Origin of the sequence: Roseburia zhanii (assembly GCF_014287635.1) — a bacterium.
GTDB lineage: Bacteria > Bacillota > Clostridia > Lachnospirales > Lachnospiraceae > Roseburia_B > Roseburia_B zhanii.
This window is the reverse complement of sequence record NZ_JACOPH010000001.1, coordinates 115,344-173,014: the sequence shown is the minus strand read 5'-3', so window position 1 is coordinate 173,014 and position 57,671 is coordinate 115,344. Positions and strand designations below refer to the sequence as shown.

Annotated in this window: 64 protein-coding genes, 1 tRNA gene and 1 pseudogene (2 of these 66 cut by a window edge); 17 read left to right on the top strand and 49 right to left on the bottom strand. The window is 40.7% G+C overall.

Features of this window, described 5'->3' with window-relative positions:
• From rfbD to H8S17_RS00840, 13 genes are all read right to left on the bottom strand, one after another.
• Positions 1-444 carry the 5' portion of a dTDP-4-dehydrorhamnose reductase gene (gene rfbD / locus H8S17_RS00900; protein WP_186865839.1) on the bottom strand. It extends 423 nt beyond the left edge of the window, so the window shows 444 of its 867 coding nt (coding positions 1-444); the start codon lies at positions 442-444; its stop codon lies beyond the left edge, outside the window.
• A 40-nt stretch (positions 445-484) separates the two neighbouring features.
• Positions 485-1,414: a glycosyltransferase family 2 protein gene (locus H8S17_RS00895; protein WP_178052241.1), complete on the bottom strand. Its 930-nt coding sequence runs from the start codon at positions 1,412-1,414 to the stop codon at positions 485-487.
• The gene (locus tag H8S17_RS00890; RefSeq protein ID WP_178052242.1) at positions 1,407-1,772 is read right to left on the bottom strand and encodes a DUF2304 domain-containing protein; all 366 of its coding nucleotides are present in this window, start codon (positions 1,770-1,772) and stop codon (positions 1,407-1,409) included. The genes H8S17_RS00895 and H8S17_RS00890 overlap by 8 nt, the downstream gene beginning before the upstream one ends.
• Before the next feature lie 4 nt (positions 1,773-1,776).
• The gene (locus tag H8S17_RS00885; protein WP_178052243.1) at positions 1,777-2,466 is read right to left on the bottom strand and encodes a glycosyltransferase family 2 protein; all 690 of its coding nucleotides are present in this window, start codon (positions 2,464-2,466) and stop codon (positions 1,777-1,779) included.
• Complete coding sequence (locus H8S17_RS00880) at positions 2,463-4,487, bottom strand: DUF2142 domain-containing protein (RefSeq protein WP_186865838.1); 2,025 nt, start codon at positions 4,485-4,487, stop codon at positions 2,463-2,465. Before H8S17_RS00880 ends, H8S17_RS00885 begins: the two co-directional genes overlap by 4 nt.
• Positions 4,488-4,504: 17 nt before the next feature.
• Positions 4,505-4,768, bottom strand: coding sequence for an HPr family phosphocarrier protein (locus H8S17_RS00875; RefSeq protein WP_178052245.1), 264 nt, complete (start codon positions 4,766-4,768; stop codon positions 4,505-4,507).
• Positions 4,769-4,786: 18 nt separating this feature from the next.
• Positions 4,787-6,136, bottom strand: coding sequence for a phosphoglucosamine mutase (gene glmM / locus H8S17_RS00870; protein WP_186865837.1), 1,350 nt, complete (start codon positions 6,134-6,136; stop codon positions 4,787-4,789).
• Between the two features lie 3 nt (positions 6,137-6,139).
• Positions 6,140-7,588: a CdaR family protein gene (locus tag H8S17_RS00865; RefSeq protein WP_186865836.1), complete on the bottom strand. Its 1,449-nt coding sequence runs from the start codon at positions 7,586-7,588 to the stop codon at positions 6,140-6,142.
• Positions 7,554-8,450, bottom strand: a complete 897-nt coding sequence (gene cdaA, locus H8S17_RS00860) for a diadenylate cyclase CdaA (RefSeq protein ID WP_186866180.1) — start codon at positions 8,448-8,450, stop codon at positions 7,554-7,556. Before cdaA ends, H8S17_RS00865 begins: the two co-directional genes overlap by 35 nt.
• 73 nt (positions 8,451-8,523) lie before the next feature.
• Positions 8,524-9,516, bottom strand: a complete 993-nt coding sequence (locus H8S17_RS00855; RefSeq protein WP_186865835.1) for a hypothetical protein — start codon at positions 9,514-9,516, stop codon at positions 8,524-8,526.
• A gap of 49 nt (positions 9,517-9,565) precedes the next feature.
• Positions 9,566-9,964: a hypothetical protein gene (locus H8S17_RS00850; RefSeq protein ID WP_186865834.1), complete on the bottom strand. Its 399-nt coding sequence runs from the start codon at positions 9,962-9,964 to the stop codon at positions 9,566-9,568.
• A 218-nt stretch (positions 9,965-10,182) separates the two neighbouring features.
• Positions 10,183-10,590, bottom strand: coding sequence for a flagellar protein (locus H8S17_RS00845; protein WP_186865833.1), 408 nt, complete (start codon positions 10,588-10,590; stop codon positions 10,183-10,185).
• Positions 10,591-10,602: 12 nt separating this feature from the next.
• Positions 10,603-11,358 (bottom strand): ComF family protein, encoded by a 756-nt coding sequence (locus H8S17_RS00840; RefSeq protein WP_243237925.1) that lies wholly within the window; start codon positions 11,356-11,358, stop codon positions 10,603-10,605.
• 255 nt (positions 11,359-11,613) lie between these two features.
• Between H8S17_RS00840 and H8S17_RS00835 the strand changes: the two genes are divergently transcribed.
• The 3 genes from H8S17_RS00835 to H8S17_RS00825 all read left to right on the top strand — a co-directional run bounded on the left by H8S17_RS00835 (position 11,614) and on the right by H8S17_RS00825 (position 14,410).
• The gene (locus tag H8S17_RS00835) at positions 11,614-12,582 is read left to right on the top strand and encodes an ABC transporter substrate-binding protein (RefSeq protein WP_186865832.1); all 969 of its coding nucleotides are present in this window, start codon (positions 11,614-11,616) and stop codon (positions 12,580-12,582) included.
• A gap of 107 nt (positions 12,583-12,689) precedes the next feature.
• Complete coding sequence (locus H8S17_RS00830) at positions 12,690-13,619, top strand: ABC transporter permease (RefSeq protein ID WP_243237924.1); 930 nt, start codon at positions 12,690-12,692, stop codon at positions 13,617-13,619.
• Positions 13,613-14,410 (top strand): ABC transporter ATP-binding protein, encoded by a 798-nt coding sequence (locus H8S17_RS00825; protein ID WP_178051485.1) that lies wholly within the window; start codon positions 13,613-13,615, stop codon positions 14,408-14,410. Before H8S17_RS00830 ends, H8S17_RS00825 begins: the two co-directional genes overlap by 7 nt.
• Before the next feature lie 116 nt (positions 14,411-14,526).
• Here the strand turns inward: H8S17_RS00825 and H8S17_RS00820 are convergent, their stop codons facing one another.
• The 13 genes from H8S17_RS00820 to H8S17_RS00760 form a co-directional block, all read right to left on the bottom strand.
• Positions 14,527-16,620: a methyl-accepting chemotaxis protein gene (locus H8S17_RS00820; protein WP_186865831.1), complete on the bottom strand. Its 2,094-nt coding sequence runs from the start codon at positions 16,618-16,620 to the stop codon at positions 14,527-14,529.
• Between the two features lie 772 nt (positions 16,621-17,392).
• A complete protein-coding gene (locus H8S17_RS00815; protein WP_186865830.1) occupies positions 17,393-17,797 on the bottom strand; it encodes a sigma factor-like helix-turn-helix DNA-binding protein in 405 nt (134 codons plus the stop codon).
• A gap of 77 nt (positions 17,798-17,874) precedes the next feature.
• On the bottom strand, positions 17,875-18,720 hold the full coding sequence (locus tag H8S17_RS00810) for an encapsulin (RefSeq protein WP_178051482.1): 846 nt from the start codon (positions 18,718-18,720) through the stop codon (positions 17,875-17,877).
• A 13-nt stretch (positions 18,721-18,733) separates the two neighbouring features.
• Positions 18,734-19,126, bottom strand: coding sequence for a hypothetical protein (locus H8S17_RS00805; protein ID WP_178051481.1), 393 nt, complete (start codon positions 19,124-19,126; stop codon positions 18,734-18,736).
• Between the two features lie 4 nt (positions 19,127-19,130).
• Positions 19,131-19,286, bottom strand: coding sequence for a hypothetical protein (locus tag H8S17_RS00800; RefSeq protein WP_186865829.1), 156 nt, complete (start codon positions 19,284-19,286; stop codon positions 19,131-19,133).
• A gap of 638 nt (positions 19,287-19,924) precedes the next feature.
• The gene (locus H8S17_RS00795) at positions 19,925-20,080 is read right to left on the bottom strand and encodes a hypothetical protein (RefSeq protein ID WP_186865828.1); all 156 of its coding nucleotides are present in this window, start codon (positions 20,078-20,080) and stop codon (positions 19,925-19,927) included.
• On the bottom strand, positions 20,077-20,277 hold the full coding sequence (locus tag H8S17_RS00790; RefSeq protein WP_186865827.1) for a hypothetical protein: 201 nt from the start codon (positions 20,275-20,277) through the stop codon (positions 20,077-20,079). Before H8S17_RS00790 ends, H8S17_RS00795 begins: the two co-directional genes overlap by 4 nt.
• 22 nt (positions 20,278-20,299) lie before the next feature.
• Positions 20,300-20,524: a hypothetical protein gene (locus tag H8S17_RS00785; RefSeq protein WP_186865826.1), complete on the bottom strand. Its 225-nt coding sequence runs from the start codon at positions 20,522-20,524 to the stop codon at positions 20,300-20,302.
• Between the two features lie 66 nt (positions 20,525-20,590).
• Positions 20,591-21,523, bottom strand: coding sequence for an ATP-binding protein (locus H8S17_RS00780; RefSeq protein WP_186865825.1), 933 nt, complete (start codon positions 21,521-21,523; stop codon positions 20,591-20,593).
• A gap of 11 nt (positions 21,524-21,534) precedes the next feature.
• Positions 21,535-22,401 carry a phage replisome organizer N-terminal domain-containing protein gene (locus tag H8S17_RS00775; protein WP_186865824.1) on the bottom strand — a complete coding sequence of 289 codons (867 nt, stop codon included), beginning with the start codon at positions 22,399-22,401 and terminating at the stop codon, positions 21,535-21,537.
• Positions 22,402-22,414: 13 nt separating this feature from the next.
• A complete protein-coding gene (locus H8S17_RS16435; RefSeq protein WP_243237923.1) occupies positions 22,415-22,783 on the bottom strand; it encodes an excisionase family DNA-binding protein in 369 nt (122 codons plus the stop codon).
• Between the two features lie 4 nt (positions 22,784-22,787).
• A complete protein-coding gene (locus tag H8S17_RS00765) occupies positions 22,788-22,931 on the bottom strand; it encodes a hypothetical protein (protein WP_178051733.1) in 144 nt (47 codons plus the stop codon).
• 51 nt (positions 22,932-22,982) lie between these two features.
• Positions 22,983-23,177 (bottom strand): helix-turn-helix domain-containing protein, encoded by a 195-nt coding sequence (locus tag H8S17_RS00760; protein WP_186865823.1) that lies wholly within the window; start codon positions 23,175-23,177, stop codon positions 22,983-22,985.
• Between the two features lie 152 nt (positions 23,178-23,329).
• Between H8S17_RS00760 and H8S17_RS00755 the strand changes: the two genes are divergently transcribed.
• Together H8S17_RS00755 and H8S17_RS00750 are read left to right on the top strand one after the other, a co-directional pair.
• A complete protein-coding gene (locus H8S17_RS00755; protein ID WP_186865822.1) occupies positions 23,330-23,734 on the top strand; it encodes a helix-turn-helix domain-containing protein in 405 nt (134 codons plus the stop codon).
• A 770-nt stretch (positions 23,735-24,504) separates the two neighbouring features.
• Entirely contained in the window at positions 24,505-25,776 is a 1,272-nt protein-coding gene (locus H8S17_RS00750; protein ID WP_186865821.1) for a tyrosine-type recombinase/integrase, read from the top strand.
• A 102-nt stretch (positions 25,777-25,878) separates the two neighbouring features.
• On the opposite strand, the gene H8S17_RS00745 is transcribed toward H8S17_RS00750, so the two are convergent.
• From H8S17_RS00745 to H8S17_RS00700, 10 genes are all read right to left on the bottom strand, one after another.
• Positions 25,879-25,952: transfer RNA gene (locus tag H8S17_RS00745), tRNA-Pro, on the bottom strand.
• A gap of 111 nt (positions 25,953-26,063) precedes the next feature.
• A complete protein-coding gene (locus H8S17_RS00740) occupies positions 26,064-27,002 on the bottom strand; it encodes an ROK family glucokinase (protein WP_186865820.1) in 939 nt (312 codons plus the stop codon).
• A 92-nt stretch (positions 27,003-27,094) separates the two neighbouring features.
• Complete coding sequence (locus H8S17_RS00735) at positions 27,095-29,122, bottom strand: transglycosylase domain-containing protein (RefSeq protein ID WP_186865819.1); 2,028 nt, start codon at positions 29,120-29,122, stop codon at positions 27,095-27,097.
• A complete protein-coding gene (locus tag H8S17_RS00730; protein WP_186865818.1) occupies positions 29,119-30,627 on the bottom strand; it encodes an ATP-binding protein in 1,509 nt (502 codons plus the stop codon). Before H8S17_RS00730 ends, H8S17_RS00735 begins: the two co-directional genes overlap by 4 nt.
• 12 nt (positions 30,628-30,639) lie before the next feature.
• Positions 30,640-31,698, bottom strand: coding sequence for a metallophosphoesterase family protein (locus tag H8S17_RS00725; RefSeq protein WP_186865817.1), 1,059 nt, complete (start codon positions 31,696-31,698; stop codon positions 30,640-30,642).
• Between the two features lie 73 nt (positions 31,699-31,771).
• Positions 31,772-32,302 (bottom strand): stage V sporulation T C-terminal domain-containing protein, encoded by a 531-nt coding sequence (locus tag H8S17_RS00720; RefSeq protein WP_186865816.1) that lies wholly within the window; start codon positions 32,300-32,302, stop codon positions 31,772-31,774.
• Between the two features lie 171 nt (positions 32,303-32,473).
• Complete coding sequence (locus tag H8S17_RS00715; RefSeq protein ID WP_243237944.1) at positions 32,474-34,021, bottom strand: recombinase family protein; 1,548 nt, start codon at positions 34,019-34,021, stop codon at positions 32,474-32,476.
• Positions 34,022-34,025: 4 nt separating this feature from the next.
• Complete coding sequence (locus H8S17_RS00710) at positions 34,026-35,747, bottom strand: recombinase family protein (RefSeq protein ID WP_186865814.1); 1,722 nt, start codon at positions 35,745-35,747, stop codon at positions 34,026-34,028.
• Positions 35,748-37,391, bottom strand: coding sequence for a recombinase family protein (locus H8S17_RS00705; RefSeq protein ID WP_186865813.1), 1,644 nt, complete (start codon positions 37,389-37,391; stop codon positions 35,748-35,750).
• 292 nt (positions 37,392-37,683) lie between these two features.
• On the bottom strand, positions 37,684-37,905 hold the full coding sequence (locus H8S17_RS00700) for a DUF6870 family protein (protein WP_186865812.1): 222 nt from the start codon (positions 37,903-37,905) through the stop codon (positions 37,684-37,686).
• A 397-nt stretch (positions 37,906-38,302) separates the two neighbouring features.
• On the opposite strand from H8S17_RS00700, the gene H8S17_RS00695 reads away from it, so the two are divergent.
• From H8S17_RS00695 to H8S17_RS00675, 5 genes are all read left to right on the top strand, one after another.
• A complete protein-coding gene (locus H8S17_RS00695; protein ID WP_186865811.1) occupies positions 38,303-38,614 on the top strand; it encodes a helix-turn-helix domain-containing protein in 312 nt (103 codons plus the stop codon).
• Positions 38,615-38,617: 3 nt separating this feature from the next.
• Positions 38,618-39,169 carry an ImmA/IrrE family metallo-endopeptidase gene (locus tag H8S17_RS00690; protein ID WP_186865810.1) on the top strand — a complete coding sequence of 184 codons (552 nt, stop codon included), beginning with the start codon at positions 38,618-38,620 and terminating at the stop codon, positions 39,167-39,169.
• Positions 39,170-39,376: 207 nt separating this feature from the next.
• The gene (locus H8S17_RS00685; protein WP_186865809.1) at positions 39,377-39,979 is read left to right on the top strand and encodes a DUF4417 domain-containing protein; all 603 of its coding nucleotides are present in this window, start codon (positions 39,377-39,379) and stop codon (positions 39,977-39,979) included.
• 70 nt (positions 39,980-40,049) lie between these two features.
• Complete coding sequence (locus H8S17_RS00680) at positions 40,050-40,532, top strand: EndoU domain-containing protein (protein ID WP_186865808.1); 483 nt, start codon at positions 40,050-40,052, stop codon at positions 40,530-40,532.
• A complete protein-coding gene (locus tag H8S17_RS00675; protein ID WP_186865807.1) occupies positions 40,532-40,924 on the top strand; it encodes a hypothetical protein in 393 nt (130 codons plus the stop codon). The genes H8S17_RS00680 and H8S17_RS00675 overlap by 1 nt, the downstream gene beginning before the upstream one ends.
• Before the next feature lie 75 nt (positions 40,925-40,999).
• Here H8S17_RS00675 and H8S17_RS00670 read toward each other — a convergent pair whose 3' ends face one another.
• A complete protein-coding gene (locus H8S17_RS00670; protein WP_186865806.1) occupies positions 41,000-41,287 on the bottom strand; it encodes a helix-turn-helix domain-containing protein in 288 nt (95 codons plus the stop codon).
• Positions 41,288-41,836: 549 nt separating this feature from the next.
• Between H8S17_RS00670 and H8S17_RS00665 the strand changes: the two genes are divergently transcribed.
• Both H8S17_RS00665 and H8S17_RS00660 read left to right on the top strand, forming a co-directional pair.
• Positions 41,837-42,307, top strand: a complete 471-nt coding sequence (locus tag H8S17_RS00665) for a GNAT family N-acetyltransferase (RefSeq protein WP_330595581.1) — start codon at positions 41,837-41,839, stop codon at positions 42,305-42,307.
• Between the two features lie 22 nt (positions 42,308-42,329).
• The gene (locus H8S17_RS00660; protein WP_243237922.1) at positions 42,330-42,836 is read left to right on the top strand and encodes a YunG family protein; all 507 of its coding nucleotides are present in this window, start codon (positions 42,330-42,332) and stop codon (positions 42,834-42,836) included.
• Positions 42,837-42,977: 141 nt separating this feature from the next.
• Here H8S17_RS00660 and H8S17_RS00655 read toward each other — a convergent pair whose 3' ends face one another.
• The 11 genes and pseudogenes from H8S17_RS00655 to tadA form a co-directional block, all read right to left on the bottom strand.
• A complete protein-coding gene (locus H8S17_RS00655; protein ID WP_186865804.1) occupies positions 42,978-43,304 on the bottom strand; it encodes a hypothetical protein in 327 nt (108 codons plus the stop codon).
• Positions 43,301-43,462, bottom strand: a complete 162-nt coding sequence (locus H8S17_RS00650) for an MmcQ/YjbR family DNA-binding protein (RefSeq protein ID WP_243237921.1) — start codon at positions 43,460-43,462, stop codon at positions 43,301-43,303. Before H8S17_RS00650 ends, H8S17_RS00655 begins: the two co-directional genes overlap by 4 nt.
• 22 nt (positions 43,463-43,484) lie before the next feature.
• On the bottom strand, positions 43,485-44,915 hold the full coding sequence (locus tag H8S17_RS00645; RefSeq protein ID WP_186865803.1) for an RNA-binding domain-containing protein: 1,431 nt from the start codon (positions 44,913-44,915) through the stop codon (positions 43,485-43,487).
• Positions 44,916-45,496: 581 nt separating this feature from the next.
• Positions 45,497-45,822 (bottom strand): annotated as a pseudogene (locus H8S17_RS00640) (ATPase); the annotation flags it as partial.
• 20 nt (positions 45,823-45,842) lie between these two features.
• Positions 45,843-46,292 (bottom strand): hypothetical protein, encoded by a 450-nt coding sequence (locus H8S17_RS00635; protein WP_186865802.1) that lies wholly within the window; start codon positions 46,290-46,292, stop codon positions 45,843-45,845.
• Between the two features lie 12 nt (positions 46,293-46,304).
• Positions 46,305-47,831 carry a Y-family DNA polymerase gene (locus H8S17_RS00630; RefSeq protein ID WP_186865801.1) on the bottom strand — a complete coding sequence of 509 codons (1,527 nt, stop codon included), beginning with the start codon at positions 47,829-47,831 and terminating at the stop codon, positions 46,305-46,307.
• 26 nt (positions 47,832-47,857) lie between these two features.
• Positions 47,858-50,584 carry an ABC transporter permease gene (locus H8S17_RS00625; protein ID WP_186865800.1) on the bottom strand — a complete coding sequence of 909 codons (2,727 nt, stop codon included), beginning with the start codon at positions 50,582-50,584 and terminating at the stop codon, positions 47,858-47,860.
• A 1-nt stretch (position 50,585) separates the two neighbouring features.
• Positions 50,586-51,287: an ABC transporter ATP-binding protein gene (locus tag H8S17_RS00620; RefSeq protein WP_186865799.1), complete on the bottom strand. Its 702-nt coding sequence runs from the start codon at positions 51,285-51,287 to the stop codon at positions 50,586-50,588.
• Between the two features lie 138 nt (positions 51,288-51,425).
• The gene (locus H8S17_RS00615; protein WP_186865798.1) at positions 51,426-52,064 is read right to left on the bottom strand and encodes a TetR/AcrR family transcriptional regulator; all 639 of its coding nucleotides are present in this window, start codon (positions 52,062-52,064) and stop codon (positions 51,426-51,428) included.
• A 93-nt stretch (positions 52,065-52,157) separates the two neighbouring features.
• Entirely contained in the window at positions 52,158-53,048 is an 891-nt protein-coding gene (locus H8S17_RS00610) for a C39 family peptidase (protein WP_186865797.1), read from the bottom strand.
• 86 nt (positions 53,049-53,134) lie between these two features.
• The gene (gene tadA, locus H8S17_RS00605) at positions 53,135-53,608 is read right to left on the bottom strand and encodes a tRNA adenosine(34) deaminase TadA (protein WP_186865796.1); all 474 of its coding nucleotides are present in this window, start codon (positions 53,606-53,608) and stop codon (positions 53,135-53,137) included.
• Between the two features lie 238 nt (positions 53,609-53,846).
• Here tadA and H8S17_RS00600 point away from each other — a divergent pair, with 238 nt between their 5' ends.
• Positions 53,847-54,395, top strand: a complete 549-nt coding sequence (locus tag H8S17_RS00600; RefSeq protein ID WP_186865795.1) for a GNAT family N-acetyltransferase — start codon at positions 53,847-53,849, stop codon at positions 54,393-54,395.
• Here H8S17_RS00600 and H8S17_RS00595 read toward each other — a convergent pair.
• Complete coding sequence (locus H8S17_RS00595) at positions 54,388-55,473, bottom strand: DUF6128 domain-containing protein (RefSeq protein ID WP_186865794.1); 1,086 nt, start codon at positions 55,471-55,473, stop codon at positions 54,388-54,390. The genes H8S17_RS00600 and H8S17_RS00595 overlap by 8 nt on opposite strands.
• Positions 55,474-55,632: 159 nt before the next feature.
• Between H8S17_RS00595 and H8S17_RS00590 the strand changes: the two genes are divergently transcribed.
• From H8S17_RS00590 to H8S17_RS00575, 4 genes are all read left to right on the top strand, one after another.
• Positions 55,633-56,016 carry a Fur family transcriptional regulator gene (locus H8S17_RS00590; protein ID WP_186865793.1) on the top strand — a complete coding sequence of 128 codons (384 nt, stop codon included), beginning with the start codon at positions 55,633-55,635 and terminating at the stop codon, positions 56,014-56,016.
• Between the two features lie 28 nt (positions 56,017-56,044).
• Entirely contained in the window at positions 56,045-56,587 is a 543-nt protein-coding gene (locus H8S17_RS00585) for an NADH peroxidase (protein WP_186865792.1), read from the top strand.
• 560 nt (positions 56,588-57,147) lie between these two features.
• A complete protein-coding gene (locus H8S17_RS00580) occupies positions 57,148-57,573 on the top strand; it encodes a helix-turn-helix domain-containing protein (protein ID WP_186865791.1) in 426 nt (141 codons plus the stop codon).
• Between the two features lie 12 nt (positions 57,574-57,585).
• Positions 57,586-57,671, top strand: the 5' portion of a protein-coding gene (locus tag H8S17_RS00575; RefSeq protein WP_186865790.1) for a helix-turn-helix transcriptional regulator. The gene runs 919 nt beyond the window's last position; the window shows 86 of its 1,005 coding nt (coding positions 1-86); the start codon lies at positions 57,586-57,588; its stop codon lies off the right edge, out of view.

Here is a 57,671-nt window from a genome sequence, read left to right as displayed (position 1 = left end):
CGGTGCAAATTCTTTTACAAAATTCTCGCCTTCTAATTTTGTCTTTCCATATGCACTGATCGGTCCTGTCGGATCAAATTCGTTTAATGGTTTTTCAGATGTGCCCGGAAATACATAATCTGTAGAGACATGGATCATCTTTGCACCGGCTTTTGCTGCTGCAATACTTAAGTTTCTAGGTCCAAGTGCATTGATCTTATAAGCAAGATCCCACTGTGTTTCACAGGCATCTACATTTGTATGTGCTGCACAGTTGATGATCACATCCGGTTTTGTCTTTTCTACTAAAGAAACGACTGCCTCCACATCTGTGATATCTAATGGAGTTACGCCTTCACCCTCAACAACATCTGTATTGATAAATTCCACATCATCTGCTGCGTATTCTTTGTTGATGGCTCTTCCTAACTGTCCGTTACATCCGGTTACTAATATTTTCTTCATAATACGACTTCCTTTCTATATCCTTAATCTATTTTTGTAATTACAACATGCGGTTTAAAAGGAATAACCCTCTGACTACCCAATTATCCAAACTGCTCTGTCTGTACCAGTTTTTATTAAACAGAATGGTAAATCTGTCCGGAAACTTTTCTGCTTTTAAAATATCATCTACCAGCTTATCTTTTTCCGGTATTGTGTGATAAAAATGTTTAAAATCTGATAACTGCTTCTTCAAATCTCCATGACGCTTTTTCAGATCTCTTGCTTTTGCACGTATCATGCCGATCGCAGAACCGCTTGCTCCTACTTCATTACCGCTGTGCTGTCTGTAATAAATATAAGACTGTTCATCATAATACATACTGCCAAGGTAGGTAGCTGCCATATAACACCACCAGTCATGGTGGATCACATCTTCCGGCAGACGCTCCTTAATGATATCTGCCAGTTTGCGGTTCATCAGTGTTGTACATCCTGAACAGATACTTTCAATGACGGCATTGCCAAATCCGGGGGTTACATGCGGATTCTGCTGGTCTTCTAAGATCTCTAAATTCGCATCTACCAGCGTTTTTGCTCCACAATAAAGTGCCGGTCCGTTAAGGGTCTGTAAATGTTCTACTGCCTTTTCAATCTTCTCCGGTAACCAGTAATCATCCTGATCGCAGAATCCTATGTATGCGGCATCCTGATTGCTTTTTTTCAAAAGTTCAAAAAAGCTTTTGTTGACACCAATATTCTCGCCCTGATATGCCCGTATATTCTGATGCATTTCCTCATACTCTTTTAAGATCAGAAACGTATCATCACTTGAACCATCATCTCGGATCAAAATATCTACATCAGGATAGCTCTGCGCTAATATGGAATCGATCTGTTCCCTGATATACTCCTCACCATTGTAAGTTGACATTAAAATCTGCACTTTTTTCGTATCGCTATTCGCGTCGCCACATATATCACTACTCATCTTTACTCTTAACTTCTGCTCCTTTTCTTATATTTTCTTCTAATAATGCAATTGTCTGTGTCAGTCTTTTTAACTGTTCTGCCTGTTTGGATACTTTTACTGTTAATGTAAAAACCAGCAGAAGTGTAAAGCAGAACCCAAAGAAAAACATCATATTCACCGGCAATTCGATTCCAAGCAATGACACCAGATAATTCATAATTCCCGGAAAAATATCTAAGATCAAAACAATAACTCCTACTGCCAGCCATGAAAGGGCAAATTTTAAGTCAAGTGCTTCTTTACGCACCATATTTGCAATCCCCGCCAGTGCCAGCACGATCACAACTGCTACGATAATCTGTATTTTCAAACTCATATTCCTACCTCCGAAATGCTGCGATCAAAATTGCCAGAGATACTTTTATCATATAATAGACGGATTTTCTCGGAGAGATCGAAGATACTCCTTCTTCTCTTGCATTCATCTGTACCGGAAGTTCCTCTACTTTTTTACCATTTTTTAAAATGGTAACTACGCTTTCCGGTTCCGGATAATCTTTCGGATAATTCTTTGCATAAAATCCGATCACATCTCTGCCTACCATCCGCATACCGGAAGTAGGATCTGTAATCTTTTTGCCTGTTACAAGCCGGATCAGACCTGTAAAATAACGGATACCGAATCTCCTAAGACCGCTTGACTGGAATCCTTCTTTTTTGATATAACGTGATCCGATCACCATATCTAAATGCTCATTGATAAGCTTGTCCGCCATTTCATCTAAATATCTTGCATTGTGCTGTCCGTCACCATCGAACTGGACTGCAATATCATAACCGTTTTGCCATGCATACAGATAACCAGTCTGCACACCACCGCCAATTCCTAAATTAACCGGCAGATTCACTACATGGAATCCATTTTTTTCACATACTGCTAATGTCTGGTCTGTGGAGCAGTCATTGATGATCACATAATCAAAATCCGGTGCATTTGAAAGTATGTCCTGTACGGTTTTTTCAATTCCGCCTTCTTCATTATAGGCGGGAATGATGACTAATTTTTTCATAGTACCCTCTCTAATGACAGTAATATACCATAAACTGCCACGCATTGCAGACATACGGCAATATACATATATTTTCTGTCCATATCTTTCCTCTGTATCAAATTTCTATTGTAAAACAACAGCAGGAACACCGGAAGCAGTGGAAGGAAATACCTTCCCTGTACACCTGCGATCGCCGTTGAATTTTTCGGTGTCCAGCTCATAAACATTGACACAAATACCATGCCTGCGGAAAGTACCATGCAGACTGCATAAGAAACTTTCTGCACGGTTGTCACTTCAAACTGGCTGCCATCTTTTTCTTTTACCTGCTGGATCGATAAGATCATCATAAATAACATTCCATAGATCACGATCCTTGATACAAATACATTTAACCAGCTAAGCTGCATACCAAGCATGGTTTCAATAAAACCATCACCCGATAAAAACAATGTTCTTGTCAGAAGGCAGATAAAATTCATTGGATCTTCTAAAAGTCCTGCTGCCCCATAGGCTTCCCCTTCTAAATAAGAAGTTGCCGCCTGCTCTGCCGTAGGACTTGCTACATATAAGACATAACTTAAGGTACTCGATAAAAATGCCACAACTGCTATGGCTGCCATACTGCCTGTAAAGATCCACTTCTGTTTTTTATCTTTAAACCGGTCTGCCGGGATCATGATCGTAAGCAGACATAACGGCATATAAGTTCCACCTTTTGACATTGCCATAATGATCATAAAGATAACATATAAGACCACATGATAACGCTGTATCTTCTCTTTCCGGTATAAAAGCCCAAACAGGACTGCCAGATATAAAAAGACGACTTCGATCACTACAGAATCATAGGAATAGGAACAGCACTGCTGGATCGTCATCGGCAGTATTGCTATGATAAATGCTGCCGCCTTTCCACAAGGCATCAGCCGGATAAACCAGTACATTGTAAACAGATAGAATAAGATTGAACAGAGTCTTCCAAGAACGATCACCAATATACCGTTTAACCCTAAAAGCCTTCCGATCACAATTCCGATAATTCCCGGCAGATAGGTAACTGCCGGAGCCTGCGTATCAGAATAATGTACTTCTTTTGTTCCTTCTATCCTGCCACTTTTTCCGATATTTTCTTTTAATGTATCATATTCGCTTAAGGAAGGTGTTGACTTAAACAGTTTTAAAGCCTGATAATCTTCTTTATCCATCAAAACTCTTCCCGCCTCTGTGTCTTTTCCCATCAGCTGGTTTGCATAGGTATAAGCCGCTTTAAAATGCACTTCTTCATCCGGTACAGACATTGGCGGCAATAGCAATAAATAGATTACCGCAAGAACTGCTCCCGAAAAAAGAAATACATTTTCCGTTTTTTTACGGAAGACTGCAAGCAGAAAATATGTTCCAACAAGCAGCAGATAGATAAGTCCTGCACCAAATACCGACCACTTTTTCCAGTACATGAACTGATGATCTGCTGTTTTGAGATTGATTGTTTCTGATACTGCCTCCCCATTGATCGTAAGTGCGGTATTCTTTTTCTGTTTTTTACTGCACCCGATCGCAAGTCCTGTTTCTTCATTGATATTTTCCGCATCGATCACCAGTGTAAAATGACTGTTCGCAAAGCCCGTCTGCATTCCCGGAAGGGAAGCAAAAAGATTCTGTCCGTCATCTAACGCATATACAGCATAATCTGCATTCATAACGGATGCACCACTCTCATCAAGGACATCTAAATGCAGCACTCCAAGATCGGTATTTTTCTCATTAGACACCAGATTCCCTACTACATCTTCATTCAGTGAGATCGTCGTTCCAACACTCAAAAGTTCATCGGAGGAATAAAAAAACTGCTGTTCAATATGATCTCCACTCATCACCTTGTAATCACATCCGGCATCTGCCTCTACCTGTGTCACTGTTCTAGGCAGAACCATACGTGTCAATATTGTAGTTCTATATACAAGAACGGCAGCAATGACAAATATAACTGTCATTACTGCTAATTCTATCTGGTTTTTCCTGCTCAATCTATGCATATGCTTTAGGAATCCTCCTACTCACCGAGTCCGTCTTCAATACTCTTTACCAAAGATGCCAGTGCTTCCTTCTCATCTTCACCGTCACAGTTTAATTCAATCTCATCTCCCGATTTGATGCAGGCTCCGAGTACACTTAACACACTTTTGGCATTTGCGATATTTCCCCTGTAACCAAATGTGATCTTCGACTTAAAATTCATTGCCTCTTTGCACAAAATCCCTGCCGGTCTTAAATGCAGACCTGTCGGATTCTTAATAATAACTTTTTGACTAACCATTGACTTTTCCTCCAAATATCAAAGCATGATCTTTGTGATCAGCTCTGCCAGTTTTTTTGCTTCTTCTTCTATGGCTTTCTGGTCTTTTCCCTCAATCATAACCCTTACCATCGGTTCTGTTCCTGATGGACGGATCAATACTCGTCCTTCACCATTGAACTTCTTTTCCAATTCTCCGATTGCTTCTGCGATCTCTGTGTATTCCATGTAATGCTCTTTTTTATGGTTCGGTACCTTTGCATTGACAAGTGCCTGTGGCAGCACTTCCATAATCTTTGCAAGTTCCGATAATTTTTCTTTGGTATCTACCATGACTTTTAGCAGATGTAATGCACTGAGCAGACCATCCCCTGTCGTATTATCATCTAAAAAGATCACATGACCGGACTGCTCACCGCCAAGATTGTAACCGTTTTCTAACATATTTTCAAGCACATAACGGTCACCGACTTTTGTCTTTTCTAAATGCAGACCTTCCCGTTCTCCCATTAGCGTAAAACCAAGATTCGACATTACTGTTACGACGATCGTATCTTTGTTCAGTTTGCCCTGTTTTTTCATATGATTGCCGATCACAGCCATGATCTGGTCTCCATCAACGATATTGCCAAGTTCATCGACTGCTAACATACGGTCTGCATCTCCATCAAATGCAATTCCGATATCTGCCTTTTCGTAAACAACTCTTGCCTGTAATTCTTCCATATGTGTGGAACCACAGTTCGCATTGATATTCGTACCATCCGGATTCGTATGGATTGCTACTAACTCGGCTCCTAAATCTTCTAACGTGCGTACGGATGTATAATAAGCAGCTCCTTCGGCACAATCTACCACGATCTTCATGCCGGAAAGATCTACCGGTACACGCTTTTCCATAAAGCGGATATATTCATCACGGATATCAAAACGGTATTCTACTTTTCCCACACCGGAGCCGATCGGGATCGGCACATCCCGCATATCATTTTTGATCAATGCTTCGATCTCATCTTCTAACTGGTCTGATAACTTATAGCCTTCCCCATTGAAAAATTTAATCCCGTTAAATTCCATCGGGTTGTGTGATGCTGAGATCACAACGCCTGCATCTACTTTATGCTTTCTGGTCAGATATGCGATCGCAGGTGTCGGAACAACTCCGGCATAGATCGCATTTGCCCCAACAGAGCAGATACCAGCCATCAGAGCATTCGCTAACATACCTCCTGAAATTCTTGTATCACAGCCGACAATGATTGTCGGCTGATGAGCCTGTTCTTTTGTCAGGACATATGCACCTGCCTGCCCTAGTTTCATAGCAAGCTCGATCGTAAGTTCTGTACCTGCGACTCCGCGTACACCGTCCGTACCAAACATTCTTCCCATTTCCTAATCCTCCGATGTTTTAGATGTCTGCGTCTTATTTGCTGTCGCAGACGTCTGTGTTGTAGTATTGCTTTTATCAGTCTTTGAACTTTCAGAATCGGATTCTTCTGATTTTGAAGAATCTTCTTTTTCTGTTGTACTTTCTGTTTTACCCTCTGTTTTTATATCCGTCTTATTAGAAGCTGACAATCCTGTACTCTGTGTATTCTGGCTATCCGCCGGAACAATATCTACAGTAACTGTTGCTTTTTTGGAAAGCTTAAACTTACTGTCAAGATTTAATTCTAAGTTTACAGTATGCTCCCCGTCTGTCATTCCGCTGACATCAATACTTCCTGTTAAAGCAGCTGCATCTAACGCATCTAATTCTGTAGAAAGTCCTTCCAGTTCAACCTTTACGGTATCTTTTAGAAATTTCACATCATACCGGCTGCCTAAATTGCTGACAGTGATATTTGCGGTTGGCACTTCAAATTCACGTTTCTCATGCTTTTCGATCTTCACCACAACAGAGATCTTTGCCTGCGAACTGTCTACTAATGTTGCACCTTCCGGCAGATAAGAAGATACATCCACTTCTTTTTCAATATTTCCGGTTGCATCTGTCAGATCTAAAACTGCCTCCGGTATCGTGATACTGTTGATCATATTCAGAACCGAAGAAGTTCCTTTTACTAAAACTGTCTGTGGTTTATATTCTACACCGACATATTCATAGCCTTCCGGCAGTGCTCCCGTCGTCTGGAAATTCAGCGTTACTTCTTTTGTATCTAAGATCTGTACCGAAACCATGACATTTTGTATGTTAAAAGTCAGATCTGTCGTGTTGACCTCATTTCCTTCTTTATCATACAAAACAGGTATCACACTGTCTGTGATATCCTGTGTCATTCCATCCACATTTACCGTTGCAACTGCTTTGTCGATCGTCCCCACTACCGAAGCCGGTCCCGATACTCTGATGAGTGTCGGTGAGGCACTGATCTCACCAAGTGCGTGCCGGCTCGACACATCTCCTTCTGTTGCTACAGAGATCACATATGGCTTGGAAACTAAATCTTCTACTGAAAGTTCCAGATAATACATCTTGCTCGCCACAGTTACGTTGCCGCCATAGCGCTGTGGTGACACTTCGATCGGTACCCGGCGCATATCTTCTATCATTTCTAAATCTGCAACCGCTTTAAAATCTGTATTGCTCATGCGCTCTAAATACGAACGTTTGCCACTCACTTTAAACGTTACGGTGTTACTATTGTTCTCAATCTCATAATATTTGCCGATCCCTGTCAGATAATCACCGTTCTCAATGCTGACAGTCGTTGTAAAGGTTCTCGTTGTATTCGGATCATCTATATTCACAACTGCAAGCCATAGTACGCCGGAAAATATTACTGCAAGTATCTTCAGACCGAAATTATTCGTGATCCGCTTGACTATCTTTTTTAGCATTTTTCAGCCTCCTTTTCAGTAAGCCCTTCCGTTTATTATCCGGTTCAAACTTCTGCAACACTTTCAAATACTTTCTCAGACTCTCCTGATCTAATCCCCTCGACAGTCTGCCGCCCATAGCAACAGAAATGCCACCGGTTTCTTCCGATACTACGATGGTCAGAGAATCACTGACTTCACTGATCCCGACTGCTGCCCTGTGTCTTGTTCCTAGTTCTTTGCTCAGTTCCATGTTATCAGACAGCGGCAGATAACAGGTTGCTGCTGCCACTCTGTCCCCCCGGACAATGATCGCACCATCATGCAGCGGCGTATTCTTTTCAAAAATATTAATAAGAAGCTGGTTTGTCAAAATCGCATCTACCGGTATTCCGGTTCTTTCATATTCAGAAAGTACCACAGAATCTTCCATTACGATCAATGCTCCTGTTTTCACTTTACCCATTTCCACGCAGGCTTTAACTAATTCATTGATCGTTTTTTCGCTGATCTTTTCGGTTTCATTTTTTCCAAATTCCAGGGAAGTAAGCCCTATAAAAAAGTTCTTACGTCCTAACTGTTCTAACGCTCTCCGAAGTTCCGGCTGGAAGATCACAACAAGTGCGATCACACCGACGTTTAATGTCTTTTCCGCTAACCACAAGATTGTATTCATCTGAAATACAGCGGCAAGGAATACAAATACCAAAATGACCATCAGACCCTTAAACAGCATCCATGCCCGTGTGTTTTTGATCCATACTAAGATAGTGTAAAACAAGAACGCTATGATGATGATCTCAACAATATCGACTACGGTTATTACCGGCAGATCCATCCATGTAAGATATTTATTTTTAAATGTAACAAACATCGAAAGCATATGCTCCACGCATTCCACTTCCTTCCTATCATTTTCTATTTATCATCCATCAAAATGCGAACTATCACATCTTTTATAAAAGATCTTCTTCAATATCCATATCTTCTGCTAATTGCTTCCGTGTAATACGCTCATGATCCTTCGCATTGAACTTTTTCACACGTTTTTCTTTTTCTGCCACATAAATCTTTGGCACTGCTTTTACATAATAATAATACTCATCATCTTCAAACTGTACACGTTCTGTCCTCGTATAGTCTAAATTAAAAAAGAGAAACTCAAGGATCAGTGCAACAGCAAGTGAGATCAAAGAACCTGCCACAAGCCCTGTGATCCTGCCGGAGATCCCCAGCAGAACATATCCGGTAAATAATACTATAAAGTTCACAAGTCCGCCCACAATGATTGCCACCGTCCATGCATGGTCGATGGAAAGCCTGCGGATAAATAATACGATCAGTGTTACAAGTAAAAATGTAAGAAGTACTAAATACATCTCTTTATTTCCAATCAGCTGGTTTAAGATTGCTGTAAATTTCGACGTGACTGCCGCATCTTCCCCACTGCTTCCCAACGCTGATGCATTTTCTTTTATTCCTGATAAAAAAAACCAGACGATCGTTCCACAGATCACGGAAACTACAGAATATGTTTTTCCTAAGAGTCCTGCCGTCATCGGCATGACAGCTCCGATATTAAAATGCATACAGACCGGTGTCAGTAATGTATAAAATCCGGTTTTTGGTGCAAAACGGAAATACATAAAAGCAAGTAGCATAAACAGTGCCGCACCCATCACTGCTGCCTCCAATGCCAGTGCATATAAATGTACCAATACTACTGCTGCCGCAAGCAATATCATAATGTTTACCGGAAGAATGGAACACAATAATGATAATACCAGTGTTACCGGTATATTATTTATTTTACTCATATAACCAATATTTCCATTTATCAGTCCAAACACGCATACCGCTAACAAAAATTTTATCAACGGCCTGATATATATATCATATCTTCCATAAAAACTTTTCAGTTTTTCCTTGATCTCTAACAACCCTGTCAACTTCTATTCCTCCTGCCACTTTACCATTTTGCCAAACGTATCAGACAGATCATGCCTGTTCTTCTTCACGATATATTTTATTTACCTTCCTCAAATGCAGGTAATATTTCTTCACTGCCTGCCGTCCCTTACTGTAACGTATATTATAGACAATATATGTGATCAAAAAGTAAACTGCCATAAAAACTGCATACGCTAATACGCTTTCAATCAATATCTGTTTCAGATCAATGGAATTGATCTGCTCCACTAACTGCTCCATGCTATACACAATCCCAAGTGCAAGCAGCATAAAAAAAGACAGGGTTCCTGTTACAAAACTCTTTAGCATCTCTTTTGCAATATAATCTTTCCGGAAATACGAGATCATCGGCTTGCATTTACTTCCTTCGTTCTGGTCAAACATCGCCATTCTCGCCATCTCACAGACACGTTCTTCGTTCAGCATATCTCCCGGCACTCTCCTTGTCTAAATACATACAGCTATTTGATACTCTCATAATTATAAGTGCATACTTATTTATAGTATACCATACCAGAAACTAATTGCAAAGTTTTTTGTTTTATAGGAATTTTTGAAATTTTTATTAAGATCATAAAAGAGCCCCCATTGCCACAACGTATTCTGCCAGATATCAAAAAAGACAGCTCCACGCTGTCTTTTTATCAGGTCTTATCCAAAAAACGCATCCGATCCTTATCTCTCTGGCGGACACCTTTATCTTCTTTAGGTGGCATCTCGTACATTTTCTTAAGATTGCTTGCCATCTTATTCTTACATGCGTCACAGAACCTTCCGGTACGGATCATTGCACCGCAATTCTCACATTCAATCCCTACCGGTGAATTATCTGTAAACGTCAACCGTTCTTCACGCACCCACTGTTTAATCTGTTTTACGGAAACATCATTATCATCTGAAATCTCCTGCATGGTAGCTGTTTCATGCTCTCTGATATAATCCTTCACCCGTTCAAACTTATCTTCTAATTTCTTTCTGCATGCAGGACATATCGGCGGTCCTTGCAAATAATTAAACAGTCTTCCGCAATTTCTGCAACTTCTGACATCCATTCTACGCTCCTCCTAGTAACCTCTACCCATACTCACGCAACAGGTGTATACCCCTTTACTGCCTGCTTCTATCAGTGCTGCTGCAGCAGCATCTAACGTACTCCCTGTCGTATATATGTCATCTACGATTAAAATATACTGTAATTGTACACTACTTTTCGTTGTTTTAAAAGCCTTTTTCAGATTATTTTTTCTTTCTGTCTGATTCAACATCTTTTGGGGCATGGTATCACGAACCCTTGTCAACAGGTCTGTATACACCGGCAATCCTAAGATTTTTCCTAACTCTTCTGCTATGATCTCTGCCTGATTATATCCTCTTTTTCTCTTTCTGTTCTTATGAAGCGGAACCGGTACGACCGCCTGTATCTGCCTTTTCCTGATCCATGTACCATACCGTTCTGCCATCTCTTTTGCATATGCCCTGCCATATTCCCGTTTATTCTGATACTTAAAACGGTAAATAGATTCCGGCACCGGTTTTTCATATACCCAGACTGCTTTCCCCTGTATAAAATGATGTTTATACTTCGCACAATCCATACAGAATTCCGTGCGTTTGTCTGAAAGCGGTTTCCCGCACCACATACAGACAGTATCTCCTGTCAGATGGATTTTTTTCCGACAGGAAGGGCAGATTGGCTCACTTTTCTCTGTCACTTTGTCACAGAATGGACAGCGGGGCGGATAGAGCATATCTAAAGCCCACTCGTCTGCATATGCCATGATGGCACATAGACGTTCCCATGATTTTTTTAGAATTGTCATATATCTTCCTTTAAATTTTACCGCTCGTAATGCGGTATTTATACATTATCAAAAGAGATTTACGGCAGAATCTGCGGATATTCATCAAAGATCTTCAAAAAATTCAGATAAAAGATATACTCAGATTATCATACTATCGTGGAAAAAGAAAGTATTTCCTCTCGTTAGGGGATTGACTTTGTTCCATGCAGTCATTATAATTTATCTATCATTTAGTACTTTAATTCATTAAATTTACGGGAGGATTATCCAATTATGAAAAAGATGAAAAAAATACTTTCTTCCATTCTCATCGCATCCATGGCAATGAGTCTTGCAGCTTGCGGAAGTTCATCTGATGAAGGGGTATACCACATTGGTATCTGCCAGCAGTTAGAGCACGAAGCGTTAGACGCTGCTACAAAAGGTTTTCAGGATGCATTGATCGAAAAGTTAGGAAAAGACAAAGTGCAGTTCGATCTTCAGAATGCACAGGGTGAAGCTACAAATTGTGCTTCGATCGCAACCAGTTTCGTTGCAGATGATGTTGATCTGATCATGGCAAATGCTACTTCAGCTTTACAGGCATGTGCAGCAGCTACATCTGAAATCCCTATCGTAGCAACTTCAGTAACTGATTATGCAACTGCATTGAACATTTCCGACTGGAACGGTTCTACCGGAACCAACATCACCGGAACCTCTGATCTTGCACCGTTAGACCAGCAGGTAGATATGCTTGCAGAACTTGTACCGGATGTAAAACAGGTTGGTATCTTATATTGTTCTGCTGAAGCAAACTCCGTATATCAGGCAACTGAAGTCGGAAAATATTTAGATAAAAAAGGCATTGCATGGAAAGAATATACAGCAGCCGATTCTAATGAGATCCAGTCCGTTGTGACAAATGCTATCGCAGACTGTGACTGTATCTATGTACCGACTGATAATACAATGGCAGCAAATACCGAGATCATCAAAAACGTTACTGTACCTGCCGGTATTCCTGTAATTACCGGAGAAGAAGGTATCTGTGCAGGTGGACTTGCCACTTTATCCATCAGCTATTATGACCTTGGTTACAAAACCGGTGAGATGGCTTACGAAATCTTAGTAAATAATGCTGATCCTTCCACTATGGATATTGAATATGCATCTGCAACTGATAAGAAATACAATCCTACGATCGCAGGTGAACTGAATATCACAGTTCCTGATGATTACATTGCGATCGAAGGTTACTAAGATGCAGCTTTAAACAAAACATCATTAAAGAGGGTAATTGACGAACTTGTTTGATTACTCTCTTTTTCCTATTTTTATACACACAAATATATGGAGGTATTTTTTCTATGTTAAACATTTTTTCCCTTTTCAGGGCAATGCCCGGTTCTGTCGCACAGGGACTGATCTGGGGCATCATGGCACTTGGTGTATATCTCACCTATAAGATATTGAATTTTGCCGATCTGACAGTTGACGGTTCTCTTGCAACCGGTGGTGCGGTAGCTGTCATGTTGATCTTAAATGGCTGCCCGCCTGCTGCTGCTTTAGCAGTTTCTTTTGCTGCAGGTGTCTTAGCCGGACTCATCACAGCATTTTTACATACGGCACTTGGTATTTCCGACATTCTTGCCGGTATCCTGACACAGATTGCCCTTTATTCGATCAACTTAAATATCATGGGTAAATCCAATCAGGCGATCAGCGTAGATAACTTTAACTTAATCGTATCTCTCCGCTACATCCCGTTATCCATTATCATTACGATCATTTTCCTGATCGTGATCATCGGTATCATGTACTGGTACTTTGGAACAGAGCAGGGATTTACGATCCGCGCAACAGGCTGTAACCCGAATATGGCAAAAGCGCAGGGTATCAATACCAACGTTGCAAAAGTATTGGCACTTGCCATTTCTAACGGACTCGTTGCTTTAGCCGGTGGACTTTATGCACAGTATCAGGGTAACGCTGATGTTAATATGGGACGTGGTGCGATCGTTATCGGTCTTGCAGCCGTTATCATCGGAGAAGTCCTTGGAGAAGCGATTTTTAGAAAACACCTGAATTTCATTGCCCGTTTAGTATTTGTTGTGATCGGTGCGATCATCTACTATCTGGTCATCTGCTTCGTACTCTGGCTGAAACTGCCACAGGAAAACTTAAAACTGTTCTCTGCGATCGTCGTTGCTATTTTCCTTGCCGTACCATATCTCAAAGGGAAGTCCAAAAACAGCTTTAAGAAATCTGCCAAAAATGGAGGTGCTGCATCATGTTAGTTTTAAATCAGGTTCATAAGACTTTTAATATTGGAACGATCAATGAAAAACCCGCATTACGTGGTGTATCCCTTACGTTAAACGACGGTGATTTTGTTACTGTAATCGGTGGAAATGGTGCTGGAAAATCTACCATGCTCAATGCTGTTGCCGGTGTCTGGCCGATCGATCAGGGTTCTATCAGTATTGACGGCATAGATGTCACCGGTCTGCCGGAATATAAGCGTGCAAAATATCTCGGCCGTGTCTTTCAGGATCCGATGACCGGCACTGCTGCTACCATGGAGATTCAGGAAAACCTCGCCCTTGCTGCAAGACGTGGACAGAAGCGTGGTCTGAAATGGGGTATTACAAAAGCAGAACGTGAAAAATACCATGAGATCTTAAAAGAATTAGATCTTGGTTTGGAAGAGCGTATGTCTTCTAAAGTCGGACTTCTCTCCGGTGGTCAAAGACAGGCTTTAACGCTTCTAATGGCTGCCTTGCAGAAACCAAAGGTACTTTTATTAGACGAACATACCGCTGCACTTGATCCTAAGACTGCTGCAAAGGTATTAGAGTTATCCGATAAGATCATTGCTGAAAACCATCTGACTGCTATGATGGTCACACATAATATGCGTGATGCCATTGCTCATGGAAACCGTCTGATCATGATGAATGAAGGACAAGTAGCCTTAGATATCTCCGGTGATGAAAAGAAATCACTGACCGTAGAAGACTTGCTTATGAAATTTGAACAGGCTAGTGGAGAAACATTTGATGATGATAAAGCGCTGTTATCAAAATAGGCTTTGATCTTAAACTGCACTTGTGGTCAGAATAGCAATGTTTTGGATAAAAAAATACAGCTATGTATATGAAATAACATACATAGCTGTATTTTTTTATCCAAAAGCATCATGCCCTAATGCATTTTTGTCTTAACATATTCACAGATAGCATCGTTATCTTCGATCAGACGGCATCCTACGGTATAACATCCCTCATCATTTGTCGACCGGATCACGATACCCTCTAATGGTTTACCCTGTAACAAACTAAAATCATCGATTGTTACTTTCATTGCCTTGCCCGGTGCTGTTGCAAATGCAGGATCGGTTACTGTAAATGCACATCCTCCGGCACTGATATTCAACATTGTTCCGCGATACGCTGTTGCATCTGGGCCAAGTATGATCTGACAGCTGTTCTGGATCGATAACCTTGGATATTTTCTTCTGTTTACAACCTTTGGATTACCGGAAACTGACAGTACATATACATTCTGTTCTTTATGTATTCTGATATTATCCCAACTGTACATCTCATTATCTACAATTGCCTGTAATTTATATATCTGGTGTTTATCTCCCGATTCAAAGAAATCCTTTGCTGATTCCGCATCGATCAGAATATTCCCATCATGCACCTTAATGACTCTTGTCTTAAACTCTGCATTTTTTCTATCTTCTCCACTTGCGATCACGCAGATACTCATTCCGGCTTTGATATCGTCTGCTCCCATAAATCCACCGGCACCAAGTTCTTCGATCAGTTTACCGACAACCTGTTCAATATGAAGGACATTTTTAGATGTTTCTTCATATTTGCCTAACATGCTCTTCGTTGTTGTTTCAGAGTTCTTCACACCGTCTGTAACAGTTTCCATGATATTTCTGACCTGCTGCATATTATCCACCATATTCTGGTTAGATACTTCCACCTGACTGATTGCAGAATCAATAACCTGAATCTGACTGCCTAATTCTCTTGAATCTGCTGCGATTGTTGTCACACTTTCATTGACTGCTGTCATACTTGAAAGTGTTTCCTGGATCAGCTTCAAGATCTCTGTCACGGACTCTGTCATACGTTCTGATGTATGTTCTAAATGCCCTAATGCTTCTAAGATACTTCCTGAAGAAGACTGCGTTCCCATACTTAAATTCCGGATCTCATCTGCAACAACTGCAAATCCTTTTCCGGCTTCACCGGCTCTCGCTGCTTCGATCGATGCATTGAGTGCTAACAGATTTGTCTGTGAAGTGATATTCTCAATTGTTCCTGTTTCCTGTTTTACCATATCAAACTGCTGACGGAACTCCCCTAAAATATGCTCTATTTCTGAAGACAACTGTTCCATCATATTGGTCGATTCCATAACTTCAGCCAGATCTTTTGTACTGGTATCTGCATGTTGTACAGATGCTTCGATGATTTCTTTGATCCGCTTGGTCAGTTCTACAACGTTGCTGACCTGTCTTGCAATATCTTCTGTCATATCCAAAGAAGAATCGATCCTACCGCCTAAAACATCGTTATTCTGGGAAACTTCCTGCATACTGTCAACGACTGCTCCTGCTCCCTCTTTATTTTCATCTGCTAATTCCCTGACAACTGTTACGCCATCTACTACGGAATTACTGGCTGTTTTTACCTGCTGGATGGTTGTGATCACCCGGTCTAAATTATCTTTTACAGAATTGAGCATTGCGGCATCTGATTTAGTCAGATGATTGGAAGAAAGGATAAAACCGACATAACATAAAATAATCGCTGCCAGCTGAATCTCATAATTGGTCACATCCGATGGCGCATTCATTCCACCGAGGTAATTCTTGATAATGAAGATCAAAAGTACAATGACACTTTCTACACCGCATCGTACCATGAACTTTGTATCTTTAAACAAGATCAACATACTTGCGATCGGCATAATGTAAGTAAATGCAAGCTGTGAAGTTGTTGTCATCAATACAAATGCATAAAAGATACCATAGCCAATGACGAGTACTTCCCGATAATACTTGGTTGCTCTGCCTTTGACCTTAAGCACTAATAATCCCACTATAAATGGTATCCAGCATACTAATACAAAAACAATGTAATACTGCACTGTCCGTAAACCTTTTACAATCTCCAATGCATAGGCGGCTGACAATACAATACCTAATATTGCCCAGATTGCCATTGCTTTCCTGTTTGCACTCTCTGCAAAATACTCTTCATTATACTCCATTTTCTACACTCTCCTCGTTTGTCATTTTGAATACGCTGCTGCTTAAACTTTTTCGTTTTTCACCTGGCTGCCCTTACTTTAACCGCTTCGAATTTCTTAATTCTTTACTGCTTTTTATTTTATCGTTTCTTGTGAGGATTTGCAACCTTGAGTTGGGGTGTTTTATGGAGGGGTTTAAATGGTTTCTTAGATTTGAACCTGCGGTCTCCGCTCCGCTCCGGTCGGTCCAGAGCCGAGGTCCACCGGACCTCGTGGATCCTCTGCACCGAACGGGTGTGTTGGTTCTAGCTGATATCTATGTTTAGATTCTTGCATCATCGATTAAAAAAGTAAGGATGGATACCTTTGGTATCCACCCTTACTTTTTTAATCGATGCGACAGGATTTGAACCTGCGACCTCTGCGTCCCGAATTTTAAAAAAACATATCGCTTTGATGCGGTCTAATCTCAAAGTACTGATTTTATGGCATTTTGTGCTTGTGTTTTTTCTACTTAATTACTTCTAAGATGCAAAAAACAAAAAAATGTTAGTCAAATATTAGTCAAATCCTGCCCTATAATTTAGAAGCACCGAATACCATTAGCGCGATTCGATGTTTCTAAAATACAATCCTGTTCTGCCGTGATCAGTTTATCTCATCATATCCGCATATGTCAAATAAAAAAGCACCGTCTGCCGTTCATGGCTCGATGCTTTCAACAAATATGTTTTATAGAGTGACCATATTATAACATGGTCTGAAGCAGAATAAAAGCACCAGTTACCATCATTCACAGTTCTAAGTGTTCCAATGCCCTGTTATGCAGCCGGTGTATATGCGTCATAGCATAAAGCATATGATCCGCTATCTGCTCCCATGTCATGCCGTCTATATACCTATAAGACAGTAGCGCTTGATCTCTTTCTTCCGGCATACTAAAGATGCTGGATATTACATGATCGCATACTTTGGTTTTATCCTCTATGACCTTCTGATACTCTGCTTTGTATGTGTCAAGTTCTTTTATCTGATCGGTCAGTTCCTGTACAACCTGCGGACTATGACACCATTGTAAAGACCGGTCATAGTCTGCCTTAAATTCTTCCACAATCGAAATATAGACCTTGTACCGTTCAATGCAAGATAATGATGCCTGATAAGATTGTAAGTACACTTTCTTTTCTTCTGCTGTCATGTGGTCATTCCTTTTCTGTGTGCATCTGAAACACCTGACGGGGCATCTGATACAGACACCCCGCACACATTTCATTCTTATTCTGCCGGCTGCTCCTGATAATAGATAGCATTTTGCTTATTCTCAAGTACAAATGCATCGTAACAGATACGCCCCTCAACCAGTGATCCGCTGATCCCCGGCGGGTCCTGATGCACCCGGTAATCTTCCAGCTTTGTCGGTGCTACCGTTGCCGATGGATGGCAGAGAATAAAGCCGCAGTGCTCCGGCAGTCTGACCGCTGGTACTTTGATAACTAAAGCACCGTCTAAGTTCGACACAACGCCCTGCTTGCGTAAATTGCTGTCAACATCCGTTTCCATCACAATATCCTTTGATTTCTTCATCAGACGGTATACGTCGGGGTTTACGATCAATACCCTGTCTTCTTCCGGTACTTCCGCATTATCAAGGGCATTTGTTGCCTTTGTGATCTCGTCGTAGATGTTATCAGCAGTCAGTGCAACCGCTTTTGGCTTTGTCCCTGCTCCGGCTGCGATCACTCCGTATACATATGTGTCTACTTCCGGTATGACAACCTCTCTCTGCTGTCTTGCAAGTGCCGTTGATGCTGCCACCTGCTGCGCTGTTTCGTCTGTATCCAGCTTATCGATGGCAAATGTAAAAGATCTGTCTTTTCTAAGCGTAAACTCCTCTGTAGTGGCGTTTAGGCTCTCCACAGTACCAAATCTTGAACCTTCTACACCGCTGCCGGTTCCGGCTCTGTCATAATCGTTCATTGATCCGGTGCTGACCTTGTACACCTTTACTGTATGTGCACCGGTCCAGTCGAAATCCTGATTCGTTACAAGTGCCTTTTTACTCTCTTTTTTGAAAATTTCATCTACGTATGGTAGAAATCTAGTTACTAAGTTAATAGCCATAATTAAATCCTTTCTACGGTGCTAATCCCATGGCTTCCCTGATCGGGTCTGTTCTCTCTCCGGTACCGCCTACCGGGTGATATTCTGCCTTGAGATGCCCGTTCTCTCCTGTTTTATATGTATTCGTTAATATTTCAATGCTCTTATTGATCGACTCCTCGTCTGAACAGTTGATTGCATCCGCTAATGATTCCGGCAATCCCTTACTTTTAAGTCTGTCAAGAACATTCATGCGCATTTCTCTAGCCTTGATGTTCTTTTCCATATCTGCTATAACCGCATCCTGTTCACGTTTCATCTTTTCACGTTCTTCTTTCAACCGACTGCTTACGATCTGGTTTACTTCTTCCTGCGTGAATGTTTTTCCGGTGTTTTCGCCCCCGTTGGCTCCGTTTCTTCCTTCCATCTGCTTACTCCTTATAAATCAATACAACCGCTGCCATAATGTCACTAAGACCGATTACCTTAAGATCGACATACTCCCGCCCTGCTGTCAGCATTTCCAGCAGATCACCGGCTGTCTGTTCTACATATCCGTAACCGCAGTATCTTACTTTTATTTTCATGTTCCTATTCCCTTCTTTAACGTCCCGGTGGACTATTTGCAAATAAAAAGCGCGGAAAATACAAACCGGTTCAATCGGTTCATACTTCCCGCGCCATATATCTAGGCTTCCAGCGTCGGCATGATGGAGGATATACACGCCGCTGGGGTACTTTAATATTTTATTTGCATAAGCTGATTATATCATATACTGCGGTTCGATGCTATAGTAAATCTTAGTCACGTATTCCGGTTTGTATCCGGTTTGTATTCCAACAAATCACCAGAGATTTTGACCTATAGATTGCCTGTACTTAGTACCTATTGTGTTTGATACTTTCCTTATAGTTTTTTCTTTGTATCCTCTTTGTATAAAGGCTTTTACAATGCCCTAACACCTTAGGAAATCTTAGGCTCTAAGCCGCATAGAATGTAAGTATTTGTAAGTGTTCCAATGCCGGACATTTGCCTTAATCTGCCCGAACGAAACGTTCTGTCAGCGTTCGCTTTGCGTTCGCTTTGTGTGCACCCTTTGCACCCTTTTTTGTGTGCACACATTGCACCCTTTTTTGTGTGCATCTGAAACGTTTCATTTCAAAAAGCCCCATACCGGTCACTGTTATACTGTGCCATGCATGGGACTTGTGGGTGAGGGTTGTATCATTCAGAGCCTAACCGCCCTATGGTTATGTATATCTTCTTGTGCTGTCCGTTTTCGGACTTCTGAACCTTTGCGCCTTTAATCGCTGGTGAAAGGATCTGTAAAAGCCTTTCGGCTTCCTGCTGCTTATCATAGGATATCCTGATCTTGATCATTTTTCTACTTCCCTATAATCCTTATTAGTAACCAATGATAAATACAAATCTGTATATCTTTTTGTCAATTCAAAAAGTACATTTGATAAGATCATAATATTTGGCGTGTCTGCCTGTGTATAGCCTTGGCATACTTCCAGAATCTGATTAGCATCAAAAAATTTTTCCATTAAATCCATATATTCTTTTTTACTCATATTTTCCCCTTTCCAATACACACTATATTCTTGTTATATCCCGTTCTTCTCTTAAAACATCATTGACAATATGAAGGATCACATGGCAATTCATATATGTAAAACCTTTATTTACTAAAATATCATGTATTTCTTGTGCATATTCTTCTACAACAGATGCTGGTAAATCTGGACTACCATCTGCCACTTTAAATGTATTGTCATTGCTCTTTAAATACTGAAATACTTTACTATTTTTTACTTGCATATCTTCCTCTTTCTGCCGGTATCTGCTATAATACAGCCGTAACCGGTCTTTGAATGGGTTTTCGGGTTACTTGCCCTGTGATGGTGTTGCCGCACCATTCGGGGCGTTTTTCTTCATCAGATCGTCCATCAGCTTATTCTTATCCGCTTCGCTCTTATTCTTCCGTACCGGTGTTTCTGGGAGGTTCACAATATAAGAAGTTGCTTCTATCCTGTCCTTAATACGGTCGTCTATTTTCAAATCGTCAATCTTCAGGTTGCTTGTGTATATCGTCACCCTGTGGTTTGCGTACCGCTCATTGATAAGCCGGTAAAGCACCGTATCCGTCCATTCCCTAGACAACTGTACGCCTATGTCATCGATCACCAGTACAACCGCATTCTGTACCGTCTGTAAGGTATCATCACTTTTATAACTCTTTTTGGTCAGTTCCAACAGATCTAGCACATTGATAAACTTAATATTTAAGGTGTACTTGTCCGCTATCTCGTTTATGATACAGCATGACAACATTGTCTTTCCGCTCCCTTTGGTGCCGGAACAGATATATACACCCATTCCCTTCTCTTTCATGGCCGGGAAACTTAGCAGATACCGGTTTAAAATATCTTTTGCTTTTGTGGTATCTTCACTGTAAACATTCCACTTAAAGTCGTGAGTTTTCAATCCTATGTATTCAAATGGGATCATAGCCCTTGATTTACGGAAATCTCCCTGCTCTGCTGAAACACGTTCAGCTTTCAAAGCGTAACAGTAACCTTTTTCATCTTCAAAAAATCTCATACCGTCCAGTTCGTAATATAAGCACTGATCCAGTGTGTCATTGCTTAGATTATTAAAGCTGCTCCTGCGGAGTTTCTGCCGTATATATGCCCTGCGCTCTGCGATCTCGTCCGGTGTCATGGAAATTGCCCTGTATGCCTGTCCGTTGATAAGCGGGCGGTATCTTGATAAAAATTCAATCGTTCGTTCACTGTAGCTGCCGTCTAAATTTATCATATCCCACCGCCTTACTGGAATGGATCATCTGGTTGCGTTGGGCGTGGAGTTCCCAGCATCTTTCTAAGATACTGTTGGTTTTCCTCATAATTACGCTGCCACTGTGCCCTCTGCTGCTCTGCGTCCATTTCCTGCCGATCCTGTGGTTTACTGTAATTTGCATCTAAATAGTCCACGTAGCCACTGTTAAAAAATGTACTGCCATTCTGTGGCTTTCGCCAATCATCTTTTAACAGTCCGTCCTTGTAACGGTCTATCGCTCTGCTGATCTCGTCATAGCCAATATCATACAGTTTCTTTTTCTTTGCATCGCTTACCTGCCCTTTACCTTTCTTATTCGGGTACAGTTTCCAGATCCTTTCAAAAAATTCATTGATTTCTGATCTGCTGGCTTTCGGTGCATTGTCAGATGCACAGTTAGTATTTATATTACTATTCTCTTTATCTTTCTCTATCTCTTTCTCTTCGTCACATGGTGTAACATCACTGTCACAATGTGACGCTTTGAGTTTTTTTCTTAATCTCCGCATTCTTTCAGCACTGTAACACTCGCTACCAGTCAATGACTGTGCCTCTGGCAGAAAACAATTATCCTCTGCGTCTATTGTCACCATGTTATTATTGACGAGATAAGTAACCGTTTTTCTTATGATCTCTACTGATTCGTTAAATTCTTCCGCCAATTCTTCCTCTAAGCTGTCATAAACACCTTGAAAAAAGATATATCCATCATTATCTAGGCTTAATAACATCATCCGAAGATAGACTATTTGCATATCTTTACCGTTTGCCTGTCGGCTCATCTTCTTCTGCTCTAGCTGGTTAAAGTATGTTTTTTTTAAGCGCAGCCAAAAGTAACGCTTTGTCGATTCTCCCATGCTATGCTCCTCTCTATTTTAAATCGTCATTTATTGCCGCGCCTTTATTTAGATATTCCTGAAACAACCGCCAATTCACAAGGTATTTACTGCCTGCTCTTACATAAGAAATCTGCTTGTTAATACACATTTTCCGTATAAAATCGTATGATATACCGGAACGCTGGCTTGCTTCTTTGATTGATACCATTTCAACACCGGTTCGCCTGCTCTGATGATCGTTATTTGCTTCAACCCATGTGCTAAGCTGCCGCACTTTATTCTCTAGTGCATTTATTTTCGTTTGCATCTCCATTCGCCAATTTACATCTTGTTGTATCATAAGCATTGACATAAAGTTGCTCATATCCTGCTCTGTGAACTTCTTTTCTTGTGCGTCCATGCTCTTACGCTCCTTTCTTCTCTTTGACTTCGATCTGCTCCAGTGCGTCAATGATGCGCTGGGTAACGTATTTCTCCATATAGGTCGGGATCGTGTACGATTCGTTGATTTCTTCAATGATAACCTGCGCTTTCTCTGCTCTGGTCATGCTTACGCTCCTTTCTATCTCTCTTACTACATCGCCGCCATGATCTTGTGCTTAGTCGATAAGTTCCGCTGGATCTACTTCTAATGCTTTAGAAATAAGGCCTAATTTCTTCATCTGTACACCTCTAGCACCTCTTAAGATCTGTTGAATAGATGTACTTGTACAGCCAATAGCTACTGCTAAATCGCTAGGATTCATACATTTTCTAGCCATCGCAATTTGAAGTTTTTTTGTGTTGATTTCCATGTTGCCACTTCCTTTCTGCTTTTTTATTGACACAAGCGTTTTCTTGTGATAAGGTGAGTATATAACAAGTTATTTCTTGTGTCAATACTCAAAAACAATTTTTTTCTTGTTTGTTATCTTTTCATATGTTATATTTTTTTTGAGGTGATAACATGAGTATTGGTGAAACCATAAAACGTATTAGATTAGAAAAGGGATTGACGCAAAAGCAATTAGGGAAACGGCTTAATGGAATATCTCAACAACAAATAGGACAATGGGAAACTGGTAAATCGAACCCTAAAATAGAAACCATACAAAAAATAGCAGATGCACTAGATACTGATGTCATGGCATTCTTAGACCTAGACACAGAAAAATATGAAATCAAATACGGATCAGGTATGACCTACAAAGGCGAAAAACTTGAACCATACGAGGGATATTATATAGATCTAACTGACAAGGCGAAACTCATAGATGATTATGAAACTTTGAATAAACTAGGAAAAAAAGAAGCCTTAAAACGAGTTGAAGAACTAACCGAAATCCCCCGGTACACCGAACCAGACAAATAGAGTTGCACCAGTGCAACCTACAGGTTCTAAAGTGGATGGCTCTGCGGAGCTGGCAAAGGGTATTACTATTATTAAGCCCCTTTGAACCTGCTGATGTGTCCAAAGTTGGACTGATCGGACCCGATCGGGTATCGTTTGGGTACTCGATTGGATTATACCGTCGTGAAATCCGACGGAATCCAACCAATCCAAAAATGGATTCGCTGAAGCCAAAAATGGCTTCGGCTAATAAATCAATTTGAATTGACACCCTAAGTTGAACTTAGGCAGTCCTGGCACATTGACAATATAATACATTTAATCGGGGAACCGAAGGGGCGATCTTGTCAGCTGCCGGAATACATATGAAGGGAGCTGGTGCCAATGGTTACATATAGCGATCTATTCACGTTTGTAATTATGCTCTGCGCTGTAATCACTCTTGTTTTACACATTAAAAGCAGAAAAAAATAGCGCCCTCGGTCTGGTAAACTAAGGCGCTATCTTATAGCAATTACTTACCGGCGGCTAGGCTTTATCTAGCTTTCGGTTCTCTTGTTAAGTGTATTATATGCCAATTTTAGCATTTTTACAATAGGCAAATCCTAAACAGACAGTAAAAACCGCCCTACGGTAATAGGACGGCTCTTACATATACCCGAATAGGGGTAATACAAATACAAAATTATAAGCATTTGTATTATATCCTATTCGGGGCAGCTTTGGCAAGGTCATAGCTGTTATTTTTGTACCCATTTTTAGCAATTTTTCAACAGAAAGGAAGTAATACAATGGCAAGTATAAGAAAACGAGGTAACAGTTACCAGATAACCGTTAGTAATGGGCGGGATATTTACGACAATCAGATCTTAGAACGTGTTACATGGAAACCGGACCCGGACAAGACAGAAAAGCAGAACCAAAAGGCACTAGAACGCTTTGCTATGGAGTTCGAGGATAAAGTGAAGAACGGAAAAGTTCCAAAAGGTGAAAAAATGACCTATAAGGAATATGCTAAATTATGGTTAGCAGAATATGCTAATAAACAAATGGAGCAGACCTCTATTGAACGATGTGAAAGTTCCTTAAATGGTATCATTATACCGGCTATAGGTCATTTAAAACTCACCGAAATCCAACCATTACACATAACAAGACTATATAATGATCTACAAGAACATGGATATACACGAAATGGAATAGAAAAGCACTATAGTACAACAACCATCAGGCGCATTCATCAGATCATCAGCAGCAGCCTAAACACTGCCGTATACTGGCAACTGATAGAAAGTAACCCATGCGCAAGAGTAAAGCCGCCTAAGGTAGAGAAAACTACAGATGTGCGTCATTTCACGCTCGAACAAACACAAGCCTTTCTTGATCAGCTAGATAAACCTTACAGCGTTGCACACTGGGGACGTACAAAAGCAAACGGAGAAGAAAGCACAAAACTCTACGAAACTAAATTTATAGACTTACAGTACAAGGTATTATTCTATCTTGCTATATTTGGCGGTTTCCGTCGTGGTGAACTTATAGCCCTAATATGGGATGATATAGATTTTAATAATAATAGCATCACTATATCCAAATCATCAGCACGAACCAAAGACGGAATAATAACAAAAGCACCTAAAACTTTCTCATCTAACAGAACCGTAACGCTCCCACTTGAAACCATGAAGCTATTAAAAAAGCATAAAGCAGAACAACAAAGGTATAAACTGTCACTAGGAACATACTGGAAGGGCACAGGGCATATATTTACACAATCAGACGGAAAACAAATGGATATATCCACACCAAACAAAGTGTTTCAAAAAATTATCAAGATCTATAACAATACACATGAGGATAAGCTGCCAATGATAACCTTGCATGGTCTGCGTCACACATCCGCAACACTATTGATTGCTCAAAATATCGATATAAAAACAGTATCACACCGACTAGGGCACTCTGAGATCTCAACCACATTAGACATATACGCCCATGCATTAGAAAAGCAAGACATAAACGCCGCCAATTCACTTAGTGAATTATTCCAGAAGAAAGCATAATTTTAAAACGTTAGTCAAATGTTAGTCAAAACCTAAAAAAAGCACTCCATACATGGAATGCTTTTTTGCTTGAAACCCTTGATTTTAAGGCGTTTTCTTTAATCGATGCGACAGGATTTGAACCTGCGACCTCTGCGTCCCGAACGCAGCGCTCTACCAAACTGAGCCACGCATCGTCATATAGGACACGTTTCTTAAACGTGCCTAATCATACTAACATATTTTTTTTTATTTGTAAAGTAGTTATGTGAATTTTATTATCGTTTTTTCTTACATCCTAAATCTGATCATTGTAAGATCATCTGCACACAGCCGTACATTCCGGCATCATTACCTAATGTTGCAAGTGCAAATTCTGCATTCCGGCATACCAAAAATGCTGCTTTTTTATAATATTTTTGAATACGCTCAGTAAGGATTGTGCCCGCTTTCGATACACCTCCGCCAATGACAATGATCTCCGGATCAACTACACATGCCATATCAGATAACTGTTTTCCTAAGATCATTGTCATTTCCTCAACCACTTCATCTGCTACCTGATCCTTTGCCTTTGCTGCGTCAAAAATATCTTTTGCTGTCAGTGGATCATAATTTCTCAATACAGTCTGTTTGTCTGTTGCCTGTAATTTCCTTTTTGCGAGACGAACCGCTCCGGTAGCTGATGCATATTGTTCCAGGCAGCCATATCTGCCACAGCCGCATTGTTCTGTTTCTTCTGTGTTTACAGTCATATGTCCGATCTCTCCTCCTGCTCCATGACTGCCGGCTACGATCTTGCCATCCACAATGATACCGCCGCCAACGCCGGTGCCAAGAGTCACCATGATCATATTCTTTCTGCCTTTTCCGCCACCCTGCCACATTTCGCCAAGCGCAGCTACATTTGCATCATTTCCTACTTTGATATATAAGCCGGTCTTTTCCGTCATTTCTTTGACAACATCAAAAACACCCCATCCTAAATTGACACATTTCTGAACTACACCTTCTGCTGTCACCGGTCCCGGAACACCGATTCCTACTCCCTGTACGTCCTCTTTGGAAATTCCTTTTTCAGCCATTTTCCCCATGACAGAATCCGTAACATCTGAAAGGATATTTTCCCCATGATTATCTGTTCTTGTCGGAATCTCCCATTTTTCAATGATCACACCGGTTGTTTCAAACAATCCGATCTTGCAGGTCGTTCCACCGATATCTACACCAAATCCATATTTTTTCATATCCCGTTTCTCCTCATCTCTTAATATTCTGCTACTTTAAAATTACCTTTAGTATAGAAAAAAAATCCTGTATCTGTCAATCTAATTATAGATCATTCTTCATCCCCTAATGCATCCTGTCTGATCTTCTGATACTTGTCTGCCTCTATATATGGCAGAAAATCTACCGGTGCAAGCCCTTCATGGCATTTTTCCATAAAGGTATGCCAGATTGCTCCCGGATAAGTAGAACCTGACAGCCCCGGCAATTCTTCCGGCATATCATAACCTACCCAGATACTGGTTGTATAATACCTCGTATATCCGGCAAACCAGCCATCTTTATTATCATTTGTCGTGCCGGTTTTTCCGGCAGACGGCATATCTGTCACACCAAGTCCTGCTCCTGTCCCTTCTGTAACAGCCGTTGTTAACATATCTGTGACCATACGTGCAGCTGTGCTTTTATAGACACAGGTTTCTTCCTGATCCGTCGAAATGATCTCATTGCCGTCAGCATCTGTGATCTTCATAATACAGGTTGGTGTTCTGTAATTACCGTCATTTTCCAAAGTGGCATATGCCGCCGTCATTTCCATCGGGGAAACTCCGTTTGTAAACCCGCCTAATGCTGATGTAAGCTGTTCATCTTCAGGTACGATCTTTGCAAAACCCATTTCTTTCAGATAGGAAAGCCCGACTTTCGGAGTCAGTTCCTTAAACAGATTCCATGCAACAGTATTTTTCGATGCAGCAAGTGCCGTTCTTAAAGAAATCTCTCCGTCATACCGTTTATTTGCATTTGCCGGTCCATCTTCTATACGCTCATCTTCGACCATGGAATCGGGTGTGTATCCCCGCTCTAATGCCGGTGCATACACGATCAGCGGTTTGATACAGCTTCCCGGCTGCCGGTAGCTCTGGTAGGCACGATTTAAAGTATATCCGTCAAAATCCTGACTTCTGCCCCCGACAACCGCCTGCACGTATCCGGTATCATTGTCGATGCAGACACCTGCCGCCTGTAATTTGAACACGCCTTCATCGTTCACATCGGTAAATCCTGCTAATGCTTCATCGATCGACTGCTGTAATACTTTCTGTTTTTCTAAATCTATAGATGTATAGATCCGGTAACCGGCTGTAAACAATGTTTTCTGACACGTCTCATACAATTCATCATAAGCACTCTGATAAGTTTCCTTTTCTTCTGTGCTGTCAAATTCATTTTGAAAAACAAATCCCTCCTGCTCCATTAAAAGCCGGATCGCACAATAGTATGTATATGTTTCGACATAATTATTTTTTTCATGCTCTGGACGGTCTAATGCTATCGTTTCTGCTTTTGCCATCAGATAAGCACTTTCTGCGATCTTGCCATCCTCATACATATTCTTAAGAATACGATCCCGTCTTGCAACCGTATTATCTGCATGTACTAACGGATCATAGATCGTCGGATTGTTTGGGATTGCACACAAAAATGCAACCTGTGACAGATCTAATTCGGACACATCTTTATTAAAATAGCCGATGCTCGCTGACTGTATGCCATAATAACCGTTCCCAAAATAAATATTATTCAAATAAAATTCCAAGATCTTATTTTTACTGTATTTCTTCTCTAATTCTGTAGCAACAAACATCTCCTCGACTTTTCGCTGCCATGTCTTATCCTGTGTCAGAAAGATATTTCTCGCCAACTGCTGTGTAATGGTACTTGCCCCCTGTGTGACTTCTCCATTTTCAATGATCGCTTTTACCGCACGCAGGATCGCCTTATAATCAATTCCGTTGTGCTGGTAAAATTTTTTATCCTCAATACTAATGATCGCTGCACAGACATCTACCGGAATTTCTTCATAAGAAAGATAATACACATCTTTTTCCCCTTTTAAGGTTGAGATCGTATTGCCATTTTTATCATAAACCACGCTTGTCTGGACGGCTTTAAACGTATCTTCTGTCGAATCCCTGACAAATTCCACCGCCTCTGTCTTCATATTCTGTACTTCTCTGGCATATCCACCATAGTAATAGTAAAACAATCCTCCTGCTAATATCAGCATCAGCAGAAACTGTAATTTTACAATAAACCAGAACAAACGGTACTTTTTCTTTTTTCGTTTTCTAAAACTCATAGTGCTCCTTCATCCAGTATGATCTTATTGCAGGACACGTTCATCCGCTCTAACACCTCAAGTTCCCTCTTTTGACAGGTAAACAATATGATCTGTTCCTGCCGCTTTAATAACCATGTTAATGTATCGGCAAGCCGTTTATCATCATACATACTAAATGTTTCATCTAACAGGACCGGCATCGGTTCTTCCTGTATCAGAATACTTCCAACTGCCATACGCATGGCAAGGTATGCCTGTTCTAAAGTTCCCCTGCTCAACTGGCCAACCGGTATCTTCTTGCCGTTTTCCCAGACAAATAATTTTAAATCTTCCTCTAAAATAATGCTGTCATATTTTCCACTTGTGATCTGTGAGATGTTCTTAGAAACAGCTTCGTGAAGTCCGTCACTGACATCTTCATAAATCTGCGCTGAAATCCTCTGGATCGTTTGGATCGCAAGTTCTAAGGCTTTTACATCCTGGGCCAACTCTCTTTCTTCCTTCGATGGTTCTGCCAATTCGAGCAGCTGTTCTTCTATATTATAATAACGGTTTTCTTTCTCTTTCCACTGTTCCTGCATAAAATGCAGTTCATCTGCTAATTCTTCCGGTATTTCATCCGTATCCTTCCCTACTGTCTTGTTACTGTAGCGGATTCCTGCGATATAGCATATTCCTAATGCTAACAGCATACACAAAATCCCGATCCACCGGGCAATCCCACCCGTCAGAAAAAAACCGCCGCCTGCAAACAACAGCAATATCCCGATCAGAAGTCCCCAGCGTATTTCTACTCTATGGACAGTTTCCCATTCAGATGCATGTTCCTCTTTTCTGTTATCATCTGCTGCGAGTTTCTCTGCATTGTTGCGGTTTTTATGCAGTATGATATCTTTTTTTAATATTTCTGCCTCCATAGACAGACGTTCTGCGGCTTCCATACGGGCTGCGGCACTCTTTTTCTGCTCCTTTTCAACTGCTTTTTTCTTTTTTGACAGGTCCTCTAATGCTGCCTGTATGCGTACACTGCCATCACCGGAATTTGAAACATCCGACATATAATTTTCCAATGCTCCTGCTAAAGATTCATCTGCCAAAAATCCTGCCTGCCGGATGCAGTAGGTATTCTGGTAATTTTCTCTTGTCAGCCCTCCTAAGAGCATTGAAAGATCGCCAAATTCTACGGATAACTCTTCATTATCTTCTAAATTCCTAAGTTTTGCCGATTTTTCCTTATGGTAAAAATTCCGCTCCAGGAAAAAACGTTTTCCATCAATCTGCATGATCATATTTCCGACATAAAAAGACGCACTGTTCCACGGTTCATATGCTCCGTAAAGATCATCCCTGCCTGCTCTGCCGCGGCTTTTCTCTATTCCAAACAACATTCCTGTCAAAAAATTATGTATTGTCGTCTTGCCGGATTCATTCGCTCCATAGACAATATTTAGTCCCGGTTCAAACTCGATCGTCTTTTCATGGAACTTTCCAAAATTTTTAATTTGTATTTTTTCAATCCACATATTATTCTTTCTTTATAAATGACGCATTGTCCGGCACAGGGCATCTACACCATAGTACAATGCTTTCTTTGTGACTGCATCCGGCTCTTTTGCCTGCATGGCAGTAATAAACCGTCCAACCATCTGATTGTCAAAAGTTTCCTTTAATTTATCAAAATCATAATCTAAAACCGTATCTTCCACAACACTTGCTACATGTTCTAACTCTAAAATTTTTGCTGTATCGATTTCAAGTTCCGGACTTTTTCTGCCGGAAAGTATAAATTTATAGATCTGAAACGGCTCTGCATAGGATAAGATCTCTGATAATTTTTCTAATAATTCATGGTTTGTCATGTTCGGATGTACGGCTACCGGAAGATGCACATATTCACATTTCCGGATCGGATAAAAACGTACCACTCCGCCACGCTTACTGATCTCACCTTCCCAATATCCATGCTGTCCGGTATCATTGACATCGATCGGCTGTAGGGCACCCGCCATGACGATACGGTTCTCTGCTAACATTTCCGGCTGATGGATATGTCCACATGCCACATAATCAAAACCGGCATCGCATAATTTCTGCACTGAAAACGGAATATGCTTTGCATCGCCTCCATGTGCTAAGAGAATATTTATCTTATCTGCTTCTAAATCCCCGATCTTATCATAAACCGGCTCTCTGATCTCTCTCTGCCAGTAACTTGCCCCATAAATACAAACATTTTCTTTTGGAAAAACAATCTTCTCTATTTCCTGGTTTCCTATGAAATATACATTATCTTCCCACCGGAATGTACGGTAATACGAATGTGGATGCACATAATCATGGTTGCCGGCGATCAGCACAACCTTTGTATGCGGTATCCTGCTAAACAGATAATTGACTTCTTTGATCTCCCGAAGCAATGGCTGTCTGTGAAACAGATCTCCTGCGATCAGCAGAAAATCCACCTGTTCTTCCCCTGCATGTTCGATCACTTCTGCAAATGTGTCCCATAAGTCCTGTTTCCGCTTACTGCTCCATGGCTTGCCTTCGTCCGGTACTGCTCCTAAATGTACATCTGCTATATGTATAAAACGCATCTGCGTCCTCCTGCCTTAAAATCTATCTAATCATTCTACACTTTTTAGGCGGAGAACGCAACTGCTGCACCTGTTACTGTTCCATCTGTCTTCCTAAAAATCCTGCTGCCGTAACTGCTAACTGATGCTCGGTATCTCCCATCGGGTAGTCCTCTTTTTTATTTGAGATCACAACCGCACCTATCGCATCTCCCTGACAGATGATCGTCGCTACTGCCTGCGACGAAAGTTCCCCTGTATCATCTAAGGTGATCTTCACAAAAGAACTGTCTTCTTTATTTGCCACGAAATCTTCCCTGCTCTCAATGATATCTTCCATCTGTTTGCTTAACGGCTTTCCGTCAAATTCTTTTTTTCCATTTCCTGCGACTGCCACTACATGATCACGGTCTGTAATGCACACAAGATTTCCGGTTGTCTGTGCAAGGCTCTCTGCATACTGTCCGGCAAACTGGCTGAGTTCTCCGATCGGAGAATATTTTTTCAAAATGATCTCACCCTGCCGGTCGGTAAATATTTCTAACGGGTCGCCTTCCCGTATCCGTAACGTCCTACGGATCTCTTTGGGAACGACCACCCTTCCTAAATCATCCCATCCTGTCAAGCAAAGTCAAAAAAATAAATTTCCGTCCCCGGAAACACGCATAAATACTGAATTCTTTGAATTTCCGAGAGCGAAAACTACGGCTCCCCCCCATTGTGATATAATAAGTCAAATTCCGTCAAGTTGCATAATTTTCAAGTGGAAAAGCCAGCACATTGCTGGCTCTGCCATTTATCCAGATTCAAACAAGTCATTGAATTTCCAGAGGATTTCAATGTGTTCTCCGTCTGTAATATATACTTTTTCAATCGCATCGTAAAGCACTTTCTTCAATGCTTCCTCATCCAGAGAACCAGCTTTAGAAGTAGTCGCCTGCTCCTTTTTCCGTTCATTCTCTGCCCGGATGCAAGATTCATACTCAGCTTCCATAGCAGCGATACTTGCTTTCAATTCTGCCTGTCGGCTGTCCCGTTCCACTCTGCCAGAAAGAAATTCTTCACGGCTGATACTTCCTGCCTTGTAGTCCATGTAGCTTTGCATCCGCTGTGCGTCACTCTGTTTCAGTTCCGCATTTAGCACCTTTAACCGTGACCGAATCCGTGTGCTGTCTTTTTCAATGTCCTTTTTCTTTTTACTGCTTTCCACCTTCAGCACAGAAAGCTCTGCTTTCAATGATTCCAGAAGAACTGCTTCAAGCTCTGTTCGATCCCAGCGGACAGCTTTACACGCAGTTTCCAGCTCTGACCAATACGGTGTTGCACAATAGAAATGGTCATCCAAGCCGAACGTCCGCTGCAGTTTTCGACCACAATGGGCACAGTAGAGAGGAAAGCTCTCCGTATTCTCTTTCTTTTTATAGGGGCGAACCTTCCGCAACGCATTTCCTGCCGCTTCAAATTCTTCCTTACTCACAATCGCTTCGTGAGCATTTTCATGAATATACCATTCTTCCTGTGGTACACGTCTGCCAGCCTTATCACGAATCCTGCGGCTTTCTCTGGTGTGATTCACCATACAGCCGGTATATTTCAGATTCCTAATCATGTCAATGATTCTCTGATGTGTCCACATGGGCTTGCGGTTATCGGATGCTTTTCTCTGAATGTTTTTATACATCAAAGGAGTTGGAACACCTTCCGCATTTAATTCTCTAGCAACCTGACTGGTTGATTTGCCGCCGATCACATCCAGAAAAATTCTGCGAACAACCGGGGCTGTTTCCGGGTCAATCACCATTTTGTGTTTTTCTTCGACTTTATAGCCATACAGACAGCAGGAAACGTAACCACCTTGTCTCTGCTTTACCCTCATTCCGGTTTTCACCTTTTTGGAAAGATCTTTGCTGTAATAATCGTAAATCAGATTCTGAAATGCGACATCCATACCAGGTGTACTTCCAGAATATTTATTGCTGTCGTAGTGGTCATTGATAGAAATCATCCGAACACCCAAAAACGGGAAGATATGCTCCAGATAATCACCAACCTCCAGATAGTCTCGACCAAAACGAGAAAGGTCTTTTACCACTACGGTACTGATTTCTCCTTCCCGGATCAGATCAATCATTCTCTGAAAATCCGGTCTGGAAAAGTTTGTGCCTGAAAAGCCATCGTCACAAAACTCAATCCGTGGAAGTGAAGCAAGAGATGGATCGCTGTCCAGATACCGCAAGATCAGCTGTCTTTGAGTGACAATACTGTTACTGTCATCCTTCGCCTGATAGGTTCGCTTATCCACATCTTCCTGCGAAAGTCTAAGATATATCGCCACACAGTTCATCATCCTATGCCACTTCCTTCCTGAGTGCTTCAATGGATTCCATAACCGCCTTAAATTCATCCATATAGCGGAATGTAATGCTGACTGAATTATCATCATGCAGCTGCATGGATTCAATCATGGCATCTGCCAGTTCCTGTGTCATTTCTGTCGCTTTGGAATATTTCTTTACAAGAGAAGCCAGTTCTTTCTCTGCCTGTGTCTGCTTGGTACTCTCTTTCTTCGCAGCTGTCAGCTCTGATAACTGTTTTTCCAGTTTTTCAATCTCCCGAACAAGAATCTCACGAGTACTTGCATAATCATCCTGCGTCAGAATCCCTTCCCGGAAGTCCTGATACAGACCGCTGAACAAGGTTTTCTTTTTTACCAGCTCCGCTTTTACGGTACGGACTTCCTTTGCATGGCTATTGTCAGACAACATCGCTTTCTTTGCTTTCAAGAGCTGTTTCAGCGTTGCATCCATGTCTACAAACAATGCCAGCTGTGTTTTGATGCTCTCAAGAACTACTGCATCCAAATCCGCTTTCCGAATCCGTTTTATCTTGCAAGCTCTGTCTCCATGTTCCTGAAATGTCGGGCATTTGAATGTAAAATACACTTTGTCTTTCTTGGTGCTGAAAGAGCGAAACAGTTTTATCACTGCACCACAATCTGCACAAGTGAATTTCTTTCCATAGATATTGACTGCTTTAGGCAGATGATCGTACTTTCCATAGGCTGCTTTTGATTTCTGAGCTGCTTCCTCATTGATTTTCTGAACTGCATCAAACAAAGTCTGCTCAATAATCGGTTCATGCGTATTCTCAGCCACAATCCAGTCTTTTTCCTCTGCCCGATGGACTGGAAGTCCGGCATATAAACACTGAGCCGTTTTTCTCTGTGCCAGATGCCCAAGATAAGTAATATCCTTCAGAATGTCTGTTACGATATGCTTATTCCATAGAATCTTTCTGGCTTTCTGATTATTGTTCGTTACAATGCCACGGTCAGCTTTATACTGTCCCGGAGAAGGAATCTGAAGATCATTGAGCTTTTTGTTGATTCCCATATAGCTCATTCCATCCCTACGCCACTCATAAATCATGCGGACAACCGGAGCTGTCTCTGGGTTGACGATCAGCTGATTTTTGTTTTCCGCTGACTTCATATAACCGTATTTTTCCCAGTTTCCAATATACTCGCCATGCTCCATCTTATTCCGCAGTGCCGTAGAAACCTTGTGTGAAATATCCTTGGCATAATAGTCATTGACAATGTTGGAGAGTGATACAGACAGCTGTGCAGTCGATTCTGCCGTTTCTGTATCGAAATTATCGACAACAGCAATAAAACGAATGCCAAAGAACGGGCAGATTTTTTCAAGAAACTCGCCTGTCTCAATGTAGTTTCGACCGAGACGGGAAAGGTCTTTTACAACAATGCAGTTGATTTTTCCACTTTTGGCATCCTCCAGCAGACTTTTCCAGCCTGGACGGTCAAAATCGGTTCCTGTAAATCCGTTATCTGTGTAGGTCTTTTCATATTGAAGATACGGGCGGCTCTCGATATAGTTCTGAATCAAAGCAATCTGATTATCAATGGAATCGGAATCACTCAGATTATCTTCACGGGAAAGTCTGGCATAAATGGCAGTCTTGTAAACCGTCATTTCAAACGAAACCTCTGTGCTTGGAATCTCATTGTTCAGAATTTCATCTGCCCGGTTCTTTCGTGATACTCGTGCCATTTATTCCACCTCCTTCGATGCAATATGATAATCGTCCAGAAACTCTGCGATTGCCTGGAACTGATCCGAATGACTGAGTGTTACCAATACTTCCTTCTCAGTTGTAATCTCAACCTTTTCGATGAAGTACACAACCACCCGGCGTGTCAGTTCCTGAATATTTTTATATTGATGAAACTGTGACAACCAGCTCTGCTGACCAGTCAATCCATTTTTCACTTGATTGCGATTACCAACCAATCTGGCAATCGTTTCTTTTGCTTCACTGATATTCTTATCAAATTCCGCCTTGAAAATCCGGTAATCTTCAAGAGAAATCACTTCGTTCTTGAAATCCTCATAAATCATGGCTTTCATCTGATTGTTGTGAGCAATTACTTCTTCCTGTCGTGTAATACCGGATGCAATCCGCTCCAGTTCCCGACGTTCCCAGGATACATCATTCAGCTGCTTTAATGCCCGTTCCATGTCCAGTGCCATAGCAACCTGTGACTGAATCACAGCAAGTACCGCATCGTACACAAGCTGTTCCTTGATTCTCAGCTTGCAGCCGGAATCCTGGCAGACATAATAAACATATTCTCTGCCAGAGATTACCGACCGTTTTCTTGCCATGGTACTGTGGCACTCAGCACAGAAAATCTTTCCGGCAAACAGAGCGACTGTATCACCTTCCTTTGTGCTTCGTGTATCCTCGTGCAGCAGCTTTTGAACCAGGTCAAAGGTTCCCGGAGGAATGATTGCTTCGTGAGCATTTTCCGTCCGCATCCATTCTTCCTTATCTTTGAGCTTACGGGTTTTAACCTTATAATTCGGAGAAGTTGATTTACCCTGTACCAATGTTCCGATATACATTTCATCCTGCAAAATCCGATAGACCGCCACATGGCTCCATTCTGACTTTGCCTGCTGTTTGAAACTGGTTTTCAGTTTTGCACCGCATAACTGCTTATATTCCAGTGGAGAAGGTACACCTTCTTCATTCAGCCGTTTTGCAATCTGTCCCAGACTGCTTCCGTCCACCTTCATCTGAAAGATACGCTGAACCACCGCTGCGGCAGTCTTATCAATCTCCAGTCGGTGCTTATCATCCGCAGACCGCTGATAGCCATATACCACATGCGTACCAACAAATTCACCATTTCTCCGCTTAATCTCCAGATTAGAACGGACTTTAATGGAAATGTCTCTCGCATAGGAATCGTTGATCAGATTCTTGAATGGAAGAATGATTTCATTTCCTGCCTGCTCTTTCTGAGCAGAATCATAGTTATCATTGATAGCGATGAAGCGAACACCCAGATGCGGGAAAATCTTTTCCAGATAACGACCACTCTCAATGTAATCTCGTCCAAAACGGCTGAGATCTTTTACAATGATGCAGTTGATTTCTCTCTGCTTGATTTTATCCATCATTTTCTGGAAATCCGGTCTGTCAAAGTTCGTACCGGTAAATCCGTCATCGCAGAACTCCTGAACAAACGTAATCTCAGGATGTTTCTTCAAAAATTCTTCAATCAGTTTTCGCTGATTGGCAATACTGTTACTTTCAGTTTTCCCTCCTGTTGTGGAGAGATCACCATCTTCCTTTGAAAGCCGCAGGTAGATGGCAGCAAGATAATTGTTATCCAAAATTGTTTGCATAATGTGCCACTCCTTTTTGATCTTCGCCAGAAGCCAAAACAAACCGGAGTTTCACTGATTTTGTCCAAGACCATACTACCATAGTCCTCAGCATAACTCCAGTTTGCCGCCGCACTTTTTCTGTGCCAATTTGTTCCAGTGTTACTGTTCACTCCGTGACCAGTAACTCGTGATTTTTGCATGAAAGTTCGCTTTGCGAAGCAAAAATCACCACCTGAATCACTTTCTTACGCAGCCAGACAGTAAATGTCTGGCTGCTGTGTGCACAGTAACATTCCAGTTCAGAGACAGCTTACATGGAAGCAACCATGTTAATGAAGTTGTCAGTGATCGTGTTCTGCGTATTTGCAAACGCCACACGGACAACGGTACTTCCTACCTTAAACTGATACGGATTTTTGATCTGCTGAACAAAAGACTTGATTCTTTCCTCTGTCGGCAGAGAACTGTCAATCTTCACATCACGAATATCAACCAGATGGTCGATAGGTGTATGCTTTTTTTCGCCTGTCATCTGCAATCACCACCTTCACTTTTATACTTTCCATTTTTTACCGCTGTTATTCAGGAAATCTCATCGGTAAAAGAATAGACAGATTCCGCTTATTACAGAATCTGCCCATGGTTCGCACCGCAGATGTGGCTGATGTCTCCACCGACAACAGGAATGTACCTGATGAATGACTTGTTCAGTTGTCAGGATTCAGCAGCTTCCTTTCGTTAGCTGCAAGTAAATTGTAGCGGTTTATCAGCATTCTTTTTATGTGGTAATATTGATGATTACCCACCGTGTCATTGATGGTTTTGGGACATGATTTTCTTTTTTGGTAATTGCACTTGACATTTTGGCAATTCGTGAATATAATAAAATCAGGCTGATAAGTAAAACCCGACGAAAAGGAGGAAATATCATGGGCAAGGCATTAGGAGAACGAATATCTGAGATGCTTCAGAAACGGGGCATTCAGCAAAAAGAACTGGCTGAACGAATCGGTATCACAGAAGCCGCTATGTCACGTTATATTGCCGGAACAAGAGAACCAAAACCAGACGTAATTGCTAATATGGCAACTGCGTTACACACAACCTCAGATTATCTTCTGGGAATTGAGAACGATGCGTTCAACTATCACCAAGTTCGCCGTATGATTGCAAGAAATGCTTCTTCTATGACGGATCAGGAAAAGAAAGCTCTGATTGATGCACTGTTCGGGGAGGAGTAAGTATTGTCGATCAAAATATCGAATCAAAGATACGAAGAAATCAAGCGTATCGTCGTTAGAATGTTTGTAAAATATGGAGTATCCTGCGTACCTATTAACGGTTTTGAAATTGCACATAAAATGGGAATCAAGGTTATTCCATACTCAGCTATCGCCCCAAGTAAACGCTGGCTTCTGATTAAGAAAAGCGAAGATGGCTTTTCTGTAGAAAGAACAAATGGGCAGTGGTACATATTCTACAACGATGAAAAAGACTATGGACGTGTAAATCACACCATTATGCACGAAATCGGTCATATTGTCCTGGATCATACAGAGGACAGTGAACTGGCAGAAAAAGAAGTGAAATTCTTTGCCAAATACGCACTTGCACCACCTGTTCTGATTCATAAGCTCAAACTGGATAATCCAGAAAGCATCTCAAAAATATTCGAGATAAGTTACGAAGCTGCTTGTTATGCTTATGATTATTACCAGAAATGGCGGAGACGTTATTATGGCAGTTACACCGATTACGAGCATCGCCTTCTTTGTCTCTTTGACCAAGCAAGTTAGGGTGGTGGTTGCATTGAATGAAAATAAAACGTATTAAAAAGCTGTTGGCGCAGCAATCTAATACGTTTCATAAGCGGATATGCTATTCGCATTCCTTGATCAAAATGAGTATAGCATATCCTTTCCGTAGCTGCAATTCGCAAATTATACAAAAGTGAATTGCTTGACATCGTATTCCTCCAGATAGAGGAGAAAGGATATTTTAGAATGAATAACTTATTTTATGATGGTTTCAATTCTAAACTTATTGAAACCGCTTTTTTCGATGGGATTTTTGAAATCCCTATTTTGAAAGCACCTTTAGAAATTGTGCTTCCAACTGTTGCTGTTCCTTTTTCAAAACGAAATGTAATTTCAAATCCTGCAAACGAAATGCTTGTATTCTATGAGCATGATCCTCATTTTCGGGATTTTGTTAGCATTCCGCAGAATTACATTGATGAACTGAAAAATGTTCAAATTATTTCCACACCTGACTGCTCTCTCTATCGTGATATGCCACTTTGGGAGCAACTTGCAAATATTGGTGTAAGTCGTTCCGTTGGATATTATTTACAAGAGCAAGGAAAATATGTTATTCCTAATGTTCGATGGGGCGATGAACGAACATATAACCGACAGCTTTTTGATTTTGCTCCCGCATTTGCTGGTATACCAAAGAACAGCATTGTTTCTATCGGAACATATGGTTGCAGCCGGACACAAGAAGATAAATATTATCTTGAAGCTGGACTTGATGCTATGTTATCCGAATTGACTCCTAAAGTTGTTATCGTATACGGTTTATACAATCCAAAGATTTTTGGATAATATGAACGCTACACCCACTTTCATCACCTTCCAGATTGGATTTCCTATAAGCGAAAGAAGGTGGCATAATATGGGGACAAGTAAAAGCGGACGATACATAAACACCAAAGGTAGCGGCACAAGTGTCAGTGACTTTGCTCTCATACATTCCAGTGAAGGCAAATATACAAAACCTACCCGTAAGAACGACAAATTGCGACTCGTTAGTGGCGGACATGGACAAGCAGGCTTGAATCAGCTCGACAAGTATGGCATTAAATATAATATTGTCAAAACATATCCTAATGGCGTGCGAGTTGGTAATATTCCTAACCATAAAACAAAAGCAAAAACTCACGACACTGGACAATCTTGGTTTCCAAAATCTTGGACAACAAAAGATATTCGTCGTGCAGGCGAACACGTTGCCGGATTAAAAGCTAACCGCCATGCTCCTAATGGCAAAAAATTGTATGGATTTTATAAAGGTGTTCGAGTTATTGTCATTAAAACAAACGGAAAAATAGGAACTGTCTTTCCAGATAATATTCAGCCTACAAGGAGGGGTAAGTAATGATAAAAGAAAATATAGCTGACATTATTAAAGAGCGAATCCGCATTTCAGATGAAACACAGGATAACTGGGACTATGGCATCGAACAGTGTTGGAAAAAATATGTTGATATTTTATCTGCTGATATTGAAAAAAGCACAGATTTTTTTCTACATGACTGTACTAATGAAGAATTTTATTGGCTGTCAGAAGCATTTGAAGAAATAGCCGATAATACCCAAAGCCAAGAGCTTATTTCTGCCTGGCGTTCTCGACTTGCCGCTGTTACCTCCCAAAATTACTGTCAGGAGAATTTTATCTCAACAGAGATGCGTCAACAGGTTGATTATCCTGAATATGTTAGAAGCATCGAACAAGAGATAAACTATGCAGAGGGAAGAATTGACAAATAATTTTATAAAGGGATAATTAAACAAAAGAGGAAGTGCCAAGAGCAATTAAACTTTCGGCACTTCCTCTTTTATTTTTTATAATTGCTGGTCGATTTCTATGCGCCGACCAAGCATCATCCGAATCTGCTTTTTCAGTTTATCCGTCTGCATGTCACGCCCCAGGAACATATAGTCCAGCGAAATGTCAAAAAACATTGCCATCTCAATAAGTAAATCTATGGATGCACCGGAATAACCCGTCTCAATCTTTCCAAGATTGCTGACACTGATATTCAGCTTATCGGCAAGCTGGTCCTGTGTCATATTCTTCTGCTTTCTAAGGCTTTTTATCCGTTTTCCGGTTTCTTTCAAATCGTAGTACATAATCTTTCCTCCGTAATCTTGAAATTTGTGAATAAAGTTTCAAGATTCGGATGGCGGAGAACAGCAACGGAACTTATTTCCGAATGTAGAAAAAACGCACCTGTTTCTGCTGTTTGCTGCAAAAACAAGTGCGTCTGCAAAATGTCGTAAAATCAAATAAACCTTCGTCAGATATGGTTAAGCAGGCATTTGTAGTTGCCTTGTCACCATATCTGGCGAAGGTGTTACAGAATCTTTTCATCAAATTTAAAAAGGATATTTCTTTCATCTGCAAACCACTTGTATTTTGTGATAGAATTGATTTATAAATCGGGATTTAGTGGAGGATACTATAATGAATTTTACAATCAGACCATATAAACAAGGTGAAGAAAAATATTCTTTGGACAGCCAGCCCTCTTACTGACGCCATTCGGCATTATGAAAAGTTGAGCTTTAAGGCAACTGAGTCTGTAGAAAATACTACATGGGATACGAGTGGAAAGCCGCTTGATGAAATTAAACTGGAATTGCTTCTCTGACACCTTCCAGTTTAATGAATTAAGATAGATGGCAATTGATGGAGTAAGAAGTTGTATGAAAATTCGAGAAGTGAATGAAAATAAAAAGAAATTTATATCATTACTGTTATTAGCGGATGAACAAGAGAGTATGGTTGATCGCTATCTTGAAAAAGGTACTATGTATGTGCTTGAAGACAGTAATGTAAAGGCTGAATGTGTTGTCACTGAAGAAGGTAATGGAGTACTTGAAATCAAGAATATCGCAGTTGAACCAAAGAATCAGGGAAAGGGCTATGGCAAAGCACTTATTGATTTCCTCGCCAGTAAATATGCAGATGGATATTCTGTTTTACAAGTAGGAACAGGTGATAGTCCATTAACAATACCATTTTATGAAAAATGTGGTTTTGCCCGTTCTCACAGTATTCCGAATTTCTTTACTGATAATTATGACCACCCAATTTATGAAGACGGTATCCAGTTAATAGATATGGTATATTTACAAAGACGTATATGACTTTTATATGAAAGGAAATCCTATGAGTAGTGCAATAAAAAAGGCTTTGGAAAATTTGGAAGAAATAGTGCCGGCTGGTGCTGATGATTCTTATTATCAGGGAGAGGAATTAGCTGAAAAAAGATGTCAGGAAGTAGCTGCATTTCCTGGGATTGATACATTACATAAGTTGTATGCAGTGTTAAGGAAAACATGGTCGGCAGAGACGGCATATCCGTCATGTCAGGCAGAATGGGTTTCGACCGATCCCTCCTACGGGCAATGTGCTATTACAGCAATGCTTGTTTATGATATGTTTGGAGGAAGTATTCATCGTATCAGAGTGAACGGAGGAGGAACACATTATTTCAATAAAATTGATGGATGTTATGTCGATCTTACCCGTGAGCAATTCGATTTATACGATATTCCGATAGCATACGAACCTAATGAACAAATGAAAAGAGAGTATTGTGGAAAGAACCCGAACACCAAAGAGCGATACCATCAGTTACAGAAAAATATTATTCGTTATTTGAAGAACGAATGAAACACCCTCCAGTTTGCAAATCTATCGCTAAATAAAAAGTGCGACACTGTTGCACGAATTTATAATGCAATGTGAATCATATTGAAAAAAGTGCCGGAAGTAAGTTCGTTTACCTCCGGCATTTTTACATTCCTGCACTTTCTATATCATCCCGGCTTCCACAGCCAATCTATTTGTCAGCACTGCATATTCTTCCTCAAGCAGTCGCTTCTTTGCCGTCTGCAGCTCACTTCTTGCAATTTCGCTATGTCCCTGCTTATGAATCACATGAATCAGCCAATAATAAATATCAGCATTATATGGAACAATCGCCAATGCTTTCGCAGCATACCGGTGAACGCAGTGATAATCCCGATCCTGATGAATCGTTTTCAGCAACTCTGCCTTTTCCTCTGCTGTGTTCGCATTCAGAGCCTTTCTCCATTTACGCTCAAAAAGCTGGACATCCGTAAAAACATTCAGTTTCAAACCAATCCTTTCAGATTTCTTCCCGGAACTTCCATGATAAGAGCGTTCCATTTCTGATTGTCCGTGTGGCGTAAAACAACATTCCAGTCATTCCACGGATACTCCGGTTCTGTACCGTATTGTTGCTTGCACCAGCTAAATACTTCTTGTCGTGTCATTCATCCCATCAGTCCTATATCATTACTTCTTATCTGTCAATATCCATTTTCCTTTTCTATTAGACCCCTCACGGACAATCTTGCCTTCCTGCTGCATTTTTGCCATAGTACGTTTCACTGTTGCCGCTGAAACAGCAAGTATCTCTCCAAGTGCTTTGTAGGTAAGCTCAGGAGATTTACGAATTACTTCTTCTAATCGAGTTTCGAGGTCAATTTTGGGGTCAACGGGATCATGATTGAGGTCATTGAGGTCACGATTGAGATCATTGACCCCATTCTGACCTCGATAAAGATTGATTCGGAACGCAACTTCCATGTCGATAAATTCCGGCTCACGCAAACCATATTCTTTCATAGCCTGCATAAGTTTCGGAATACCGCTGCCCCATGCTTCAACAAGATTCATATATGCAAAAGCATTAGCGAGCGAACGATTCCTGATTTTTGAAAATCCTTCTTTCATCAAATCAATCGTCACACCAGGAAGCAGACCACCCGGAGACGTAATTTCCAGTCGGTCATCATAAATTGCCACCTGAATATTTGAAGCCTGAATGTAACTGCAATTCATAACCGCATTTACAATCAACTCACGGATACTATCCGGCGGCAGCTCATAAATATCCTGACGATACACGCCTTCCAACCGGCAACCCATGCGGATATTTCGCAGAACAAATTTTACCGCTTCGTCTACTTGGTCCCAAAGTGGTCCTTCGTAATTCCGGCGATCTAAAAATACTGCACGGGTTGTTCCTTTGAACACGCCGCACTGTATCACGGAACGTAAGCCGCCTTGCCCTGTCAGATAAACATACGCATTGGTTGGATAGATATTTCCATCTTCACTTTTTTTTAAAATGCCCCAACTGATCAGAACATTTTTTGTCACGTCCTTTACAGCTGCTCTCTGGAGATCAGACTTGCCGTTCGCAATGGCAACCTCCTTCATTTGCCTGCAAAGCGTGTCAATATCTTCATCTGTCACCTTCAAATCTCTGCGAATCACAGAATCAAAAGCATGTCCATCGCATTCATAGTACAATTCTCTGGACATCTCACGATCAGCTGGACGAGTAGTGCCAGACACACGGATATACACACCATTTTCCAAACCATCCGCTTTAATATAATATGGTTTCTGTCGTCCGGCTCTAATTTCGGCAACAATTACTGGTTTTTCATTTATGTTCTGCAAATACACATCTGGGATAATTGTTGGTTCACAGCTATCTGAAATCGCATTGGTAATTGCGTCGATTTCCTGAAAAACAACATCTTCCGAAATTCCAACTACTTCTCTGGTTTTATCATCAATACCAAATACAATCTGCCCACCTTTGCCATTGGCAAAAGCAACAACAGTTTTCATGTATTTGATACTCTTATCCGGGCGTTGCACCTTGAACTCTACGTTCTGGGATTCCCCGGCAAGAATTTCTTCTATGGTCATATTGCCACCTCCCATATTTAATTTGCCCGTATATCTTCAAAGTAACACATAGGCATTATCCTCATAACATTTTATCACAGGCTATCCTCTTTGAACAGATAACCGTTATATTCAAAAAGAGAACTGCCGATAAGTACGAGGTTTGTCTCTGTCCACCGTCATGCGGTTTGGCATCAACGGATACAGAGCCACAACTTCGCCCTTGCCGTTTCAGATAATCTGTGCATAGGCATTGCCCCACAGAATATTGCTCCAATTATCCTAAGTATAGCCATACTTTTTTGACTGTATTCAAGGTACTCATATTTACCTTTTGAGAATCCCATGATATGATGATTTCAAGCAAATTTACTTTGGACAAAATCAGCGAAAACCATTGATTTATCTGGGTTTCTTGGCTTTAGCTTATTATAACAGGATAGTCTATTCTTCGCACGATTCCTGTTGCTTTCATAAATTTTTCCTCCAAATGCATATTATAAAAAGAGTGACTTTCCACTCTTTTTGCTATAAATTAGCTTTGGAGTTAGTATGTGGAAAACTCATAAAAATATTCCTGTTTTTTGTTTTTCGCTAATAAACTATGGATTTAACAGCCAATCAGCAATATCTACTATCTTAATACCCTCGTACTGATACTCATCATGCCTTGTTCGTGCGATTATCATTTTCGGATGAGCATCCCGAATCTGAAGCAACGGAAATACTTCTTTCCCCGAATGTCATAACGTTTAATATCATAAAATACAAATGCATTACATAAATATTTAATATATCTGCCGATCGTTACATGATTCGTTACCGTATCATTTGCAGTCAATAACTGACTTACTTTATTCGGCGAAGTCAGATTACTGATATAATTTATCCGGTTTTTTTCTGTTCTATAAGCATAAGAACCAGCCACTTTCAAAAATCAAAAATTTTTCATTTTCTGAAAGTGTCCTCACTCAGATCAGACCGTACTTCCATTTCCAAAATCTCCTCCATCGGTATCACTGTACCATCTTCCATGACGATCGTATGTGTATACACGTCCATTTTTTTCACGATACCGGAATGGGAAATGTATGCCCCGCCGGATTTTTTCGCATCAGGTATAAAATAAGTGATCACAACATCCCATTTTTTATCCAGATTCTCTCTGATCAACTGAAGCTGTTCATTTAATTTTGCAACGGCATCTTCGGTCAAGATTTGCCTTTCTTCTGTCAGACGGGCAGTTTCCATGACCGCTTCTTCGTGTCCGGTCAGTGCCGCAAATGCCGAAAACTGTGCCGCACGGTCATGTAAAGACATACGGGGATGCGTTTTTGAAACCGGATGCGGTAAATTTATGATATCATCATATTTATGAAATTCTTTTTTCTCATCCATGACTCTGCTCCTCTATGCCTTATGACCGCCAATCTGCTCATTCCGGTCTTTCGCTGTTGCTCCTTCTAACAGATTCATTCCTTTTAAAATAGCATTCTTTCCATATTTCTTTTTGATATCTAACATTGCTTTCTGTATATTTTTTTCCCGCTCTAAAGCTTCATCTTCTTTTTTCCGGGTGCGTTCTAACTCTTTATAATCCGTAAAAAGATCCATCTGCTCATAGGCATCGTGCTGTTTTGCGAACCGTTCATCGATCAGCTTATTCGCCGTAATTGTAATCCTCCGGATCAAAAGATTTTTATCCACGATTCTGTCATATAATTCCATCACTGCATCCATGATCATTTGTGTTGACGATGTCTGTCTTTTCAGATTTGTCGTTCCATGGGCATGTTTTGGGATCTGCCTTCCATAATGGTCAGTTGTTACAACACCTTTATACATTTTTCTACGCTTTGGATCGGATAGATTTTCAATATCATAGCCAATCGTAAGCACGATCTGGTCTGTCACGAGTCCTTTATCCACTAAATCTAATACCACCTGATCTGTCATTTCTTTTACGATCAGCCTTGCCCCTTCAAAATCATATGGGCAATGGAGCACCTGACCGGAACTGACACTGTTTGTTTCCGGCTGATAAGCTTTCACCTGCTCTATGGTACATGGTTCGTACCCCCATGCATGGTCTATGAGCAGTTCTGCATTGACGCCAAACAGATGATAGAGCAGATCTTCATTATAAAATTCATTGGATTTTCCGATCGAACACCTTGCAATATCCCCCATCGTATACAATCCGTTTTGCTCTAACTTCTTTGCATATCCTCTGCCGACACGCCAGAAATCTGTAAGCGGTCTGTGATCCCACAAAAGCCTGCGGTAAGACATGTCATCTAACTTTGCAATACGGACTCCGTTGCTGTCCGGTTCAATATGTTTTGCTACAATATCCATTGCGATCTTGCAAAGATACAGATTTGTCCCGATCCCTGCTGTCGCTGTGATCCCTGTCGTCTGCAAAACGTCCTGTATCATCTTCATCACAAGTTCTCTCGCTGTCAGATGATATAATGTAAGATACTGTGTCACATCCATAAACACTTCATCGATCGAATAAATATGGATATCTTCCGGTGCAATATATTTCAGATAGATATTGTAGATTTTCGTACTGTATTCCATGTAGTATGCCATGCGGGGCGGTGCAACGATATAATCGATGGCTAATGACGGATCGGCTGTCAACTGTACTGCATCATCTGATGATCCGGAAAATTCCTGCTTTCCTAATTTTGACCTTCGGGCATTGTTTGCTGCCTTTACTTTCTGCACTACTTCAAACAGCCGTGGTCTGCCCGGTATTCCATAACTTTTTAAAGATGGCGTTACGGCAAGGCAGATTGTTTTTTCCGTACGGCTCTTATCGGCAACCACCAGATTTGTCGTCAACGGATCACGCCCACGCTCCCTGCACTCAACAGAAGCGTAGAAAGATTTCAGATCGATTGCAATATAAGTTCTATCTTCTGACATCTGACCACACTCCTTTCTGCTTACTTCTACTCTCTGTTCTTAAGCACTTCCGCAGGAACGATCTTATTTAATCTGCCTACTAATGCTTTGTTGATCACAAAATATAACAGCAAAATTGCTGCATACAATACTGCCCAGAGCCATGGTTTAAATGCAATATTGATCCCACAATTTACGTTCGATACCATAAACGGATATGCCTGATCCATGATCGCTTTTGACAGCGGCAGACAGATTGCTGCACTGACAGCGATCATGAAAAAGTTTCCATCAAGATATAGTTTTCTTACTTCTTTTTTATGAAAACCAAATACTTTGATCAGTGAAATAGAAAATGATGACCGGTCTATCATTACTTTCATCATCAGATACATCACAACCGTAAAGATCAGTGCTGATATGACAACGATCATAATGACCATGCTTCTCATCAGATCTGAAAAAATTCCTGCGGATGCTTCAATATCGGATTTTGTCACAATGCTGTATAATCTTGCAGAATCTACAGAAAGTGCATGATCTGAAAATACAACATTATATTCGTCTTTACTGGCTCCAAAGAGTTCTCTTGCGTCTTCAATATCCATAAATACATAGAATGCCGGTGTATATTGTACAATATTTTCTACCGTAAATGCATAATCAATCTGTGCATCTTCATCATGCAGGATCAGTTCATCTCCTGTTTTGATTTTATATTTCTGTGCAAGGGCAGAAGATACAGCTACTTTATTTTTACTTCCTTTTACGACCTTCGCATCAAAATATTTAGAATCCTCCTCTAATCCTAACACATTGATGTCCCAATTATAACCTAAAATTTCTTTTTTAAGCGTTTTCACATACGCAGCTTCTCCGCCTTCCGGTGGATTTTCGGTCGGATATTTATAGGTATACATATATTCATACTTCGTATCTTTGACATTGTCTATCTGTACATTACTGCATAATACGGCTGTATTCAAGCTTAACATCAGGCAGATCAGTGAAATGAACATACCGATGATAACTGTAATCCCTGTACGCATTTCCCGAAGCATCTGTCTGATGCGGAATCTGGAGATAAATCCCATCGAACCAAGATTAACATTACTTCCTTTCGGCTGTTTTACCTCATTTTTGATCAGGGAAAGTGCTGTCTTTGACAACTTTTTACGGATCACAAAATAATTAACTATGATTGCTGTAACCGGCGGCATAATGATTCCATAGATGATTAAGATCGGTGGGATCAATACCTCTATCTGCGGAACGGAATAATAAGCATACGCATCTGCCATCTGTGTCGGGATTCCCCATGGGCTGATACCGATACCAAACCCGATCAGTCCTGCAACCGTTGTCACGCATACCGGAAGTGTCAGATAGTGTAACATCAGATCTTTTCTTTTGACTCCTAACGCATATAAAGCACCGATCACACTGCTTTCTCTTTCAATGCCATGCACCACAAAAACAGAGATCACATAAGCAAACAGCATCATTAAAAGAACTCCGAAAAAATATCCGCACTGTACATTGATCTGCTGATCGTCTGCTGCTGCCCCGATCCTCGGATTTTCCTCTGCTGTTATAAACTGTGTCAGATCAGAAAGCCCGGTATCATATTCATCCAGAAAATCATCACTTCCACTCTTTAATTCTTCAATTCCATCTGACAGTTCCTCTGCTCCATCACCTGCTTCTGAAACTGCATCGGTATATTCTTTGATACCATCTTTAAACTGTCTGATCTGTTTTAGATCACTTTTTACCCCTCTGATACTAAGTGCAGCTACACCGCCTTCTTTATCTGCAATATGATCTAATTCTTTTTCAAAATTTTCTTCCGTAAGTTCAACGGAAAATCCATATCCTTTTAATGCCGAAGAAGCCTGTATCAAATAAGCAGTAAATAATTTTTCTGCAGCATCATTTAATACCTTATTATTATCTGTGATCTCATCTAAACCATCTGACAGTTCCTCTGCCCCATCATTCAGATCTTCTACTCCATTTTTAAAATCATCTAAGACCGCACCTGTCCGCTTCCAGTATTCCTGAAAATAAGTATCCTTGATCTTATCTGTATCTACTTTCATATCCTCTAATACATCTTTGACGGCTTCATTATCCGTATCACCTGTCAGCCTGTAAGCATACAGATAATTTTCAGTTTTCTCACTCTTTCCGGTAGCATGAAGCATATCATATGCCTTTTGCGTCACAAACACTGTTCCGAAATTCTTACTGTCAGCAACCGAATCGGAAATCTCCTTTAATGGTACATTATAATCCGGTGTAGTTCCGGTTCCGGTAATCGTAAACATATGTCCTGCGATCGTAAGGGAATCTCCGGTCTGTATCTGGTTTTCTTCTGCAAAACGTTTTTCGACGACGATCTCATCATCTGTTTCTGCCACATGACCGGTGTCACATTCTATCAGATCGATCTGTCTGCGGTTTGCAAATACACGCACGATCTGCCCCTGATCTACAGCATAGTCCTCATAAAACATTGCTTCAACCAAAGCACCTGCTTCTTTGATCTTTTCTATCCCCGCCTTTGTCAATGGCACAAAAACCTCAAACTGTCCTTGTTCGATCTTATTTGCATCATCGTGTTTCTGTCCGTTATCGATGATCGTCACACCTGCACCGATCAAAGATACAATGATATACATTCCGATCACGATCAAAAATGCCAGTGCAAGATAACGGAACAGATTTTCTTTCAAATCCCTCAGGACTCTTTTTCTTAAGATCTTCTGCATATTATAAATCCTCCAATTCTGCTGCCGGTACTCTCACTTCATTTTCATATTCCTTACTGATCTGTCCGTCCTTTAAAAAAATGACTTTATGTACCATATTTTTTATGGAATTGTTATGGGTAACGATCAGCATTGTCGTTCCATACTTTGCATTGATCTCCTCTAAAAGCACTAAGATATCTCTTGAAGTTTTTGAATCCAATGCTCCGGTCGGTTCATCGCAGAGCAGCAGCTTTGGATTTTTCACTAATGCCCTTGCGATCGCACATCTTTGCTGCTGCCCACCGGAAAGCTGTGCCGGAAATTTATTCTGATGCTCACTTAAACCTAAGGTTTCGATCAGTTCGTCCATCGAAAGCGGGGCATCCGTCAGATATTCGCACACCTGTATATTTTCCCTGACCGTAAGATTCGGCACTAAATTATAAAACTGAAAAATAAATCCTAAATTATCCCGTCTGTAGTCTGCTAACTGGTCACTATTCATGCCAAAAATCTCCGTCTGATCTACCTTGATCGAACCTGAATCCATCGTATCAAGACCACCGATACAGTTTAATAAGGTAGATTTACCGGAACCGGATGTTCCCTGTATGACACACATCTGCCCTTTTTCGACACCTGTGTTCACGCCTTTTAACACCTGTACATAACTTCCACCTTCACCATAACTTTTTTTCACATCTGCTATTTCTAAATACATCAAACTTCCTCCTTTTGCCCAATGGCAATTATTCTGCATTTTTATAGTTGCAATATATGTTCATGTGTTTACATAACAGCGTTATGTAAATGTTTTTTATAAGGTCTTTCATTTTTCAGAAAGACCTGTTCTTACTTTTTATAAATGATTCCACGGCTTCACCAGACCATACCAGCCTGCTACTAAATATTTCATGGCTTTATCTGCAAATGCAAGTGCCTCTTCTTCATTGTCAATATGTGTTACCATAAAAATAAACATATCGATCTGTGAATGTGACATCCAGTGTACGACTTTCCGGTCTACCATAGGCACTCCATATGCCTTACACATAGCTTCACAGGCAAATACATTATGTGCATCCATCAGATCTACGAATTGATCCGGTATGGATTCCATGGAAGATCCCTGTGATTTTGTTAAGATCAACAATACCTCATCCCGATACTGATACAACTCATGTACAATACTCACCGCGGATTCAAAATCACTGCCCTCATCATGTTCTGTGGCTTTTCCGGTATTCATCTCCTCTGCTTCAAAGGAGAGATGTTCCTTTAAGACAACCTCCAAACGTTTTAACATATTGCCAACGACATTGCAGAACAGATCATCTTTATCTTTGAAAAAGAAATACAATGCTCCTGTAGTCACTCCTGCCTGTTTGCATATATTCCGGAGCGATGCTTTCATAAAGCCTTTTTGCATAAATTCTTCTTTTGCACACAAAAGCAGCTGATTTTTCGTTTCACCATCCTGCAATTTCTTTCCTGCCATTACTTTCTCCTTTTATTTGATAAAGGTGTAACATAACACTGTTATGTTACACCTTACTGCGGTTTTTGTCAATGTTAGATTTGGTATTTCCTTCTACTGTCCATAAATTGCCCAAAGATTCTTAATCTGTCCGGATAAAGTATCAAACGTCCACTGTTTTTTACTGTTGCTCCTGTGGTTTGGATCATTGACAAAATATCCTTTGCTGTCATATCCCCTAAGCAAAATATAATGTCCGGTATCTGTAAAATCGCCGGGTGCCATACTGCATACAACCAGACCTCCACAATCTAATACCGCATCGATCGTACTCTCATTTAAAGAAATCTCCTCCCCATACAGACCTAAACCGGTTGCACCATCTGTCCAGAATGTCCAGCTTGTCCCCTCATCGGTATGATATCCGTTATCCTGTGCATACTCTGCCATTTTTTTTGGATTCATGGAAGTATCACCCGTATGATACAGATATGCCATCGTCATACAAGTAGGACCACATCCTGAAAGTGCTATCATCGCATCTCCATAAGCATCATATCCCCAACGCTTGTCCCACTGCATCAAAAGTGGCACTTTTCCTTTTTTAACATCTTTTGAAATATCAATGGTGGCTTTCTGGTAAGTTTCCCTATTTGGATAATCTTTTACGAAATCATAAGTTTCTTCATTCTTTTTCACAAGTTCGATCAGTTCTTTCGGATATTCATCTGACTTCTTTAAACGTTCTATCTTTGCTTTTTTTCCAAACAAATCTCCAATGTCATAATGAACTGCTGTATAACACAGACCAGCTAAAAGCACAATACTAAGAAATGTACGGATCAGAAGCATTTTCTGCTTTCTCCTGCGTTTCTGCCTGCGGATCATTCGTGAATCATTTCTACGCTCCTTGGCATATCTATGATTGACATACTGTCTGTTTCTCTGCCTATATGCATCATTTCGTTCTATGGATATCATCTGTACTTCTCTGTTTCCTGCCATAAAAAAACGCCTCCTGTTCCTAAAAACCATTATACAGGAAAGGCGCTTTTTGTTCTTTTATACTTTTCGTTGATTTGTTTAAGATTCTATGAATTTTTCTTTTTCTTCTCACGCAGGTCGCGGAAAAAGGTGCTGAGCATCATCGAACATTCTTCTTCTAACAATCCCCTTTCTATTTCTACCTGATGGTTAAACTCAGCCATCTGCAGCAGATTTAAGACCGAACCTGCACATCCGGCTTTTGGGTTCATCGCTGCGATCACCACTTTTTTCATTCGTGACTGTACAATGGCTCCGGCACACATCTGACAGGGTTCTAAGGTCACATACATCGTGCAGTCCTCTAACCGCCAGTCCCCGCACTTTTTGCTTGCTTTTTTGATCGCCGTCAATTCTGCATGTGCAAGTGTATTTTTATCTGTGTTTCTTCTATTATAACCTCTCGCAATGATCTTGCCATCTCTGACAATGACACAGCCAATTGGCACTTCTTCTAATGCATATGCTTTTTTTGCTTCTTTTATCGCAGCCCTCATATATTTTTCTTCTGTATTAAGCATATCTTTTCCCTTTCCAATCCTGTGGCAATATAGTATGATACAAGGAGTACCTTTTACACTCATTTGATACACGAATTGCTCCGTTGCTACGCAACTCCCACAATTCTACACACATGAGGAAGTAGCGATTTCCAAAGGAAATCGCTACTTCCTCATGTGTGAGCGGATCAACAAGTCAGAACTCTTGACCCTTGTATCATATTATAACAAATTTTAAGAAATCAAGAAAGGCAATTCCATGAAACTTACATACGAAACTGAACGCCTGCTATTAAAAATATTAAGACCAACACCGGAAAATGCGATGGCGGTTCTTGATTTTTACAATCGAAACCAGCTTCTGTTTGAACGCTATGAAGCAAAACGACCGGAGAATTTCTATACCGCAGAATACCAGAATGCCGTACTTTCCTGTGAATACAACCTTACCTTACGTCTGCAAAGCCTGCGTTTCTGGATCTATGAAAAAGATCAGCCGGATATCATTATCGGAACTGTCTGTTTTTATAACATCACCCATTCGATCTATGACTGCTGTAAGACTGGCTACAAATTCGATCAGAATTATCAGGGCAGAGGTTACGCAAAAGAAGCGATGCAGTTTGGAATTGCCATGATGTTTGAACAATTACACCTGCATCGCATAGAGGCCTATGTTATGAAAGACAATGCACCCTCCATACACCTTTTAATGGCTTTAAATTTTGAATATGAGGGCACCTGCCGGAAAGTTATCCGCATCTGTGACACATGGGAAGACCATATGCTATTTTCCCTTCTTAAATAATGCGGTACCAGTAACCGAAGTTCCCGGTTTTGTATTCAGCCATTTTTGCAGTCCGAAACTCCGGAAAACCAAACATGGATGCCATGATCCGTTCCTGATTTGCAAACACACCCGGAACCCCGATAAAATATGCCTTTTTTCCGTTCTCCTGCATTTCTCCTAAGATAATATGTCTGTAATTAAAAAATCCATGCAGCAGAAAACTGTTATTTCCGATATACCAGTATTTCTTCGGCAATTCCTGCAGATCGTGTAACTGCATACGGATACATTCGATCTCCTGCCCTTCAAATGGATAGAAAACCGTTTCTTTTAACCTTAACTTCTGAAAAATCCTCTCCCAGCTGCTATCTTCTAAAAATTCTTCCATCGGAAGTTCTGTTGCCTGTATATTTCTATTACCTGACCTGTTTTGTCCCATCCTCATCCGGTTGTTCATCATCTGACTTGTATTGCTCTTAGTTTCTGCCGCTGTCACCTTTTGATCCTGAGTGGATCCTTCTGTGCCGCTTTCCCCTCTTGTGACTTCCTGCTCCGCTTCATCCTGCTCTTTTTCAGATAGTTCGCGTTCGTCCGCAGACTGATTGTTTCCACGCTGTCCACTTACATTCTGCCCATTTTCAGACGGAATATCTGCAGCTTCTTCTATTTCATTACTTTCTGCCTCCGCCGGTGCGGTTTTCCTTTTTTCTATCACCTGAAACCGTTGTCTTGTGACTGTCCCTTCTTTCCACTGGCTTGCAAGATAAATTTCTTCTCCGCATGGGATAAATATTCCTTCTAAATCTAAAACAGTAATACCAAACTCCACTAACTCTTTTGTATCAAATGCATAGCGGACATCTCCCCTGCCTTTTGACAAAGCGAGCTCCCCGACTAAAATTCCGTGCATAACATTTTCTTTTCTGGTAAATAAATAAACTGTAGTTTCCCGCTGTTCTAAATTTATATTTTGGATATGTACTTCCATCCTGCATACATTTCCCCGGATCTCCATCTTGGCAAATCCGGCATTTTCCTGTCTTTCATCATTTTCATATCTATAAATATAACTGATAAAACGCTGTAACCCTGCCATGATTCCTCTGATTTTACTGTTTTGTTGTATTCTATGCATGAATCTTATAAATATTCTTAAAAATTTTCTAAAAAAAAGATTGACAAAAGTAACATCACATAGTATATTCATATCAGAAACAGTAATCATTACTATTTTCAATAAGAGGAGGCCACACTAATGCTTAAATATAGCAGACAGCGTGAATCCATTAAAAGTTATCTGGATACACACCGTACACACCCAACTGCAGAAACGGTCTATCTGGATATCAAGCAGGAATTTCCGAATATCAGTCTTGGTACTGTTTACAGGAATTTGAATCTTTTAGCGGAGATGGGTGAGATCCTGCGCATTTCCCCCGGAAATGGTCCCGACCGCTACGATGGCAATGCCGCACCACATTATCATTTTATCTGTACCAGATGCGGCAGGGTACTAGACATTGATCTAGACCATCAATCCCAGTTAGACGAACTCGCCGGAGAACACTTTGATGGTAAGATTGTCAGTCACATTACACATTTTTTCGGACTCTGTCCGGAATGTAAACTAAATAACTAAATTTATTTAAGAAAAGGAGATTATCATTATGGCAAAATATGTATGTTCAGTATGCGGATATGTTCACGAAGGAGATCAGCCACCAGAGGCCTGTCCAATCTGTAAGGCACCTGCTGAAAAATTCACCAAACAGGAAGGTGAGAAAACATGGGCTGCAGAGCACGTTGTAGGTGTTGCAAAAGGTGTCAGCGAAGATATCGTTGCTGATTTAAGAGCAAACTTTGAAGGAGAATGTTCAGAAGTTGGTATGTACCTTGCAATGGCAAGAGTAGCTCACAGAGAAGGCTATCCAGAAGTTGGTCTTTACTATGAAAAAGCTGCTTGGGAAGAAGCAGAACATGCTGCAAAATTTGCAGAATTACTTGGTGAAGTTGTAACAGACAGCACGAAGAAAAATCTTCAGATGCGTGTAGACGCTGAAAACGGTGCAACTGCTGGAAAATTTGATCTGGCAAAACGTGCAAAAGCTGCTGATCTCGATGCGATCCATGATACTGTACATGAGATGGCTAAAGACGAAGCCAGACATGGTAAGGCATTTGAAGGACTCTTAAAGAGATATTTTGGCTAAGAAATACAAGGATTTTTGAAGTATGAGAGGATAGGTTTTATAGCCTGTCCTCTTTTTTCAAGTGGAAGAAAAGTGTACTTTTCTTTTTCTACAATCTTTATTTTCCCTATAAAGTGTACTTTCTGCAAAGTGTACTTTTTTACACCCCTATTCTACCGCTTTTATCCGCTGTTTACAAGCGTTTCTTTTCATCAACCTGTCAGCAATTCCTTAACGACTTTACACAACTATCAGCAATTTTTAAGAAGTAGTTGAATAATCGGAACAACTTTTTATTATGTTATGCGGCGGCTGCCCCTTGCGCTCTCTGCCCCTGTTCAGACGGACTTTTTTTATTTTATTACAAAAATTTGATAAAATATATATAAGAAAAAGAAATACAAAAAGCAGCAATCCACAGGCGGCAAATGGCTTTAAAACGCCTGCTGCCGCTTATCAATTATAACAAGAGGAAAGGAAAGCAAATGTCCGTACCAAATCAGAATTTTATTGTGATTCACAGGGAATATCCCAAAAAGGATTTTTTACAGATAAAAAATGAAAACTGGCAGAACGTCTTAATGCAGACAAAAGAAGATTATGCCGCTCTTGCCCTATATCTGTATCTTGCTTCTAACATGAATAATTACAGATTAGAATTATCCCCACAGGCTATTCAAAACGCTATCGGTATGCCACGAAGCACATATTATAAAAAATTGAAGATTTTAAAAAACAATGGATATATAATAGAAAGACAGGGGAATCTATTAGAGTTTTACGAAACACCGCAAGAGCAAAGTGTGAGAAGCGGTCTCCCAGAGAAACAGCAAAATCTCTCCGCTGTACAGCAAAATCCACAGCAGAGACAAGACAGTTTACCGCAGAAACAAAATCTTCCCCAACATAATATAGAAATAGATAATATATATACAGATAATATAGATAATACACATAATACAGATATAACCAGCAACAGCAGGAAAATGAACGCATTTATTTTTTAAGGAGCGCACAGCATGGAAAATGGTATTTCAGACAGCAAAAGATTATCCCTCATATATTTGCAGGAATTATTTTTGCAGAAAACAGACGAAACGCATTT

Excerpts from the sequence above, each read along its gene's own strand:
- H8S17_RS00895 (WP_178052241.1), bottom strand. The coding sequence starts at position 1,414 with ATGAGTAGTGATATATGTGGCGACGCGAATAGCGATACGAAAAAAGTG.
- H8S17_RS00890 (WP_178052242.1), bottom strand. The coding sequence starts at position 1,772 with ATGAGTTTGAAAATACAGATTATCGTAGCAGTTGTGATCGTGCTGGCA.
- H8S17_RS00885 (WP_178052243.1), bottom strand. The coding sequence starts at position 2,466 with ATGAAAAAATTAGTCATCATTCCCGCCTATAATGAAGAAGGCGGAATT.
- H8S17_RS00880 (WP_186865838.1), bottom strand. The coding sequence starts at position 4,487 with ATGCATAGATTGAGCAGGAAAAACCAGATAGAATTAGCAGTAATGACA.
- H8S17_RS00875 (WP_178052245.1), bottom strand. The coding sequence starts at position 4,768 with ATGGTTAGTCAAAAAGTTATTATTAAGAATCCGACAGGTCTGCATTTA.
- glmM (WP_186865837.1), bottom strand. The coding sequence starts at position 6,136 with ATGGGAAGAATGTTTGGTACGGACGGTGTACGCGGAGTCGCAGGTACA.
- H8S17_RS00865 (WP_186865836.1), bottom strand. The coding sequence starts at position 7,588 with ATGCTAAAAAAGATAGTCAAGCGGATCACGAATAATTTCGGTCTGAAG.
- cdaA (WP_186866180.1), bottom strand. The coding sequence starts at position 8,450 with ATGCTTTCGATGTTTGTTACATTTAAAAATAAATATCTTACATGGATG.
- H8S17_RS00850 (WP_186865834.1), bottom strand. The coding sequence starts at position 9,964 with ATGCTGAACGAAGAACGTGTCTGTGAGATGGCGAGAATGGCGATGTTT.
- H8S17_RS00845 (WP_186865833.1), bottom strand. The coding sequence starts at position 10,590 with ATGGATGTCAGAAGTTGCAGAAATTGCGGAAGACTGTTTAATTATTTG.
- H8S17_RS00840 (WP_243237925.1), bottom strand. The coding sequence starts at position 11,358 with ATGACAATTCTAAAAAAATCATGGGAACGTCTATGTGCCATCATGGCA.
- H8S17_RS00835 (WP_186865832.1), top strand. The coding sequence starts at position 11,614 with ATGAAAAAGATGAAAAAAATACTTTCTTCCATTCTCATCGCATCCATG.
- H8S17_RS00830 (WP_243237924.1), top strand. The coding sequence starts at position 12,690 with ATGTTAAACATTTTTTCCCTTTTCAGGGCAATGCCCGGTTCTGTCGCA.
- H8S17_RS00825 (WP_178051485.1), top strand. The coding sequence starts at position 13,613 with ATGTTAGTTTTAAATCAGGTTCATAAGACTTTTAATATTGGAACGATC.
- H8S17_RS00820 (WP_186865831.1), bottom strand. The coding sequence starts at position 16,620 with ATGGAGTATAATGAAGAGTATTTTGCAGAGAGTGCAAACAGGAAAGCA.
- H8S17_RS00815 (WP_186865830.1), bottom strand. The coding sequence starts at position 17,797 with ATGACAGCAGAAGAAAAGAAAGTGTACTTACAATCTTATCAGGCATCA.
- H8S17_RS00810 (WP_178051482.1), bottom strand. The coding sequence starts at position 18,720 with ATGGCTATTAACTTAGTAACTAGATTTCTACCATACGTAGATGAAATT.
- H8S17_RS00805 (WP_178051481.1), bottom strand. The coding sequence starts at position 19,126 with ATGGAAGGAAGAAACGGAGCCAACGGGGGCGAAAACACCGGAAAAACA.
- H8S17_RS00800 (WP_186865829.1), bottom strand. The coding sequence starts at position 19,286 with ATGAAAATAAAAGTAAGATACTGCGGTTACGGATATGTAGAACAGACA.
- H8S17_RS00795 (WP_186865828.1), bottom strand. The coding sequence starts at position 20,080 with ATGATCAAGATCAGGATATCCTATGATAAGCAGCAGGAAGCCGAAAGG.
- H8S17_RS00790 (WP_186865827.1), bottom strand. The coding sequence starts at position 20,277 with ATGAGTAAAAAAGAATATATGGATTTAATGGAAAAATTTTTTGATGCT.
- H8S17_RS00785 (WP_186865826.1), bottom strand. The coding sequence starts at position 20,524 with ATGCAAGTAAAAAATAGTAAAGTATTTCAGTATTTAAAGAGCAATGAC.
- H8S17_RS00780 (WP_186865825.1), bottom strand. The coding sequence starts at position 21,523 with ATGATAAATTTAGACGGCAGCTACAGTGAACGAACGATTGAATTTTTA.
- H8S17_RS00775 (WP_186865824.1), bottom strand. The coding sequence starts at position 22,401 with ATGGGAGAATCGACAAAGCGTTACTTTTGGCTGCGCTTAAAAAAAACA.
- H8S17_RS16435 (WP_243237923.1), bottom strand. The coding sequence starts at position 22,783 with ATGGACGCACAAGAAAAGAAGTTCACAGAGCAGGATATGAGCAACTTT.
- H8S17_RS00765 (WP_178051733.1), bottom strand. The coding sequence starts at position 22,931 with ATGACCAGAGCAGAGAAAGCGCAGGTTATCATTGAAGAAATCAACGAA.
- H8S17_RS00760 (WP_186865823.1), bottom strand. The coding sequence starts at position 23,177 with ATGGAAATCAACACAAAAAAACTTCAAATTGCGATGGCTAGAAAATGT.
- H8S17_RS00755 (WP_186865822.1), top strand. The coding sequence starts at position 23,330 with ATGAGTATTGGTGAAACCATAAAACGTATTAGATTAGAAAAGGGATTG.
- H8S17_RS00750 (WP_186865821.1), top strand. The coding sequence starts at position 24,505 with ATGGCAAGTATAAGAAAACGAGGTAACAGTTACCAGATAACCGTTAGT.
- H8S17_RS00740 (WP_186865820.1), bottom strand. The coding sequence starts at position 27,002 with ATGAAAAAATATGGATTTGGTGTAGATATCGGTGGAACGACCTGCAAG.
- H8S17_RS00735 (WP_186865819.1), bottom strand. The coding sequence starts at position 29,122 with ATGAGTTTTAGAAAACGAAAAAAGAAAAAGTACCGTTTGTTCTGGTTT.
- H8S17_RS00730 (WP_186865818.1), bottom strand. The coding sequence starts at position 30,627 with ATGTGGATTGAAAAAATACAAATTAAAAATTTTGGAAAGTTCCATGAA.
- H8S17_RS00725 (WP_186865817.1), bottom strand. The coding sequence starts at position 31,698 with ATGCGTTTTATACATATAGCAGATGTACATTTAGGAGCAGTACCGGAC.
- H8S17_RS00715 (WP_243237944.1), bottom strand. The coding sequence starts at position 34,021 with ATGAACTGTGTGGCGATATATCTTAGACTTTCGCAGGAAGATGTGGAT.
- H8S17_RS00710 (WP_186865814.1), bottom strand. The coding sequence starts at position 35,747 with ATGGCACGAGTATCACGAAAGAACCGGGCAGATGAAATTCTGAACAAT.
- H8S17_RS00705 (WP_186865813.1), bottom strand. The coding sequence starts at position 37,391 with ATGCAAACAATTTTGGATAACAATTATCTTGCTGCCATCTACCTGCGG.
- H8S17_RS00700 (WP_186865812.1), bottom strand. The coding sequence starts at position 37,905 with ATGACAGGCGAAAAAAAGCATACACCTATCGACCATCTGGTTGATATT.
- H8S17_RS00695 (WP_186865811.1), top strand. The coding sequence starts at position 38,303 with ATGGGCAAGGCATTAGGAGAACGAATATCTGAGATGCTTCAGAAACGG.
- H8S17_RS00685 (WP_186865809.1), top strand. The coding sequence starts at position 39,377 with ATGAATAACTTATTTTATGATGGTTTCAATTCTAAACTTATTGAAACC.
- H8S17_RS00680 (WP_186865808.1), top strand. The coding sequence starts at position 40,050 with ATGGGGACAAGTAAAAGCGGACGATACATAAACACCAAAGGTAGCGGC.
- H8S17_RS00675 (WP_186865807.1), top strand. The coding sequence starts at position 40,532 with ATGATAAAAGAAAATATAGCTGACATTATTAAAGAGCGAATCCGCATT.
- H8S17_RS00670 (WP_186865806.1), bottom strand. The coding sequence starts at position 41,287 with ATGTACTACGATTTGAAAGAAACCGGAAAACGGATAAAAAGCCTTAGA.
- H8S17_RS00665 (WP_330595581.1), top strand. The coding sequence starts at position 41,837 with ATGGCAATTGATGGAGTAAGAAGTTGTATGAAAATTCGAGAAGTGAAT.
- H8S17_RS00660 (WP_243237922.1), top strand. The coding sequence starts at position 42,330 with ATGAGTAGTGCAATAAAAAAGGCTTTGGAAAATTTGGAAGAAATAGTG.
- H8S17_RS00650 (WP_243237921.1), bottom strand. The coding sequence starts at position 43,462 with ATGACACGACAAGAAGTATTTAGCTGGTGCAAGCAACAATACGGTACA.
- H8S17_RS00645 (WP_186865803.1), bottom strand. The coding sequence starts at position 44,915 with ATGACCATAGAAGAAATTCTTGCCGGGGAATCCCAGAACGTAGAGTTC.
- H8S17_RS00635 (WP_186865802.1), bottom strand. The coding sequence starts at position 46,292 with ATGGATGAGAAAAAAGAATTTCATAAATATGATGATATCATAAATTTA.
- H8S17_RS00630 (WP_186865801.1), bottom strand. The coding sequence starts at position 47,831 with ATGTCAGAAGATAGAACTTATATTGCAATCGATCTGAAATCTTTCTAC.
- H8S17_RS00625 (WP_186865800.1), bottom strand. The coding sequence starts at position 50,584 with ATGCAGAAGATCTTAAGAAAAAGAGTCCTGAGGGATTTGAAAGAAAAT.
- H8S17_RS00620 (WP_186865799.1), bottom strand. The coding sequence starts at position 51,287 with ATGTATTTAGAAATAGCAGATGTGAAAAAAAGTTATGGTGAAGGTGGA.
- H8S17_RS00615 (WP_186865798.1), bottom strand. The coding sequence starts at position 52,064 with ATGGCAGGAAAGAAATTGCAGGATGGTGAAACGAAAAATCAGCTGCTT.
- H8S17_RS00610 (WP_186865797.1), bottom strand. The coding sequence starts at position 53,048 with ATGGCAGGAAACAGAGAAGTACAGATGATATCCATAGAACGAAATGAT.
- tadA (WP_186865796.1), bottom strand. The coding sequence starts at position 53,608 with ATGCTTAATACAGAAGAAAAATATATGAGGGCTGCGATAAAAGAAGCA.
- H8S17_RS00600 (WP_186865795.1), top strand. The coding sequence starts at position 53,847 with ATGAAACTTACATACGAAACTGAACGCCTGCTATTAAAAATATTAAGA.
- H8S17_RS00595 (WP_186865794.1), bottom strand. The coding sequence starts at position 55,473 with ATGGCAGGGTTACAGCGTTTTATCAGTTATATTTATAGATATGAAAAT.
- H8S17_RS00590 (WP_186865793.1), top strand. The coding sequence starts at position 55,633 with ATGCTTAAATATAGCAGACAGCGTGAATCCATTAAAAGTTATCTGGAT.
- H8S17_RS00585 (WP_186865792.1), top strand. The coding sequence starts at position 56,045 with ATGGCAAAATATGTATGTTCAGTATGCGGATATGTTCACGAAGGAGAT.
- H8S17_RS00580 (WP_186865791.1), top strand. The coding sequence starts at position 57,148 with ATGCAGACAAAAGAAGATTATGCCGCTCTTGCCCTATATCTGTATCTT.